At 28.3% G+C, this 57,671-nt stretch carries 66 protein-coding genes and 1 pseudogene (1 of these 67 only partly in view); 6 read left to right on the top strand and 61 right to left on the bottom strand.

Annotated features, from left to right (window positions below):
• Positions 1 to 318: 318 nt before the first annotated feature.
• The 9 genes from ACWW38_RS17295 to ACWW38_RS17255 all read right to left on the bottom strand — a co-directional run bounded on the left by ACWW38_RS17295 (position 319) and on the right by ACWW38_RS17255 (position 8,952).
• A complete protein-coding gene (locus ACWW38_RS17295; RefSeq protein ID WP_456258769.1) occupies positions 319 to 852 on the bottom strand; it encodes a GNAT family N-acetyltransferase in 534 nt (177 codons plus the stop codon).
• A gap of 219 nt (positions 853 to 1,071) precedes the next feature.
• Positions 1,072 to 1,650 carry a hypothetical protein gene (locus tag ACWW38_RS17290; RefSeq protein WP_456258768.1) on the bottom strand — a complete coding sequence of 193 codons (579 nt, stop codon included), beginning with the start codon at positions 1,648 to 1,650 and terminating at the stop codon, positions 1,072 to 1,074.
• A 349-nt stretch (positions 1,651 to 1,999) separates the two neighbouring features.
• Positions 2,000 to 2,152 carry a hypothetical protein gene (locus ACWW38_RS17285; RefSeq protein ID WP_456258767.1) on the bottom strand — a complete coding sequence of 51 codons (153 nt, stop codon included), beginning with the start codon at positions 2,150 to 2,152 and terminating at the stop codon, positions 2,000 to 2,002.
• A gap of 15 nt (positions 2,153 to 2,167) precedes the next feature.
• Positions 2,168 to 2,623, bottom strand: a complete 456-nt coding sequence (locus ACWW38_RS17280) for an HD domain-containing protein (protein ID WP_456258766.1) — start codon at positions 2,621 to 2,623, stop codon at positions 2,168 to 2,170.
• A gap of 1,047 nt (positions 2,624 to 3,670) precedes the next feature.
• The gene (locus ACWW38_RS17275) at positions 3,671 to 4,948 is read right to left on the bottom strand and encodes a S8 family serine peptidase (protein ID WP_456258765.1); all 1,278 of its coding nucleotides are present in this window, start codon (positions 4,946 to 4,948) and stop codon (positions 3,671 to 3,673) included.
• A 127-nt stretch (positions 4,949 to 5,075) separates the two neighbouring features.
• Positions 5,076 to 5,909 carry a sugar phosphate isomerase/epimerase family protein gene (locus ACWW38_RS17270; RefSeq protein ID WP_456258764.1) on the bottom strand — a complete coding sequence of 278 codons (834 nt, stop codon included), beginning with the start codon at positions 5,907 to 5,909 and terminating at the stop codon, positions 5,076 to 5,078.
• 33 nt (positions 5,910 to 5,942) lie between these two features.
• Positions 5,943 to 6,929: an alpha/beta fold hydrolase gene (locus ACWW38_RS17265; protein ID WP_456258763.1), complete on the bottom strand. Its 987-nt coding sequence runs from the start codon at positions 6,927 to 6,929 to the stop codon at positions 5,943 to 5,945.
• Positions 6,930 to 7,119: 190 nt separating this feature from the next.
• Complete coding sequence (locus ACWW38_RS17260; protein WP_456258762.1) at positions 7,120 to 8,007, bottom strand: hypothetical protein; 888 nt, start codon at positions 8,005 to 8,007, stop codon at positions 7,120 to 7,122.
• Between the two features lie 210 nt (positions 8,008 to 8,217).
• Positions 8,218 to 8,952, bottom strand: a complete 735-nt coding sequence (locus ACWW38_RS17255) for a hypothetical protein (RefSeq protein ID WP_456258761.1) — start codon at positions 8,950 to 8,952, stop codon at positions 8,218 to 8,220.
• A gap of 289 nt (positions 8,953 to 9,241) precedes the next feature.
• On the opposite strand from ACWW38_RS17255, the gene ACWW38_RS17250 reads away from it, so the two are divergent.
• Positions 9,242 to 10,843, top strand: coding sequence for a recombinase family protein (locus ACWW38_RS17250; RefSeq protein ID WP_456258760.1), 1,602 nt, complete (start codon positions 9,242 to 9,244; stop codon positions 10,841 to 10,843).
• Positions 10,844 to 10,862: 19 nt separating this feature from the next.
• On the opposite strand, the pseudogene ACWW38_RS17245 reads toward ACWW38_RS17250, so the two are convergent.
• The 6 genes and pseudogenes from ACWW38_RS17245 to ACWW38_RS17220 all read right to left on the bottom strand — a co-directional run.
• Positions 10,863 to 11,144, bottom strand: a pseudogene (locus ACWW38_RS17245) (FAD-dependent oxidoreductase); the annotation flags it as partial.
• Entirely contained in the window at positions 11,141 to 12,091 is a 951-nt protein-coding gene (locus ACWW38_RS17240; protein WP_456258759.1) for a sulfide/dihydroorotate dehydrogenase-like FAD/NAD-binding protein, read from the bottom strand. The pseudogene ACWW38_RS17245 and the gene ACWW38_RS17240, both read right to left, overlap by 4 nt.
• Before the next feature lie 11 nt (positions 12,092 to 12,102).
• Positions 12,103 to 12,846, bottom strand: a complete 744-nt coding sequence (locus ACWW38_RS17235; protein ID WP_456258758.1) for an ion channel — start codon at positions 12,844 to 12,846, stop codon at positions 12,103 to 12,105.
• 180 nt (positions 12,847 to 13,026) lie between these two features.
• Positions 13,027 to 13,221, bottom strand: coding sequence for a hypothetical protein (locus ACWW38_RS17230; protein ID WP_456258757.1), 195 nt, complete (start codon positions 13,219 to 13,221; stop codon positions 13,027 to 13,029).
• An 85-nt stretch (positions 13,222 to 13,306) separates the two neighbouring features.
• A complete protein-coding gene (locus tag ACWW38_RS17225; RefSeq protein ID WP_456258756.1) occupies positions 13,307 to 13,582 on the bottom strand; it encodes a hypothetical protein in 276 nt (91 codons plus the stop codon).
• A 273-nt stretch (positions 13,583 to 13,855) separates the two neighbouring features.
• Entirely contained in the window at positions 13,856 to 15,151 is a 1,296-nt protein-coding gene (locus tag ACWW38_RS17220) for a lactate racemase domain-containing protein (RefSeq protein WP_456258755.1), read from the bottom strand.
• Positions 15,152 to 15,722: 571 nt separating this feature from the next.
• Here ACWW38_RS17220 and ACWW38_RS17215 point away from each other — a divergent pair.
• The gene (locus ACWW38_RS17215; protein ID WP_456258754.1) at positions 15,723 to 17,336 is read left to right on the top strand and encodes a recombinase family protein; all 1,614 of its coding nucleotides are present in this window, start codon (positions 15,723 to 15,725) and stop codon (positions 17,334 to 17,336) included.
• A gap of 280 nt (positions 17,337 to 17,616) precedes the next feature.
• Here the strand turns inward: ACWW38_RS17215 and ACWW38_RS17210 are convergent, their stop codons facing one another.
• Positions 17,617 to 17,817 carry a hypothetical protein gene (locus ACWW38_RS17210; protein WP_456258753.1) on the bottom strand — a complete coding sequence of 67 codons (201 nt, stop codon included), beginning with the start codon at positions 17,815 to 17,817 and terminating at the stop codon, positions 17,617 to 17,619.
• 150 nt (positions 17,818 to 17,967) lie between these two features.
• Here ACWW38_RS17210 and ACWW38_RS17205 point away from each other — a divergent pair, with 150 nt between their 5' ends.
• The gene (locus ACWW38_RS17205; protein WP_456258752.1) at positions 17,968 to 18,510 is read left to right on the top strand and encodes a 2'-5' RNA ligase family protein; all 543 of its coding nucleotides are present in this window, start codon (positions 17,968 to 17,970) and stop codon (positions 18,508 to 18,510) included.
• A gap of 73 nt (positions 18,511 to 18,583) precedes the next feature.
• Here the strand turns inward: ACWW38_RS17205 and ACWW38_RS17200 are convergent, their stop codons facing one another.
• Positions 18,584 to 19,696, bottom strand: a complete 1,113-nt coding sequence (locus ACWW38_RS17200; RefSeq protein ID WP_456258751.1) for a D-alanyl-D-alanine carboxypeptidase family protein — start codon at positions 19,694 to 19,696, stop codon at positions 18,584 to 18,586.
• Between the two features lie 220 nt (positions 19,697 to 19,916).
• On the opposite strand from ACWW38_RS17200, the gene ACWW38_RS17195 reads away from it, so the two are divergent.
• Together ACWW38_RS17195 and ytfJ are read left to right on the top strand one after the other, a co-directional pair.
• A complete protein-coding gene (locus ACWW38_RS17195; RefSeq protein WP_456258750.1) occupies positions 19,917 to 20,450 on the top strand; it encodes a DUF2953 domain-containing protein in 534 nt (177 codons plus the stop codon).
• Positions 20,451 to 20,882: a GerW family sporulation protein gene (gene ytfJ, locus ACWW38_RS17190; protein WP_456258749.1), complete on the top strand. Its 432-nt coding sequence runs from the start codon at positions 20,451 to 20,453 to the stop codon at positions 20,880 to 20,882.
• A gap of 1 nt (position 20,883) precedes the next feature.
• On the opposite strand, the gene scpB is transcribed toward ytfJ, so the two are convergent.
• The 42 genes from scpB to dapF all read right to left on the bottom strand — a co-directional run bounded on the left by scpB (position 20,884) and on the right by dapF (position 54,665).
• Entirely contained in the window at positions 20,884 to 21,474 is a 591-nt protein-coding gene (gene scpB, locus ACWW38_RS17185) for an SMC-Scp complex subunit ScpB (RefSeq protein ID WP_456258748.1), read from the bottom strand.
• Entirely contained in the window at positions 21,461 to 22,207 is a 747-nt protein-coding gene (locus ACWW38_RS17180; protein ID WP_456258747.1) for a segregation/condensation protein A, read from the bottom strand. Before ACWW38_RS17180 ends, scpB begins: the two co-directional genes overlap by 14 nt.
• Positions 22,185 to 23,378, bottom strand: a complete 1,194-nt coding sequence (locus ACWW38_RS17175; protein WP_456258746.1) for a CCA tRNA nucleotidyltransferase — start codon at positions 23,376 to 23,378, stop codon at positions 22,185 to 22,187. The genes ACWW38_RS17180 and ACWW38_RS17175 overlap by 23 nt, the downstream gene beginning before the upstream one ends.
• Before the next feature lie 149 nt (positions 23,379 to 23,527).
• Complete coding sequence (locus tag ACWW38_RS17170) at positions 23,528 to 23,704, bottom strand: H-type small acid-soluble spore protein (RefSeq protein WP_456258745.1); 177 nt, start codon at positions 23,702 to 23,704, stop codon at positions 23,528 to 23,530.
• Between the two features lie 287 nt (positions 23,705 to 23,991).
• Complete coding sequence (locus ACWW38_RS17165; protein ID WP_456258744.1) at positions 23,992 to 25,167, bottom strand: D-alanyl-D-alanine carboxypeptidase family protein; 1,176 nt, start codon at positions 25,165 to 25,167, stop codon at positions 23,992 to 23,994.
• 108 nt (positions 25,168 to 25,275) lie between these two features.
• Positions 25,276 to 26,154, bottom strand: a complete 879-nt coding sequence (gene xerD, locus ACWW38_RS17160) for a site-specific tyrosine recombinase XerD (protein ID WP_456258743.1) — start codon at positions 26,152 to 26,154, stop codon at positions 25,276 to 25,278.
• Between the two features lie 264 nt (positions 26,155 to 26,418).
• Positions 26,419 to 27,072 (bottom strand): stage II sporulation protein M, encoded by a 654-nt coding sequence (spoIIM, locus tag ACWW38_RS17155; RefSeq protein WP_456258742.1) that lies wholly within the window; start codon positions 27,070 to 27,072, stop codon positions 26,419 to 26,421.
• Positions 27,073 to 27,138: 66 nt separating this feature from the next.
• A complete protein-coding gene (locus tag ACWW38_RS17150) occupies positions 27,139 to 27,657 on the bottom strand; it encodes an NUDIX hydrolase (RefSeq protein ID WP_456258741.1) in 519 nt (172 codons plus the stop codon).
• Positions 27,658 to 27,681: 24 nt separating this feature from the next.
• Positions 27,682 to 28,494, bottom strand: coding sequence for a sporulation transcription factor Spo0A (gene spo0A / locus ACWW38_RS17145; protein ID WP_456258740.1), 813 nt, complete (start codon positions 28,492 to 28,494; stop codon positions 27,682 to 27,684).
• A 171-nt stretch (positions 28,495 to 28,665) separates the two neighbouring features.
• The gene (gene spoIVB / locus ACWW38_RS17140; protein WP_456258739.1) at positions 28,666 to 29,874 is read right to left on the bottom strand and encodes a SpoIVB peptidase; all 1,209 of its coding nucleotides are present in this window, start codon (positions 29,872 to 29,874) and stop codon (positions 28,666 to 28,668) included.
• 168 nt (positions 29,875 to 30,042) lie between these two features.
• A complete protein-coding gene (gene recN / locus ACWW38_RS17135; RefSeq protein WP_456258738.1) occupies positions 30,043 to 31,746 on the bottom strand; it encodes a DNA repair protein RecN in 1,704 nt (567 codons plus the stop codon).
• A gap of 9 nt (positions 31,747 to 31,755) precedes the next feature.
• Positions 31,756 to 32,211, bottom strand: coding sequence for an arginine repressor (locus tag ACWW38_RS17130; RefSeq protein WP_456258737.1), 456 nt, complete (start codon positions 32,209 to 32,211; stop codon positions 31,756 to 31,758).
• Between the two features lie 18 nt (positions 32,212 to 32,229).
• Positions 32,230 to 33,051 carry an NAD(+)/NADH kinase gene (locus ACWW38_RS17125; protein WP_456258736.1) on the bottom strand — a complete coding sequence of 274 codons (822 nt, stop codon included), beginning with the start codon at positions 33,049 to 33,051 and terminating at the stop codon, positions 32,230 to 32,232.
• A 10-nt stretch (positions 33,052 to 33,061) separates the two neighbouring features.
• The gene (locus ACWW38_RS17120) at positions 33,062 to 33,874 is read right to left on the bottom strand and encodes a TlyA family RNA methyltransferase (RefSeq protein WP_456258735.1); all 813 of its coding nucleotides are present in this window, start codon (positions 33,872 to 33,874) and stop codon (positions 33,062 to 33,064) included.
• Between the two features lie 12 nt (positions 33,875 to 33,886).
• Positions 33,887 to 35,746 carry a 1-deoxy-D-xylulose-5-phosphate synthase gene (dxs, locus tag ACWW38_RS17115; protein WP_456260480.1) on the bottom strand — a complete coding sequence of 620 codons (1,860 nt, stop codon included), beginning with the start codon at positions 35,744 to 35,746 and terminating at the stop codon, positions 33,887 to 33,889.
• A gap of 154 nt (positions 35,747 to 35,900) precedes the next feature.
• Positions 35,901 to 36,770, bottom strand: a complete 870-nt coding sequence (locus ACWW38_RS17110) for a polyprenyl synthetase family protein (RefSeq protein WP_456258734.1) — start codon at positions 36,768 to 36,770, stop codon at positions 35,901 to 35,903.
• A 1-nt stretch (position 36,771) separates the two neighbouring features.
• Positions 36,772 to 36,993, bottom strand: a complete 222-nt coding sequence (locus ACWW38_RS17105) for an exodeoxyribonuclease VII small subunit (protein ID WP_456258733.1) — start codon at positions 36,991 to 36,993, stop codon at positions 36,772 to 36,774.
• Between the two features lie 21 nt (positions 36,994 to 37,014).
• Positions 37,015 to 38,226, bottom strand: coding sequence for an exodeoxyribonuclease VII large subunit (gene xseA, locus ACWW38_RS17100; RefSeq protein WP_456258732.1), 1,212 nt, complete (start codon positions 38,224 to 38,226; stop codon positions 37,015 to 37,017).
• Between the two features lies 1 nt (position 38,227).
• Complete coding sequence (locus ACWW38_RS17095) at positions 38,228 to 39,064, bottom strand: bifunctional methylenetetrahydrofolate dehydrogenase/methenyltetrahydrofolate cyclohydrolase (RefSeq protein WP_456258731.1); 837 nt, start codon at positions 39,062 to 39,064, stop codon at positions 38,228 to 38,230.
• A gap of 65 nt (positions 39,065 to 39,129) precedes the next feature.
• Positions 39,130 to 39,528: a transcription antitermination factor NusB gene (nusB, locus tag ACWW38_RS17090; protein ID WP_456258730.1), complete on the bottom strand. Its 399-nt coding sequence runs from the start codon at positions 39,526 to 39,528 to the stop codon at positions 39,130 to 39,132.
• A gap of 139 nt (positions 39,529 to 39,667) precedes the next feature.
• On the bottom strand, positions 39,668 to 40,060 hold the full coding sequence (locus tag ACWW38_RS17085; protein WP_456258729.1) for an Asp23/Gls24 family envelope stress response protein: 393 nt from the start codon (positions 40,058 to 40,060) through the stop codon (positions 39,668 to 39,670).
• Between the two features lie 85 nt (positions 40,061 to 40,145).
• Positions 40,146 to 40,658: a SpoIIIAH-like family protein gene (locus ACWW38_RS17080; RefSeq protein WP_456258728.1), complete on the bottom strand. Its 513-nt coding sequence runs from the start codon at positions 40,656 to 40,658 to the stop codon at positions 40,146 to 40,148.
• A 72-nt stretch (positions 40,659 to 40,730) separates the two neighbouring features.
• A complete protein-coding gene (spoIIIAG, locus tag ACWW38_RS17075; RefSeq protein ID WP_456258727.1) occupies positions 40,731 to 41,369 on the bottom strand; it encodes a stage III sporulation protein AG in 639 nt (212 codons plus the stop codon).
• 38 nt (positions 41,370 to 41,407) lie between these two features.
• The gene (gene spoIIIAF, locus ACWW38_RS17070) at positions 41,408 to 41,992 is read right to left on the bottom strand and encodes a stage III sporulation protein AF (protein ID WP_456258726.1); all 585 of its coding nucleotides are present in this window, start codon (positions 41,990 to 41,992) and stop codon (positions 41,408 to 41,410) included.
• A 14-nt stretch (positions 41,993 to 42,006) separates the two neighbouring features.
• A complete protein-coding gene (gene spoIIIAE, locus ACWW38_RS17065; RefSeq protein WP_456258725.1) occupies positions 42,007 to 43,176 on the bottom strand; it encodes a stage III sporulation protein AE in 1,170 nt (389 codons plus the stop codon).
• Positions 43,177 to 43,198: 22 nt separating this feature from the next.
• The gene (gene spoIIIAD / locus ACWW38_RS17060; protein WP_456258724.1) at positions 43,199 to 43,582 is read right to left on the bottom strand and encodes a stage III sporulation protein AD; all 384 of its coding nucleotides are present in this window, start codon (positions 43,580 to 43,582) and stop codon (positions 43,199 to 43,201) included.
• Between the two features lie 9 nt (positions 43,583 to 43,591).
• Complete coding sequence (gene spoIIIAC / locus ACWW38_RS17055; protein ID WP_456258723.1) at positions 43,592 to 43,789, bottom strand: stage III sporulation protein AC; 198 nt, start codon at positions 43,787 to 43,789, stop codon at positions 43,592 to 43,594.
• A gap of 19 nt (positions 43,790 to 43,808) precedes the next feature.
• Positions 43,809 to 44,330 carry a stage III sporulation protein SpoIIIAB gene (gene spoIIIAB / locus ACWW38_RS17050; RefSeq protein WP_456258722.1) on the bottom strand — a complete coding sequence of 174 codons (522 nt, stop codon included), beginning with the start codon at positions 44,328 to 44,330 and terminating at the stop codon, positions 43,809 to 43,811.
• A gap of 1 nt (position 44,331) precedes the next feature.
• Positions 44,332 to 45,255 carry a stage III sporulation protein AA gene (spoIIIAA, locus tag ACWW38_RS17045; protein ID WP_456258721.1) on the bottom strand — a complete coding sequence of 308 codons (924 nt, stop codon included), beginning with the start codon at positions 45,253 to 45,255 and terminating at the stop codon, positions 44,332 to 44,334.
• A gap of 165 nt (positions 45,256 to 45,420) precedes the next feature.
• Positions 45,421 to 45,801, bottom strand: a complete 381-nt coding sequence (locus tag ACWW38_RS17040) for a CD1247 N-terminal domain-containing protein (protein WP_456258720.1) — start codon at positions 45,799 to 45,801, stop codon at positions 45,421 to 45,423.
• 30 nt (positions 45,802 to 45,831) lie between these two features.
• Entirely contained in the window at positions 45,832 to 46,389 is a 558-nt protein-coding gene (gene efp, locus ACWW38_RS17035; protein WP_456258719.1) for an elongation factor P, read from the bottom strand.
• A 470-nt stretch (positions 46,390 to 46,859) separates the two neighbouring features.
• A complete protein-coding gene (locus tag ACWW38_RS17030) occupies positions 46,860 to 47,279 on the bottom strand; it encodes a hypothetical protein (protein ID WP_456258718.1) in 420 nt (139 codons plus the stop codon).
• Positions 47,272 to 47,757 (bottom strand): hypothetical protein, encoded by a 486-nt coding sequence (locus tag ACWW38_RS17025; RefSeq protein ID WP_456258717.1) that lies wholly within the window; start codon positions 47,755 to 47,757, stop codon positions 47,272 to 47,274. Before ACWW38_RS17025 ends, ACWW38_RS17030 begins: the two co-directional genes overlap by 8 nt.
• A 6-nt stretch (positions 47,758 to 47,763) precedes the next feature.
• The gene (locus tag ACWW38_RS17020) at positions 47,764 to 48,498 is read right to left on the bottom strand and encodes a hypothetical protein (RefSeq protein WP_456258716.1); all 735 of its coding nucleotides are present in this window, start codon (positions 48,496 to 48,498) and stop codon (positions 47,764 to 47,766) included.
• A gap of 19 nt (positions 48,499 to 48,517) precedes the next feature.
• On the bottom strand, positions 48,518 to 48,955 hold the full coding sequence (locus ACWW38_RS17015) for a hypothetical protein (protein WP_456258715.1): 438 nt from the start codon (positions 48,953 to 48,955) through the stop codon (positions 48,518 to 48,520).
• Positions 48,919 to 49,389, bottom strand: a complete 471-nt coding sequence (locus tag ACWW38_RS17010; RefSeq protein ID WP_456258714.1) for a type II secretion system protein — start codon at positions 49,387 to 49,389, stop codon at positions 48,919 to 48,921. The genes ACWW38_RS17015 and ACWW38_RS17010 overlap by 37 nt, the downstream gene beginning before the upstream one ends.
• A 1-nt stretch (position 49,390) precedes the next feature.
• Complete coding sequence (locus ACWW38_RS17005) at positions 49,391 to 49,873, bottom strand: hypothetical protein (RefSeq protein WP_456258713.1); 483 nt, start codon at positions 49,871 to 49,873, stop codon at positions 49,391 to 49,393.
• Positions 49,857 to 50,306: a prepilin-type N-terminal cleavage/methylation domain-containing protein gene (locus ACWW38_RS17000; RefSeq protein WP_456258712.1), complete on the bottom strand. Its 450-nt coding sequence runs from the start codon at positions 50,304 to 50,306 to the stop codon at positions 49,857 to 49,859. The genes ACWW38_RS17005 and ACWW38_RS17000 overlap by 17 nt, the downstream gene beginning before the upstream one ends.
• 72 nt (positions 50,307 to 50,378) lie before the next feature.
• Positions 50,379 to 50,801, bottom strand: a complete 423-nt coding sequence (locus ACWW38_RS16995) for a type II secretion system protein (protein WP_456258711.1) — start codon at positions 50,799 to 50,801, stop codon at positions 50,379 to 50,381.
• A gap of 24 nt (positions 50,802 to 50,825) precedes the next feature.
• Positions 50,826 to 52,034 carry a type II secretion system F family protein gene (locus ACWW38_RS16990; protein ID WP_456258710.1) on the bottom strand — a complete coding sequence of 403 codons (1,209 nt, stop codon included), beginning with the start codon at positions 52,032 to 52,034 and terminating at the stop codon, positions 50,826 to 50,828.
• On the bottom strand, positions 52,021 to 53,688 hold the full coding sequence (locus tag ACWW38_RS16985) for a GspE/PulE family protein (protein ID WP_456258709.1): 1,668 nt from the start codon (positions 53,686 to 53,688) through the stop codon (positions 52,021 to 52,023). Before ACWW38_RS16985 ends, ACWW38_RS16990 begins: the two co-directional genes overlap by 14 nt.
• Positions 53,689 to 53,843: 155 nt before the next feature.
• Positions 53,844 to 54,665, bottom strand: a complete 822-nt coding sequence (dapF, locus tag ACWW38_RS16980) for a diaminopimelate epimerase (RefSeq protein WP_456258708.1) — start codon at positions 54,663 to 54,665, stop codon at positions 53,844 to 53,846.
• A gap of 267 nt (positions 54,666 to 54,932) precedes the next feature.
• Here dapF and ACWW38_RS16975 point away from each other — a divergent pair, with 267 nt between their 5' ends.
• Positions 54,933 to 56,672 carry an Rqc2 family fibronectin-binding protein gene (locus tag ACWW38_RS16975; RefSeq protein ID WP_456258707.1) on the top strand — a complete coding sequence of 580 codons (1,740 nt, stop codon included), beginning with the start codon at positions 54,933 to 54,935 and terminating at the stop codon, positions 56,670 to 56,672.
• Positions 56,673 to 56,715: 43 nt separating this feature from the next.
• Here the strand turns inward: ACWW38_RS16975 and pyrR are convergent, their stop codons facing one another.
• Positions 56,716 to 57,252 (bottom strand): bifunctional pyr operon transcriptional regulator/uracil phosphoribosyltransferase PyrR, encoded by a 537-nt coding sequence (pyrR, locus tag ACWW38_RS16970; RefSeq protein WP_456258706.1) that lies wholly within the window; start codon positions 57,250 to 57,252, stop codon positions 56,716 to 56,718.
• Positions 57,253 to 57,433: 181 nt separating this feature from the next.
• A protein-coding gene (locus tag ACWW38_RS16965; protein ID WP_456258705.1) for an RluA family pseudouridine synthase crosses the window boundary here: on the bottom strand, positions 57,434 to 57,671 show its 3' end. 671 nt of this gene lie beyond the right edge of the window; the window shows 238 of its 909 coding nt (coding positions 672–909); the start codon falls outside the window, past its right edge; it ends in the stop codon at positions 57,434 to 57,436.

Genomic DNA, 57,671 nt, shown 5'->3' with positions numbered 1-57,671 from the left:
TCCTAGCACCGATATGCCTGTCGTAATTATATGTGCATTTTTAAACTTGAGTACCGCCTTATCTAGCAGATACTCGTATTGTTTTGATAATTATGTAATTGCTGGTTCTACGTTTTGGCTTTTCGACTTTTGCTCGTCTACAGTTACCCCAAGGATTTCAGCTAATACAGTTACTGCGCTTATTTCAGGATAATCCTCGCCTATTTCTCACTTTGAAACTGCCTTGTTCGTCACACCTAGTTTTTCTGCTATCTCCTGTTGATTTAGTGGTAATGATTTTCTCATATAAGAATATTACTACCAAATTTAATATATTTTTTAATCAATCAGTAACCCCATTAATGAAGAATCATAAAATTCGCCATTAATTAAAAAATCTCTTCTTACTATTCCTTCTTCTGAAAAACCAAGTTTCTTATATAAATGGATACCTCGTATATTATCAGTTCTAACTTTTAAATTAATTTTTCTAATTATTCCTGAACTTTTACTCCAACTAATTAAATATTTTATAAGTTCTTCACCAATACCATTTCCCCAATATTCTTTAAGGACACTTACTCCAAATTCACCAACGTGAGCAACTCTTTGTCTTATACCTCCAGAAAAGTTCAAATTTCCAACTACTTTTCCATTAATTTCTGCTATAATTAATAAAGCATTTTCATTTTTCAAGGCATTTCCAATAAAATCCTCTTCCTGTTCGACACTTATCCTGAACTGCCCTATTCCAAAAGTTAGAAAATCTGATTCTCCTCCAATCACATTAAGATAATCTATTAATGCTTTTGCATCGGACTTATTTGCTTTTCTAATTATTACTTTTTCATTCTTAACGTTCACTTCTTTCATTAAATCCATCTCCTCGTATTATCTTATTTAATTATATATTTTTTAAATATCACAAAACTTGAATTATGGCTTTTAGCGTATAAGGATAAAGCATATTAACTAAAGATTAAGACATATTTAACTTATTTTCCAATTACCTTTTTCTATCTAACAGCTCTCATTTCTACATCATCTTATCTAAGAGTGCCTATCTAATTCTATGATAAACAGGAAATAAAATTATTTAGCGATACTTCTAAATGGATAATATGTCCTTCCTGTTAGCTCAGAAGTGTAAAATAAATTCCATGCACTCCAATCACTTGTATCCATTCGTCCAGTTACCTTCGATACACCTTGACCTTTGTTCAGTTTGTCTATGGGGTATTGGTAAAGTTTGTCGTTATTGATGTCATAGGCATAGAAATACTCAAATCTTTGGTGGCCGTCCTTATAAACTTCCTTATAAATGTTAATAACATTCTTATCAATATTAAACCTAACTCTAGTAGACTCATTAGTCCCAGTATCATGATAAAACTGTGACCCTCCTGGTATAAGTGATCGAAGCATTTTTGAATTATCGAGATCATATACAAAAATACCCATATAATTATAGAAAATAAGTTGATGCTCGGACTCATATGCGATGAATGGTAACTCAGCCCCCAAATTAGTATCCTTAAAAACTTCTGGAGTTTCATAAGATACCTCAGTAACATTCTTTACTGAAACAGAAGGAGTACACATGCTAAACAAAATTAATCCACTAATGATAACTAAGAGCAGTAATATGATTTTACTCTTTCTGCCCTCCATGGCTCAAATCCCCCCTAAGTTAAATTTTTCCTCACATCCAACATACATGTTATCTTTTTACATGGAGTAAATATATAATCTTTTCACCACATGATTCTGCGATTACTACCTAACCTTTGTAAACGAAAGATTATTAAATGCGTAAATATAAATTACCTTAGCTTTAAAATTTTACATAACGTTTCGCATTTAAGACGTTTCTTTGGCTTCTTCGAAGGTTTGACCATAATTATCCAAAGCTAACTTGAATGGTTTGTTAGACGCTGTTTAAGCAACTACATTTAAGGAAAATCTTAAATTCCCTTTAACTTTATTACAACCTAGAATAAAATTGTTCATTAAAACTTTTTTAAAACCCAAAAGTAGTTTCTTTTACATTTGGTAAAATACTATAAATTGAAGTTCCTATTCTTTCCTCAAAATATATTTGTATTTCAAATGTTTCATTCCATTTTTCAAGTGTAAATTCATTAAATCCATATCTCATTACAACATCTAACATTCTTTTTTCTAATAATCAAAAGCCTGATGGCAGTGCTAAAGCATCACATAGTTGAATTAATTTATCATATGCTGAAAATTCAATATTATCTAAATACCCTTTAATAAAATTACGTTCCTGAATCGTACAATCTTTTTTACCACATATATCATCAACATTCTTACATAAATATGCATGTGTTATAGAAATTCTCGCCAATAAATCATATCCATTTTCACTGGCGAATTTATAACCATCTAAACTATGTCTTTCATTAGTCACACCATATCTTCTCCCAATATCATGCAACATTCCAAGTATTAATGCTACATTGGAATCTAATTCTTTATCTGCTTTTGCAATTAATTCTTCTGCCCTACCCACATTTAAAGAATGATCTATCCATACTCCTGGATTTAGCTTGCCAGCTTCTTTTAATAATGTCCTTGCTTCTTCTAAAGTCGGTAAACCTTCTTCCAAATGATATTCCATACTTACATCCCCTTTAATTGAACTAATTTCAGAATATTTTACTATTGTGACTTAATGAAATAATTAATAAAGTTTGAGTTATCACTCTATTTATACAAAATTACATATAACGTTCCCCATTCAAGTCGTGCTTCAGCGCTATAGGTGGCTTATCTGTTGAATTAGATAGCTCTTACCTTCAATAGACAGGCCACCGACTCGGTTAGCTGAGGCATGTGCTTTGGTTTCCTTGAAGGCTTGACCCTTAATATACAAAGCAAACTTGAATGCATTGTCATACGTAGTCCGTTAGCACTGTATTTGAAATCTCTACTGTCCAAAATTATTTATGTAAGTTATTTTTATGTTTAACGCTTCTGCTATGTATAAATAATATAATTATTAAAATGTCAAATTTTCTTTATTAGCAAGATGATTCAAAAATTATAAACTGCCTAAACAGTAACCATATAACCATTGAAAATCATAATGAATAATCCAATGTAGCTTATTATAATTAAACTAGAAGCTACTAAATGGTGTTTCCACGCCTGATTATTTTCCACCTTAAGTATAATACAAAAAAATAGATGTATTATTAGCGCTACCCAAGCAATCATAAACCAAAAGAAAGAAATTGAATAAAGATCTAATGCTACACGCTCGTTAGCATTTGTCCACGGAAGATAGTAAAACACCAACGCTAAAATTGAGAATATCCCTGCTATATAATACTTAACTTTCAATTTTTAATCAGTCCTTTCCCTGCAATAAAAATAGTTGCATAACATTTGAATTTTGATATTCTCTTTAGTCTTGTATTCAATATTACAAATGAGCATTGAAACAAGTATGAATTCAAAATATTTAAAATAATTATTTTAGATTAACGCTCAATTTAAAATTGTAAATTAAGTTTGCTATATAGAGTTGTTTGCCTAATACTTAACTAATCTTTTTTAACAATATATGATTATAGAAAGAAATATTTTTATACTCATCTATGTCAGAAACCTTCATTAATGGTGCATGATATGAAAAATACGAAATAAAGGGTACTTCTATAATCTATTTCTTATAACTTTTCATTTTATCTATTAATCTTTTAGGATTAACTATCTTCTCCATAACAATTTGTTTATTATATTTATTAACTGTTATGCTATCTCCTGTTTCAAGAGCAGTTTTCCAAAACAAATCTGGAGTAGTTTTGGGATACACTTGACAAGTTAAAGCATATAAGCCTGCTATATATGGTGAACACATGCTCCATCCATTTATTCTTCCAAATATATAATCCTCATTGCTATAAAGACTTGCAAAGCTTCTAGAATCCATTGGAACATATAAAACATTTTTTATTTCCCTTTCTAGCTTAAATTTTTTTAGAGTTCTTTCTTTAAAAAATTTATATATATCTTCTTCATTAAAATAATAATCATTATACATTACATTTGGTTCATAAGAATATATGCTATCTGGATCACTCATAGGGTCTCTTCCAAGCCCATCAAAGAAGTATCCATACTCCCCCACAAGCATAGAGGAAACTACAAATATTCCTTCTTGTTTAGCTCTACTAATAGCTTCCTTTATTTCCTCATAACCTTTTTGTCCTTGAATCCACCCAGCTGAAATTGATATAACTCTAATCTTACTTTCTTTAGGTAACTTTTTGTTTATTTCTAAAATTCTATCAATAGACTTTGCAAAGGAATTTAAATTAATTGTTCCATCATTATCAGTGTTTTTTGTAGCAATGAAAAATAAGTCTGCTTCTGGTGCTACCCCTACAGATTTGCCTACTGCAAGAGACGCCACCAAAGGTCCATGATAATAAGCATTCGAACTAACTAAGTCAATTTCTTCGTAAACTTTAAGATTATCCTTATATTCAATATGATCCACTAGCAAAGGTGCATCAATGATAGCAATTCCTATACCTTTTCCAGTGACTCCTTCACCATGCAACTCTCTTATGTTAAGACCTGGATTTTTACCATTTTTCATTATTATCTGTGGATTAAAGTTTTCTGGTAACTCACTTGGCCACTTTGTACTCATATTAAATTGAGAATACATTAAGTCATCAGCTCTGTTTTTAAGAGGTAATTCACTTAAATCTTTACCTCTTAAATCTATTTCTTCTCCTTTTGTAGAGTCTTTATCAAAATGTGGTAGTTCACTTAATTTTTCTATATTTAAATTATATAGTTCTGGATGTCTTGTAATACTTATCATCTCACTATTTTTAGCGGTTATAACTTCCTTGGTTAAGTCCTTATTATTACATCCTGCTAAAATTGTAAGCATAATCAGAATTAGATATGCAGCAAATCTTTTCATGTTTTGTACATCTCTCCTCAATTTTTGGGCATAATTTATACTATTTCGTGCTTACATTAGTGCATTGTTAGCAGCTGTCCACATTAATTAAAACTCTTTTTGTTTACTATTTGAACATTGTTAGTTTTTAAATTTGATTAATAGCTTCCTTCAAGTAATTTAAACATTTATTTACTTCAATAAAATTAACTGTACCATCTTTTATAAGTGATTTACTTTCAAGAGATAATGAACCTTCAAACTTTACTCTTTTTAACTCATTGAATAAAAGTGTAAAATCTATTTCACCCTTTCCTGGTAAAAGATAATTCTTTAATGAATCCAATGAATAAGCTTTTCCTTTATAATCATGAATATGTATATGCGTAATATATTCTTTTTCCCATAACCAATCTATCTCAAAGGTTTTCCATAACAAATCATGATATGATATCATTCTTAGATCCAATACCACTTTTGTTTGTGGGTATATCTCTATAAGCCTTTTTAAATTGGTAATTGGATCAGACTTTCTACATGGTAATGTCTCGACGGCTAGGCATATTCCATATTTATCAGCAATATTTAAACATTTCTCAAATGAGACGATATTATTTTCAAATCTATCATCCGAAGTCGGTAGTCCCCATAGATGAAGAACCATTAAATTTGCATTAAGCTGTTTTGCTACCTCACAATTCAACTCTAATATTTCCATTCCTTTTCTATAGTTTATAGAGCTTAATTCAGTAATAAGTGAACCTATATCTTTATCAGCATGAATAATTGGGAACTTCAACCTACTTTCAGATAACTTTTGAGTTACAGTTTCAATTTCACTATACCAATTAGGGTACATAACCAATTCAAGTCCATCAGCTGATAGCTTTTTCCCATCACGTAATATTATTTTATAATCAGCTAGATATGGATACTCAGTAATTACCCCAGTTGAGCAAAACACTCTATTTTTATCCTTCATAAACAATATCCCCCGTTGAACGGAAATTTTTTGTTAGTGGACGTTTCTACTTTGTTCTTTTACTAATTCTTGAATTTTTTCAATGACTATATCGGGCCTATCCCAATGAATATAGTGTCCAGCTCCGCTTATGGTTTCTTGTCTGCTATAATTTGACCAAGATTTCAAATCCTTTTGGGTTTCATTCCACTTATCATCACCTTTACTTGACAGAATAACTAATGGCATATTCCCGAGCTTTTCATTATCTATTACTTTGTTTGCATTTTCATTTATATTTCTAATTTCATTTCTATTGGTTTTGTTTCCTAAATTTCTATAAAACATCATTTTATCAATTTCATCTAGTTCATCAGGTAGCATTTTATACCTTTTACTTTCACCAGACATAGGTGTCAGTATTCCTAAACTTCCTAGTGCACGGGTTAAACCACATTCTCTTACACCTTCTAACAAATAGCTTAACAGTAAGGCTCCAGACTCATGATAATTAGCATAATATATTGGATTCCCTCCATCTATTAGAATAACTCCAGATACTTCTTCCGGAAACAATTGAGCATAGCGCATTACTTCCAGAGAAGATAGTGAATGTCCTACCAAAATATACGGTGGTTTTTCACCAGACTTATCTAATAGTTTATGTAAATCATTTACCTGCTCATCCACAGTTCTTGGTGTAGATGTAGGTTCACTAAAGCCATACCCAGCTCTATCGTATGTAACTGTTCTTACAGATTTGCTTAATTCTTTCTGAATATAATAGTAATCTGTATAAGCACATGGAGTACCTGATCCAACAGTAAAAACTACTGTTAACGCACCATTTCCTTCTCCATAAATGTGCATCTTGTGATTATTAACTTCAACAAGTTTTCCTGGGTAGTTGAGCTCCTTTTCCTCATAATAAATCATAATATGTTGCCAAATAGCGCCTATAAATAAAAGTGCTAAGAATATTGTTAAGAATTTAAAGAACCTCTTCTTAAATAATTTTCTGAAAACTAATAGCAATTGCATTCAATGTCCTCCAATTATTTTAATGAACTATCATCAAGGTCCACTAACGTTTCGCATTCAAGACGTTCTTGAATCGGACCCCAGAGGAATACTTCTATGGCGTGCTTGCACCGATGAAGGAATGTGCTTTGGCTTCTTCAGAGGCTTGACCCTTACAGCCAAAGTGAACTTGAGTCGATAGCAAGCCAAATTAAGTCGCTTCATTTACCATTTCAACTAACTGTTTACTTGATAATCCTGAATAATTAACAAATATCTTTTGTATTGTCTTTAAAAGAGTACTATACTCTTTTTGAATTTTTTTCTTAGGTACACCTATATCAATTTTATGTTGAATTTTATTTGAAGAATAAGCTACTAAATCAGCAAGTGAGCTATATAATAATGCTTTCTTTGAAAAAAAGTTGGGGTGTTTACAAATAGAAATATACCTATTAGGGAATCTTCTACTCATTTGGTTTATACCAGAGTATAATTTCAAAAAAAGCTTCTCAGCAATATCTTTATACTTACTAGGGTTATTAATATCATATTCTTGCTCTACACAAATATGGAATAAGTCTTCATCTTTAAAAGCAGGTATAATTCGCTCAAAGTTGTTCCAGAACAATGCAAAATATAACTCATCATTTGTTATATCTTCTTGCTCTAAATCACATAATATACCATCTTTATCCTTAGATATTGAGAGACACGTCAATGGCACCTTTGATACAATTTCAATATATTTTTCAATGAATTCGTTTCTTCGAGACCCCAAAACATTATTTTTACCAAAAATATCTGTAAAATGAATATTAATAATATTATACTCATAAATTAAATTTCCTAATTCTTTCTCCAGTAAGTTTAGAAAATCCTCTTCCAAAAATGGAAATAATATTAGACTTACACAGAAATGGTTTTTAAACTCTGATTCATCAGAAATTATAGTTATTAAGTTTCCTCCAGATTTTTTGACTGGATTTATATAGTCATTAGCGTAATATCCTGTAACTTTTTGCAAACTTAATGATAAAAGGCTTAGGTCATTTACCAAGTCATCATTATTTTTTAATCTATAATATTTATAATCCATTAATATCTCCCCCTAGTAATTATTAAAGTGTACTTACTGCTGTCGACTAACGTTTCGCACTCAAGACGTTCCTCAACGTTACAGGAATTTAGAAAAGCTTACATAGCTCTTATGTTAGCTTTTCTAAATTTCGGCTCGGTTAGCTGAGGCATGTGCTTTGGCTATCTTTTCAAGCCAAAGCGAACTTGAGTGTTTTGTTATGCGAAGGGATTAATTATCTATATCCAACCACAATGAGCCGAATCTATAAGCGTTATAAGGGTTGATATCATTTTGCTCTAAATATATACAAATATTATTAATAGCTTCATTTACGAGATTTGTATAGAAGCTAAAAGGATAATAAAGCTCAAATGTTTTATTATTTATCTCAAGTTTTTGTGTAACTAAGTTACGTTCAACATGACTACATGATGTATAATATGGTGAACTTTCTTCAAATAATCCCCACCCATATCCACGTCCCCTCATTTCGTGCACTAGGCTATTTCTCTGATTCCACAAAAGACTAGTATGGGTGAAATGATTAAGTGTAGTCCTATTTAACCCTCTGTAATCAGAAGGCCATAGTGCTTCTATTTGAGTAATTTCTGGATCATATTCAATTGATATAGGTTCATCTGTGGGCCACGTATCAAGAATTTTACTAACATATTCTCTTAGCTCTGTAAGCCTAGAAGAGTGGTCTTCTGACAGATAAAATAATAGCTGTGGTAAACTTACGCGTTTACCATTATTCCAACTACAAAATTCATTTACGAAATCAATAAATCTTTCTCTGTTTTTTGTCTTATCGCTTACACACTTAGACATTAAGTCCAACAAGCTGAATAATAATGTTATCTTATGATTTGTATTATTATACCCACTATTAGATTGTAATTCTTCAATTGAAACTTCTAAATCTTTTAGCGTTCTAACATATAATTCAATTTCTACACTCATTTTATCCTCCTTTGCACTTTCGCATAACTAACACCTTTAAGAATAGTTCTGTTTATCCTCTATATTGAGTTATAGCAGAATATTCCCATAATACTAACTCTAGTTGTACTTCTCATATCTAGAGTAAAAAACTAATTTTTAAACACACACCTTAATCACCATTTTAATGTTAATTTTCTGAATAATCAACAAATTTTAACAAAATACTTTTTTACATTATAAAAAATTCATTTCATATTGGACAAAGGTAGTGCAATATACTTTACTAGTGGAAGTGAGGTGAATTATTGTGAAAGCTGCTATATACTCTAGAAAAAGTAAATTTACTGGTAAAGGAGAGTCAGTAGAAAATCAAGTACAATTATGCAAAGAATACTTAAAAAGTCTAAATATTAAAGACTTTATTATATATGAAGATGAAGGCTTTTCAGGCAGCAATACAGATAGACCTGAATTTCAGAAAATGCTTAAAGATGCTAAAAACAAAAGGTTCAATGTTCTGATTTGCTACAGATTGGACCGTATAAGTAGAAATATAGCAGACTTCTCTAACCTTATAGAAGAGTTACAAAACTATAATATAGGCTTTATTTCTATTAGAGAACAGTTTGACACTTCTACTCCAATGGGTAGAGCTATGATGTATATTGCATCTGTATTTGCTCAGCTTGAAAGGGAAACTATTGCAGAAAGAATTAGAGATAATATGCTTGAACTTGCTAAGTCTGGCCGATGGCTTGGCGGACAAACTCCTTTAGGCTTTGAAAGTAAGCCTATTCTCTATATGAATAAAGACTATAAGCAGAGGAAAATGTATCAATTATATCCTGTAAAAGAAGAGTTAAAAGTAGTTAATTTAATTTATGATAAATATTTAGAGACTAACTCCCTTTCAAGAACACTGAAATTTTTGCTTTCTAATAATATAAAAGGTAAAAAAGGTGGAGATTTTGGAGTCACATCTCTAAGTAACATTCTTAGAAATCCAGTATACGTTAAATCTGATATGGAAGTTTTTGATTACTTGGAAAATAAGGGCATGAACACCTGCGGCACTCCTAATGGTAATGGTATACTTGTGTATAACAAAAAAAATTCTAAGTATAAATCAAAAGATATAAGTGAATGGCATGCTGCTGCAGCTAATCACAATGGAATTATTGATTCAAAAAAATGGTTAGAGGTTCAGGCAATTATGTATAAAAATGAAAAGCAAACCAATCCGCGTTCAGGTACTTCTAAAAATGCACTCCTCAGTGGTTTACTAAAATGTGACATATGCGGAAGTTCCATGCGTGTTTCTTATGGAAGACTAAGTAAAAATACTAAAAAAAGAACTTACTACTATACTTGCTCTATGAAATGCAACTCTGGAAAAACTCGTTGTAATAATCCTAATATAAAGGGATATGACATAGAAAAATGCGTAGTTGAAGAAATTAGAAATCTTAATAAAGACCATTTAATAAGAGAGATGGAAACCTATAAATTAGAAATTGTTAAAGGCTTAGTACCAGATGATTTTAATAATCTAGAGAATGAAATACAGCTTAAAACCAGACAAATGGATAATCTTTTAAATAAGTTATCTGAAATAGAAAATTCAACAACTTCAGAATATATAATATCAAAAGTTAATAAATTAGGTGAAGAAATAGAAGAATTGAAATTAAAATTCAAGTCTTTAAAGAGCACTGAGCTCCTAACATCTGAAGATGATTTAAATATAGATATTTTCTTAGAAGCTTTAAAAAAATTTAGTACCGCCTTTTATCTTATTAACGATATAGACAAAAAAAAGTTAGTACTTGAAACCCTTATTGATTCTGTCTATTGGAACGGGAATGATGGTAAAATCACTATTAGGCTCTGGGGAGCTAAAGGAAATTAGCTCCTTTTTACTGCTTTTATAAATGTCGCAATTCATTACACCATGCATGTTCATGTCCTGGGAAGTTTATGTTTTTATGCCTGCTATTTTCATCTGTCAAATTTATTAAATCTCCTGCTCCAAGTGCTATTAATTCTTCACTGGCAGTATATCTTCCGTTATTTCTCATTATACCTCCAACATTTCCAAGCCCTAATAGCATATCTGTTTTTTCATATATAGTTACATCAGCACCTGCTTTTCTGGCGCTTATAGCTGCGGCGCATCCAGCCCAACCTCCACCGATAACTATAACTTTCATATAAGTCTCCTCCCTTCAAAAATGTATTTAGGGTCTACTTGTAATTTGCATAGTCTTTTTACAATATGCCCTTTAAATCTAGCTGTACACGCTCCACAAACTCCTTCTCCGCAGCACATTTTAGCATTATTGCAACAAGAATAATTGTACTCATCCCCTAAGTACTCTATAATTTTATATATCAAAATATCTGCTCCTGCACAATGAATTAAATTAGGTTTCTTCTCCTTAACTAACTTTTTCAATATATCCTTTACTTCCTCAGTCAATTCTCCTGAATTAAAAGTACAACTTTCTATAATATCTATATCATATTTTTCTAAATAATCTTTGATGAAGTTCTCTTTGTAACTAGCTTTATCTAAAATAAGTGTTATCTTGTTTCCATTTGCATATAACTTTTTTAATACAGGAAGCATTGGTGCAAGTCCAATTGATCTTGCTACTATAATACAGTTGCCCTTTTCAGCTTTAAAAACATTTCTCAATCCTAAAACTCCATTCCAATAAGGGCCTCTTAGCACTATGCTGTCATCTACTTTTAGCTCATCAATTCTCTTAGTTTTAACTCCTTTTATTTCTATAGCAAAAGTTACTGTGCCATCCTCAGAATCAATATTCATAATTGAAATAGGAGCATCAAAATATTCTTTACATAAAGGATTTCTTAGAAATACATAACTACCTGGATGTACTAATGATTGCAATAAATCATAAGGTAATTTTACTGAAATTATAATTAGTTCATCTTCAACCTTCTTCTTACAAACTATTTTGCATAAGTAAGACTTTCTATCTTCCTTTGCTTTATTTCCATTCCATATATATTCCTGATATATACAAGTCCCCTTCCAATTTATACAATCACAAAAGGTCTTATTACAAAGTTCTGAACATAAAATACAGTCCCCAGTTTCAGCCAGATGGCAAGGACATGGTTTATACACCAAAGTGCCATTTATAATTTGCTATTTCTCGAATTCCATAATAATATTGAAAGTAGAATAGGTATTGATATTATACCTAGCAGGTAGGATGTTATCATTTCAAGCACAACAATTCCACATAAAAATAATCCTTTGGGAATCATATCTCCATAGCCTACAGTAAAAAAAGTTACTGCACTAAAATATATACACTCTCCTAATTTTTTTCTATGACCGCTATCCAGAAAGTTTCCTTTTAAATCTAAAGCCATAGTAGATGGTAAATTATTTATTATGTAGTATATAAAGGCATATGAAATTATTATTATAAGCACCACCACTAAAATATTAATAGTAAATAAAACAAATCTGTTGATATATATACATTGCTGCCGTCTATTATTTGCATTTTTAAACTTACTAATATCTTTCCATATAAAATACATATTGTATAACATGAAAATGAGTAATACAGAAATGAACAGTATGCTAAAAACTATAGGAATTCTCAGATAAAGTGTTTGATTGTTACTTAAATTTATAGCCAAGTACAATTCTGAAAGAATTGCCACAGTTCCGAACATTAAAAATATAAGATTTATTAATATTTTTTCTACTATATTGGCTTGTCTATGCAATATTATACCTATTAACATTATTAAAACAATAAATATGATTGATATTAATATAAAATATAGCATTCTATTTTTCATTAATATGACATTTAATAATTTCATTAAAATAAGGTTGTTCATAATATTCATTAGCAAATCCATAGCATCACGTCTCCCCTGTAATTAAACAAGTATTTATAAGATAAATATATATTTAACCTATACTATTTATGATTAATAGCTTTTACCATGAAATATATCTTCAAATATAATATTTAGCAAAAAAATTAAACCTCATAAAATATGAGGCTTTTTAATATTTCTAATATAAACTTAAACAATTTACATTATAGCTGAAAGTATATTGTCTCTTTTAAAATTTCTAATGCTTTTCCTTAAATAACAGTAGGCTTGTATATTATCACCTTGTATCTTTATTACTTTAATTCTTCTTTGAATTATTTTATTATCCTTAAGGTATCTTATAGATATTATTCTTTGATCTTCTAAGGAATGCTTAAGAACATAATCTCGCATTGCTTCAACTCCTAACACATATCTATATATTAATATTATACTAAATTATAGACAGCAACGCAAACATATGTTCTTATTTAATTAATTATTGCTTAAGTTTTTCTAATTTGCTTTTTAGTTCATTAGCTTCACCCGATTTTTTTATTAACTTGTCAATTTCTTCTTGGCACTTTTCTTTTGCCTCACTATCATCTAAGGAATCATTACTAATATCTTTAAGTATAGCTATCTTCTCTAATTGAATTTTGCAAAAATTATATTTCTGCTGACAGTCTGCTATTATCTTATCTTGTTCTTTTATTAGTTCTTCAATTGCTCTTTGTTTTAATTCATCTTTTTCTATTTCTTTAAGTACATTCATAATTTTCTCCTTTTTATTGGGTTCTGTTTTAAATGAATGTTAATTTTTACATTTATTTAAAACTTCCCATTAGTAAGTTGCGGCTGTTTTAATATTGATTAGGCTTATTTTTTGTACTTATAGTTTTAATATACTTATTTAATTACTTTAAAATATACCCTTTTGAGTTAAATATAAAAGCAAAGCACTAGTAATTTATTAATATAGATTACTAGTGCTAATTATTATTTATATATTTACTATTAAAAATATTTTTAATATATTTAGAATAATTTATTTAACTACTTTAGGGAATGTATTTGCAGCATGAGTCATTACGTAAGTTTTTAAATTTTTACCTTTTTTTGCGTAAGTCATTTCTAAAGCTTCTTCTATAGTTTTAACTACAGTTATATTTGCTTTTTCTACTAGTTTAGGATCTAATTCTGATACAAAAATAACATCATATTTTTGTGCAGTTTCACAGAATATATAGCCTATATCTTTTGAAATACTATACTCTCTTCTTAGTTCTTTTTCTCTATCTAATAAAGTATCAAAGTTAAGCAAAATCTTTCTAACGTCTTCATTATCTCCAAGACCTTCAGAACATTGGCTAGCAATAATTATTGTTCCACCTTCTTTTACTGCTTCTCTTGTATTTAAAATAGTTTTTATAGTCTGATAGAAGTTTATATCTTTAGGATATCCACCTGCTGTTCCAATAACTAAATCAGCTTTTTCTTTTATATCTACTCCATCTATACTCTCTACTATTCTGCATCCTTCAAGATGTGCTTCTATATAGTTTCCAGCTACAGCTCCTATTATACGTCCATCATGTCCTCCTGTTATTGTGTTAAACAAGAATGTAGGTCTTACAAAGGCTGCAGCTTGAAGCATATCTTCATGAACTGGATTACCATTTAGTTTTCCTGCACCTGCCTCAGTATTTTTACCCTCACCTAATTTATCACTTAATGAAAGTGCATGGTTTTTCATAATAGTTTCATATGAAGATATTCCTGGAAGTATTGCCTTTCTTCCGCCTCCCCAGCCAGCTAAGAAGTGGTAAACAATTCCACCTGTCAGTACTACATGGTCACATTCTAATGCATGTTTATTTATAGATATTGGTGTTCCATGGCTTGTTTCTCCAAGATACACTAAGTTATCTTTATCATGACAACTATGATCTACTACTTTAAATCTTTTCATTAAATCTTTTCCTATAAGTTTTTCATGTTCTTCTTCAGTTTGATATCTATGTGAACCTGCAGCTGAAAGAATGATTATATCCTCATCTTTTACTCCACCTTCATTTAACTCTTCTATAATTCTGCCTAGAAATCTATCTGTTCTTTGCCATGCTCTTGTTATGTCTGAAATTACTACACAAACGGTTTCTCCTGCATGCACAAGTTCCTTAAGTCTTGGGCTAGCTATAGGATTGTGAAGAGCTTCTAATACAATTTCATCCTCTGTCTTTTCTATTTTTATTGGATTTCCTTCTAATATTCCAAGCAAATTATCTTCATCTACTGGTACGCTAATTACGCTACTTCCATATTTCATTTCAACGTTTTCCATGTTAAATTCCTCCTTAATTAAAGTCATATTAGATGATTATAAAATTTAAAACTAGCCAAAACTCAAGTATTTACAATTCCCATTGAAAACGATTATATTTATCTAGGTAAAACATGTAAAGAAATGATAATGCCTAGTCTAGTTTTTACTCATTTCTTAAATACATATTACCATAGTATGTCTGTAAATTCTACATTTTTTATTGTTATATCATATTTTTTAACTTATTTTATCAAATATTTTTATAATTTTATATTGTTTTTATAAAAATTTTTGCATTTTTTGCACTTTATATGACAAACAATATTCAAAAAAAGTAAAGCACTAGCTAACCGCATACTGTCGATTGCTAGTGCTAAGCATTATTAATAAGAATTTGAATTTTGTCTCCCTATTATATTATGCTAAATAAATTGAAAGGTTCCTAAATAAACTTTTTATTATTTTTTATTTTATATTAGTATGGCATAAATTATATTTTATTATCATTAAATTTATTTTGCTTATTAATAAACTTTAAAAAGCTAAAGTCATAAAATAATATAATAGTAATTAAAATTAGGAGTATTTTATGAAGGCAGCTATTTATAGTAGAAAATCTAAATTTACTGGCAAAGGAGAATCTATTGGCAACCAAATACAATTATGTAGAGAATATGGCCATAAACTAAATATTAATGAATATGAAATATATGAAGATGAAGGATTTTCTGGAGGGAATACTGATAGACCTGAATTTAAACGTTTGATAAAGGACGCTCAATCTAAAAAGTTTAATGTACTAATATGTTATAGATTGGATCGAATCAGTAGAAACATTGCAGATTTCTCCAACTTAATTAATGAACTACAAGGACTTGAAATTGATTTTATATCAATTAGAGAGCAGTTTGATACTTCTACTCCTATGGGAAGAGCTATGATGTATATAGCTTCAGTTTTTGCTCAACTTGAAAGAGAAACTATAGCTGAGAGAATACGAGATAATATGCTTGAACTTGCTAAAACAGGGAGATGGCTTGGCGGGCAAACTCCCCTTGGATTTGAAAGCAGAGCCATTACCTTTCTAGATTCTGAATTAAAAGAAAGGTCCATGTATAGGCTTTTTCCAGTTTCAAAAGAACTGATCACGGTAAAAATTATATATGAAAAGTATTTAGAATTTCAATCAATAAATAAGGTGTATAAATTTTTGTTTACTAATAATATAAAAACCAAATTAGGAGCTGACTGGAATAAAAAAAAGGTTCAGCTTATTTTAAGAAATCCTATTTATGTTAAATCAAATGATGAAGTTTTGAACTACTTAAATGGTTTAGGAATGAATGTAGCAGGTATTGCTAACGGTAATGGAATTCTTACCTATAACAAAAGCAAAGGAATAAAAATTAAAAGAGACATATCTGAATGGATTGCTGCAGTATCCCAGCACAAGGGTATAATTGATTCTAAAGATTGGTTAAAAGTTCAAAGTATACTTGATAAAAATAAAGTTAAAGCCCCAAGGATAGGTACATCATCTTCAGCTATTTTAACAGGTTTGTTAAGATGTTCTAATTGTAAATCAAATATGATAATAAAATACGGACATATTAGTAAGGTCAGTGGTAAAAGATACCGATATTACGCTTGTAGCAATAAGGATAATTCATATAGCACTAAGTGTACTAATAATAATGTTAGAATTGATGAATTAGAGAGTGCCGTAATCCATAGTATAAAAATTTTTAATACTGATCTCTTTATTAATTATTTATTAGAGGAACTTGAGTCCTATAACCTTAAACGTTCAAAAGAAACATCCTATTTTCAAAGTAACTCTATAGAAATTGATATTTCTTCTAAAGAAAAGTCTATGCAAAGCCTAGTTAAAGCTCTATCAGAAACAGATAACTCTTCCTTAAAACAATACATTATGTCTGAAATGGAAAATCTTAATATAGAAATAGAAAAACTTAAAAGCAAACTATCTTATATTAATAATTTAAAAGTAAAAACGTATAAAAATTCAATAGATTTAAATAAAATTTTAGATAATCTAAATAATTTTAGCTTTATAATAAATCTTATTGAAGATATTGATTGTAAAAAACTATTCATAAAATCATTAATTAGTAAAGTATACTGGGATGGAAAAAATAAAAGTGTATCTATAGAACTTTACAAAGATGATAAAATTGGTTAAGTTATCTAAACCATAAGACAATTTAGCATTTTAGTGTTTCAAGGACAATATTCCGTTCCTGCATCTATACAATCAATAATCTCATATTTCATTCTCATGCCCCCCTTGATCACTCTAATATTAAAATATTTTATAGGCATACCTTTTGTTACACCGTTAACAATAAAATCTCATCTATAATCTTATAGATGAGATTTTAATTGATATATTTTTATTTTTATACCACTTTACCTATATATGTTTCTAATTAAAATACTCTAATCTTTCAGTTATTAATTAACTATAGAAGTACTTCCATAGATCTAAGTTCATCAACAGCTATTTCTTTATCTAGAATATTTATAGTTTTAACTGATACCTTTTTTGAACTCATTAAATATTTAATAAGTTTTAAGTAGTTTATGCTCCCGATTACTTTCTTTGTATCCTCTTCACTTAGCACCTCTTTTTTGCCATTCTTAAAATTTAGTGCTAATCTCATCATAATACCTCCATTAAACTTGTTACAATATAATATATATTCTTCTATATGTAAAAAATACATTGTTCTACGCACTTCAATTAAATATTACTAAAAATAGCTAATTCATGATATAATAAACCTATTATTATTGGAAATAAGGTGAGAGTATTGTTATACTATTTAGTGGGATTACTTGATAAAATCTCTTATAACCAAATTGAAAAGATTCAAAGGAACTTATCTGAAAAATATCACTTATATACTGATTTACCAATGCTTCATGTTACTTTAGAAATTATAGAAAAACCTAGTAACCTAGCAAACTTGGTTACTATTATAGATAGTGTTTTACAAGATTACAATAAATTTTCTATTACAATTAATGGGGCAATTTGTTTTGATCCGCCTTTTAAATCAGTTAATTTAAAAGTAGAAGATAAAGGTACTTTAATAGATTTAGTATATAAATTAAATTCTAAACTAAAAGCTAATGGATTTAAGGTAAGAGATAATATTGAGAACTGGGATTTTCACATTTCTCTTGCTAATACTAATTTTTCGCTACGCCAATGGTCCGATGAAGAGTTCCAAGAGGCTTGTCTATTAATATCTAAAAATTATTTTTGCAAGGAAGCTATAATAACCAATATTCAGCTTTGGGAACCTATAAATGATAGAGATAAAATGGTAGTAAAAAACTTTATACTATAGTTAAAAAGAAGCCTTAAAGCTTCTTTTTAACTTCTGTTTTTCTAGAATCTTATTTATCAATTAATACCATATCTTAGGATCTAATCTTCTTTATTATATCTTTTATGTTTTTATATTTACCCTGTGATATTTCCTCTTTATTGTTTAAAGGTTTACTAACAACTAAGTTATTATTTTTATAAATGCATACTTTTCCTAAATTACTTCCCTTAACAAGTTTTGAAGGAACTATTTTAGGTTTAACTACCTTTACCTCGTATGTTTCATCATTACCAACAGGTATAATAACATCTTCATTACAAACTAAGTTCACTTTTTTATTCTTTCCATAATAGATAGTGTCTATAGTTTCATCTTTAGATACTACTTTTTTAAAATTGTAATTTTTCTTTACATGATCATATATTTTTTTAGTCTCATTCCATCTATTGCTACAATTTAAAACTACAACAATTATGTCGTCTTCTCCATTTTCTACAGAAGTAACTAAACATTTTCCGGCTCCACCTGTGTATCCTGTTTTTACACCGTTAGCGTTTGGAATCTGGTACAAAATCTTGTTAATATTATGATAACTTTTAGTAAAACCATATTCCTTAGCATCTACGTCTTTTACACTTACTATTTTGTTAAATAGCTCATTCTCCTTTGCTTTTGCAGTAATAATGGCTAAATCATAAGCTGTTGAATAATGATTTTGACTATCTAGGCCATGTGGCGACTCAAAATGAGAATTTAATGCCCCTATTTGAACTGTATATTCATTCATTAATTTTAAAAACTCATCTACACTCCCACACATACCTTCAGCTATTGCTATAGCTGCATCATTACCTGATCTTAGCATAAGTCCATATAATAATTCTCTAAGAGATACAATTTCACCTTTTTTATACCCAGCTTGTGAACCATGTATATTCGCTGCTCTATCTGAAATTTCAACCTTCCTATCTAAATCACCATATTTTAATGCAACTAGAGTAGTAACTATTTTAGTTGTACTTGCAATTGGAATTAACATATCAGAATTCTTTTCATATAAAACGCATTTTGATTTACTATCTATTGCTATAGCACTTCTAGCATCTACATATATGTTTTTAGGCTGAGCATTAGCTTTAAATGAAAGTATATTTTGCATTAAGAATATAACTAAACATATTGAAATAATATGCTTTTTTTTCATATTTACTTGGACACCTACCTTTCATATTTATTGTTTTCAAAATTAATTTTAATAATCAAGAAATGTTTTCCGTTTAAACTAAAATCTCTTTTCCATATTGTACAAAACCAACAATATCTTAAAATATAGCCTAATTTTTTATATTTATTTAATTATGCATTATATTTACACAATTTTATGGAAATACTACTAAATAATAAGTATTGTGGAGGAGTTCTACATGATTTGGTTACTAATTATCCTAGTAATATTTCTTATTCCACTGCCTTTATCTATAACCTTTATATACGAAAATAATAAATTATCTGTTTTTATATATAAATTTAAGGTTTATCCAACTAAAAATGTAAGAAAGACAATAAAGAAACCTAGAAGAGGTACTCTTTACCCTAAAATGCTTTACTTTAAAATTTTACAGTATATATATCAAAAATCAGGTCATTTTTTATTTAAATCTTCATTAGATTTTAAACTGCATATAAACTATGGATTAGATGATGCATATTATACTGCTATTTTATATGGACTCATTGAAGGCATTACTAATAGTACATATTATCTATTTTCAAAGATATTTAAAATTAAAAATTTTGATATTAATATTAATCCTGAGTTTAACAAATCTATATTTCAACTTAAAGTTAAAAGTATAATTTTTATAAATTTAGCTAAAATTATCTATATGAGCTCACTAATATATATATCATTCAAAAAAGGCTCTAAACAGTACCTAAGACCTAAGGAGGTAATTTAATTGGAAACACACCCTATAGAAAGTTTAATGAAAAGCACCTTAGAAAATTTAAAGGCAATGATAGACGTTAATACAGTAATTGGTGATCCCATAAAATCACACGACGGAACTTTAATAATACCAATTTCAAAAGTGTCTCTAGGTTTTGCTTCTGGTGGAAGTGAATTTTCTCAGACAAACTCCAGAGATGAAGATAGCAAATATCCTTTTGGTGGTGGTTCAGGTTCTGGAGTATCAGTTAAACCAGTAGCTTTTTTAGTCATACAAGATAGCTCAATTAGACTAATACCTGTGGATCAGCAGAACATAAATATATTTGATAGGCTTTTAGATCAGATACCCAATATAATTAATCTTTTTAAAAAATCTTCTTCTGATGAAAATAATTCTGATAAATACAAATATGAAAAAAGAGAAACTGAAGAGGAATAGTCTATTCTTCTTCAGTTTCTCTTTCTTCTACACTTTCTATAAATTCTTCTAATGAAGGCATTTCATTTAAATCTTGTAACCCAAAATATCTTAAAAATTCATCAGTAGTTACATACATAATAGGTCTTCCAGGAACTTTTTTTCTACCTGATTCCTTTATTAAATTCTTTTCAAGTAAGTTTTGAATTGCCTTGTCACTTTTTACTCCTCTAATTTCATCTATTTCTACCCTAGTTATAGGTTGTCTATAAACTACTATAGCCAATGTTTCCAAGGCTGCTCTTGATAATGCTTGTCTATTATTTGTTTTTAAAAGCTTCTGAACATAATCACTATTTTCAGATTTAGTTACAAACATATAATCATTATTCATGCTTATCAATAGTATTCCTCTTTGATCTTCTTCATAGATATCCCGAAGCTCTTGTAATAAGTTGTATGTATATTCTTCGCTGCATTCTAATATCAATGCAATTTCTTTAATATTTAGAGGTTCTCCACTTACAAATAGTAAAGACTCTATTATAGAAAAGTATCGTCTTTTGTTAGATACAGCACCTATTTCTATCTGATTTATATTATTCTCCCTCATATGACTCTACTCCTTCTACATAGATTTCCTTAAATGCTCCCTCTTGAACTGCTGATACTACTCTCAACTTTATTAGTTCCAATAGGGCTAAAAATGTTACTACCATTTCCATTTTACTTTCGCATTTATATATAACCTCAGAAAAAACTATCTTTTCCCCTTTATCAAGTTTACTAGATAATTCTATCATTTTATCTTCAATTTTAAACTTATCTAATGGTATTTCCTTATCTATAATATTATCAGTATTCATCTTAGCTCTATGTGCATTTATTAGATTATTATATATATTGAATAACTCTAATATTGTTATATCTTTTAAAATGTCATTATTATCTATCCTCTTATCTTCAATTATTTCCGGTTTTTTCGAAAACATAATACCAACGCTATCTTCTTTTTCTTTTAAAAAGTTTGCTACTAGTTTAAATTTTTTATATTCTAAAAGCTTACTTACAAGTTCTTTTCTTGGATCTTCCTCTTCCATTTCATCCTCTTTATCGTTTCTAGGTAAAAGCATCTTTGATTTTATTTCTAATAGTGTAGCTGCTATTACAATAAATTCGGACGTTATCTCCAGATCCATTTCCTTCATCTGATTTAAATATGTTATATATTGGGTAGTTATATCATATATTCTAATATCATATATATCCATTTGATTTTTCTTAATTAGATGTAAAAGCAAATCAAATGGCCCCTCAAAGTTTTCAATTTTTATGTTTAGCGGCATTTAAAATCTCTCCTAAATTACTAGTTAAATATTTTGTATCATTAAGCACTCCTGTATTTAATCTTAAATTTAATAAAATGTCAAATATATATTTAATATATTTGCCTTCCACTATACCTAATTCAGTTAAGTAATTTCCTTTTACAGACAAATTGTTATTTTGTAAATTCTGCATATAATTAATAACTTTATATTTTGCCAACTTATTAAAACTAAGCAACCTCATTCCATATACATTTAATTTATTCAAAATACAATAAATTTCATAGTTGCTTAAATTTCTAGACAATGCACTATCTATAATTTCTATCAATCTGGTATAATTTTTAAAAGCAGTTTTCAACTCCTTATCTAATATAGAATTATCAATAAACTTTTCTCTATACTCATCACTAATTAAAGAAATAAATAAATTTAATATCCTATTATTAATCTCTAAATAGTTGCATAGAGAATTATTATTGTTCAACTTATCTTCATCAATAGAAAAGATCCCAAGTTTTTTGCACAGTAGTATATTTTTTATCCACTCTTCTTCTTTACACATTAAAACTATTTCTCTGATCATTCTATCATTACTTATAGATTTAAATACATTCATCTTTATAGCATTTTTTGCATCCCATATATCCTCTAAATTAAAAGCATATCTATTAGAGTACCTTACAGCTCTAAATATTCTGGTCGGATCTTCAAAATAACTGTTACTATGTATTGATTTAATAATCTTACTCTTAATATGTTCCATTCCATTAAATGGATCTACAAAATCCTGATTAATAAGGTCATAAGCTATCGCATTAATAGTGAAGTCCCGTCTATACAAATCATCATAGATACCTGATGCAATCACTTCCGGTAAGGCACCATTATAATTATATACTTCCTTCCTGCACCTAATTAGATCTATGGACACACCACTATTAAATATAATATTACTAGTTTGAAATCTCTCATAATATTTATAATCCATTATCTCTTTTAAATCTTTTATTATATCCATAGGATTACATTCTAAACATATATCAATGTCTTTTGGAGTTTTCCCTAAAATTATATCCCGTACAGCTCCTCCAACTAAATATACTTTAGCCTTCTTCTCTATACACTCATTTAATATAGAGTTAATAGCACGCCTTTCATCATAATCCAAATTACATAAAAAGTCCATATTAGCAGTTCCTCTACAATTCTTAATACTTATTAATATTATAATACAAAATAATAATCCATGGATAAAAATTATATACATTTCAAACTTATACAATAATTAATGTTTTATAAAATAAAAAAGTCCCTGAATCTCTTCAGGGAATAAAATTAATCTTCTTCTAAATCTTTTACATCTACATTTAATTCTTTATCTGTCTTCATATTTTTAACTCTAACTGTATTACTTTCTTCATTAATGTTTTCTAGCCAAACAGAATCTCCTTTATAATTTACTCCTATTACTCCTAATGATTCAATAATTTCAGTAGCTTTTTTTATATCCATAAATGCTTCTCCTATATGATTATACTTATTATACTCTGTTTTAAATGAATGTTGACTTTTACATTCATTTAAAACTTTCCATTAGTAAGTTAAGGCTGTTTTAAAGATTGTTGAGTTCATTATAATGAGGAATTATAATTCTTATTTAGTATAACTATTGTAGCGTTAAGAACTTCCATTTGTCTGAGCTGTGCGAGTTAATGAAAGTTTAGCTACAATTGTTATACTAAATTTAGAATTATTTTCGATATTATACGAAATCAACAATCTCTTAAATCAGCCTATTTTTAAATAGCATTGTCAAATAAATTCATAAGATTAGATTTTATATTATCTAAAATTGAATATGTTCTAACATCCCTATCACTATAAACCGATACCTTGCCATATAGGCTATCGTTTACGTATACTTCACAGTGACCTATAATTTCATTTTTCTTGTATTCTTTTTTAGTTTCACTTAAGATACATTTTTTAGTTATTTTGTTCTGTTTTCCTCTTTCAAGTATAACATTTAAATCACTATTGGCCTTGGCAAAAAAGAATTTTGTTCCTTTTTTATTTAAGCTTATTTTTTCTACATCTTCATGTTTACCTACTACCTTCTTTGATTCAAATTTGGAAAATCCATAATTCATAAGCATACTAGCGTCTCTGTTTCTAACCTTATAAGTAGGGGCTCCCATGATTACAGATAACATCCTTATATTATCTCTTGTAGCTGTAGCTGAGATACAATATTTTGCTTCATTTGTAAAACCTGTCTTTAACCCATCGCAGCCTTTATAGAATCTAACTAATTTATTATGATTTACTAATCCTATTGGTTGTTTTCTACCTTCAGATATTGTCTCCATATATGTTCCACTGTATTTAAGAATTTTTTCATGCTTTAATAATTCTCTAGACATAAGTGCAATATCATAAGCGCTACTTAAATGACCTTCAGTTGAAAGTCCATGACAATTTTTAAAAGTTGTATCCTTCATTCCTAATTCTTCAGCTCTTTTATTCATCACTTTAACAAAGGCATCTTCACTACCTGCTATATATTCCGCTAAAGCAACTGCAGCATCGTTTCCTGATGCTATTGCAACACCTTTTATAAGATCTTCTACACTTCTCACTTCTCCTGTATCTAAAAGCATACTGCTACTTCCATTTCCGCCCATTTTCTTTGCATTTTCACTTACCACTACTTTATCAGACATTTTTATTTTACCTGAATCAATAGCCTCCATAGTCAAAAGCATTGTCATTATTTTCGTTACGGATGCTGGCGCAAATTTTTCATGTATATTCTTTTCAAAAATTATTTTTCCAGTTGATGGCTCCATAAGAAGTCCTGACCTTGCCTCCACATCAAGACCTGATCCCTCTGCTTTCACAGGTATAACTAGAATTTGAGTTATGAAAGCCATAGCTAGTATTATACATATTATTGCCTTATTTCTTATTTTCATATTTATCTCCTTTCTGTTAACTTTATAATTTATAATTCTAGTTTTACCAATTTGAATAAGATTATCACAAAATTATGTTTTTAAATGATAAAAGCACATCCCTCACCTTTAGGCTCTTGGATGTGCACTTTTATATACATCTACTATTTTACTTTGCTTTGTTATACTTGAATAAATTTGTGTTGTTGCAATAGTATTATGTCCTAAAAGTTCTTGGACAGATTTCATATCAGCTCCATTTTGGAGCAAGTGAACAGCAAATGAATGTCTTAATGTATAAGAGTTAATTTTCTTATTTATACCGGCTTCATTAGCATAGTTTTTAACAATTTTCCAAAATCCTTGCCTAGTCATCTTATTTCCTCTTAAATTGCAAAATAAAAGTTCTGAATTGTCACCATTAACCTTATGCCGAATTTTAAGATATTCATTTAAACAATTCACAGCATAAGTTCCTATTGGAATAATACGTTCCTTATCTTTAGTACCTCTACACTTTATATATGATAATTTAAGGTTTATATCAAAAATTGCTAAATTTAATAATTCAGAAACTTTTATCCCTGCTGCATACATAAGCTCTAACATTGCCTTATCACGTATGCCCTTATAATCGTTACAATCTGGAGTTGATAAAAATCTATCTACTTCTTCTACAGTAAGTATTTCAGGTACAATTCTCTTAGTTTTAGGTATTTCATAATTAATTATTGGATTATCTGAAATTTTGCCTATTTTCATTAGATATTTATAAAAACTTCTTATAGCAACAAGACTTCTTATTATTGAACTATTTGCTCTCCCTTGTTTCTTTAAGTTCTGAACATAGGCCATTATAGATACCATATCTATATCTATAGTATCTTCATCCCTTTGTTTTAAAAATTCTTCAAATTTTCTAATGTCACTTTTATATGCTTCTATAGTATTACTACTTAGTTCTTTCTTTGTCATGCTTTCTACAAATTGAATTAAATATTCATCCATAATATCTTCTCCAAATATTTCATTTAAGACTAAATAACTATAAGTTAAAAAACTTATTTACTATATAAATATACCTATATAGTATCATCTCATTTTTACTTAAAACATTAAAAACAAAAACACTGTTTTTATATATAGTAAACTTATTTAAAAAAGTTTTCAAAATAAAATCAATAACTTTAGGCAGTATTAGTCCAAAAACTAAAATTATAAAGTAGCATTTTATAAATAATAAAATAGCTTGGACCTTATCTTTTGAACTAATCATGATAAAGTACTTCCCAGATTATGTAATAATAGTTTTATTATATTAGGAGTTAAGTATCCTTCTAAAATAAATCCTATAAACATAAACCCAACAACAAATAAAAATAGCGTAGAATAGGTTGCTACTTGAAATAAGTTATTTCCTTTAGCAACTGGATTAATTGGATTACTTCTTAAAAGCATTAATGAAAATTCCATTGCAAAGACGGAAGATATTATAATACATGGAATATATATTATATTTTGAGGGAAAACAACCAATAGGTTTAATAATATACCTTTAGTTCCTAATCCGTTTATGACTAAGCCAGATGTAAAACCTATAGTAAATCCCTTAATCAAATCAGCTACAAGTATGAAAGGAGTTCCTAACATTGTAAGTCCAAGAAACCAAATTATTAAAATTATTGATATGTTGTTTTTAGCTGCTTGTAAAAACACATACTTCTTATTTAAAGAATTTGGATCTATACTTTTCGAATAATCGACTAGATAATTAACTAGCTCTCCTTTTTCCACATCTCCCATATACTTAACTGTATATATCCCTATTACAATGCCTATACATAAAAACAGCAATGTAATCATGTATAGTATTAAGTTTTTATGCATATGTTCTGTGAAGCCTTGAAATATTTTAATGTTTTTCATATTTCATTCCTCCTCTTGTTTTATCTTTTTAATATTTATGATTACAAGAGAAGTTATATGCACAAATTAAAGTAACATAAATGCAGAAATAGTTTTTGCGTCAATAATTTTTCCTTCTTTTATCATCTTAAGTGCTTCATTAATATTTACTTGGTGAAGTTTTATAAATTCATCCTCATCTCCTCCAGCTGTTCCACTATATAAATTTTCAGCTTTATAGATATATATATACTCATCACAAAATGCTGGAGCAGTTGCAATTTTACCAAGATAAGTGAAATTATCAGATTTATATCCTGTTTCCTCTTCTAGTTCCCTTTTAGCACAATCTTCTATTTTCTCATTAACTTCCAACTTTCCAGCTGGAAGTTCTAATATTGTTTTCTCTAGCGGATTTCTAAATTGCTCTACTAGTAATATTGTATTATCATCTATATAAGCAACTATAGCAACCGCTCCAGGATGTTTTATTATCTCTCTAGTATAAATCTTACCATTTGGCAATTCAACTGTTCTTATATCTAATTTTAAAAATTCACCATTATATTTGTTAACTTCCTCTAAAGTTTTTTCACATAATGTCATTTGTTTTAATCCTCCAAATATTGATTAGCTAACTTTATTTTTTAGTCTTAATTTATCAGCTACCATAGCTATAAACTCACTATTCGTAGGTTTTCCTTTTCCATTATGTATTGTGTATCCAAAAATTTTGTTAATAGTTTCTACTTGCCCTCTTGACCAAGCAACTTCAATAGCATGCCTTATTGCTCTTTCTACTCTACTAGCTGTAGTATTATATTTTTTAGCTATAGATGGATATAACTCTTTTGTAACTGCTGATAAAAGCTCTACGTCGTTAACTACCATACTTATAGCTTCTCGTAAATACATATATCCCTTTATGTGTGCTGGGACTCCAATTTCATGGATTATATTAGTTATTTCAGATTCTAAATCTAATGGTTCATTTCTTCTTACCTTTATTTCTTCTGAATCAGCAATTGAAACCGTCTTCTTAACTTGATCACTTGATATAGTATTATTAAACATTTGTCTTATTCTCTTAGTAAATACATCCATATCAAATGGCTTTACCACATAGTAATCTGCGCCTAATGTTATAGCTCTTTGAGTTATTTTATCTTGTCCAACAGCTGAAAGTACTATTATCCTAGGCATAGGGTCTACATTCATAGTATTTAGCTTTTCTAAAACACCTAATCCATCTAAATGCGGCATAATTATATCGAGAACTACTAAATCAGGTTTCTTTTCTTGTATTAATTTCAAAGCTTCAATTCCATCCTTTGCAACCCCAGTAACTATAATATCTCTTTGATTTAATAAATAATCATTGAGTATGTTACAAAATTCCTTGTTATCATCTGCTATTACAACGCTTATTTTGTTATTTTCCATAATATATCTCTCCTTCTTATTTTATTCCATTTATTAACAATTACTAATTCGACAAAAGTTTAATAATTCCTTCTTATTTAGGAATTTTTTCTAAAATAAGGATAACATTAATAAAATAAAAGATAGCATGTGCTATCTTTTATTTTACTATTTTTTAGGAATAATTTCTAGCTATTTTGATAAAATATCAGCATCTTTGAGCATCCATTCGATATATATACCATATCCTACATCTGGTCTATTTATTAGAACATGAGTTACAGCACCTACTAACTTATTATCCTGTATTATAGGACTTCCACTCATTCCTTGAACAATTCCTCCTGTTTTCTCTAAAAGCTTAGGATCAGTTACCTTAATTATCATGCTTTTAGGCCCTGGTTTATCTTGAGATAGTAATTTTTCAATTTTTATATCATACATTTTAGGTTCTGTTCCATCAATTGTGGTTAAAATTTTTGCTGGACCTTCTTTTATCTCATTTTTTAGTGCTATTTGTATTGGTTTATTATATTTACTAGAAATTAGATTTTTTTCTCCATTACCATATATTCCGCATACCGTATTTTTATATACTTTTCCTAAACTATCTTCTTCATTTATAAATATTCCTCTAAGCTCTCCCGGATTACCTTTCTCTCCTTTTCTTATAGAAATTATGGATGATTCTACTATTTCACCATCTTTAATTTTTAACATAGTTCCTGTATCAACATCTGTTATAGGATGACCTAGTGCAGCAAACTTTTTACTTTTATCCTCGTAGAAAGTTAATGTACCTACACCAGATGTAGAATCTCTAACCCACAATCCTATTTTATATCTATTGTTTACTTTGTCTTTAGCTGGCTTTACAATTTTTTCTGAAATATTATTATGTCTCTCAACAGTTATTTTTAAATTCTCTCCTTTATTAGAATCTATTTCCTTAATTAGCTCCTCTGAGCTATTTATATACTTATTGTTTACTTTAGTTATCGTATCTCCTACTTGTATCCCACCTTCTGCAGATGGACTCATAACTTTCCCTTTGTCAGTATCAATATCTGAAAGCGCCACTACCAAAACACCTTTTGTGTTTAACCTAACTCCCACAGGTGTTCCTCCAGGATATACATAAATTTTCGGTACTGATTTAATTGAAACTGACTTAATAGGAACTACTCCAAGTAAGCTTACATCTAAAATTTCGTTATCTTTTTTTACATTTGGAGATTTAACATTTTTATTTAGCTTTATAATATAATTGGATTTTAACTCCTGGCCTTCTCTTAAAAAAATTGTACTTGGTATACTTTGTGTTTTCCAATAAGTGGCCAAAACAAATAAAATAATAGGAATTAAACTCCAGCATATTATGCATTTTCTCTTACTTTTCATTTTTCTACCTCCTGCATAACATACTTTATTCAAGTTTAATTTTCCCTTTTAGAACTTTATTATTCTATTGTATATATGCCTGCAAAGTAATACTTTTATAACAAAACAAATTTATGAAATATATTTAAATAAACAAAAAAAATTCATAATCATGTGCTGATTATGAATTTATTTAGCAAAAATCAAATTTTTTTTTCTTTCTAAAGCTAGCTTTATCATTTCTTTGGAGTTTTCAAGTGTTAAGTCAGTTATTTTAGAGCCACCAATCATTCTAGCTATTTCATATTCTTTTTCTAATTTATTTGTTTTCATTATATTTGTATATGTTTTTTCATTCTTAACTTCTTTAGAAACTATAAAGTGTGAATCTGACATACTTGCAATTTGAGGAAGATGTGTTACACAAAATACTTGATGTATATGGGAAATTAAATACATTTTTTCTCCTACTCTTTGAGCTATTCTTCCACTTATACCTGTATCTATTTCGTCAAAGATAACTGATGGTATATCATCTTTATCAACAAAAACAGCTTTTAAGCTGAGCATTATTCTAGATAATTCTCCTCCTGAAACTACTTTATCCAATGGTTTTAAAGGTTCTCCAGGATTAGTTGAAATTAGGATTTGAACTTTATCACATCCGTTATTGTAAAATTCTTCCTTATAATTAATCTCAATTTTTATAATGCTCTTTTCTAGACCTATATAGTCTAGCTCTTTTTTAATTTTATGTTCTAAAGTTTTTGCGATTTCGCATCTTATATTGTGTATTTCTTCCGATTCTTTTTTCATTTTATCAACTATTTTGTTACGTTCATCTATTAATTCTTCTACAATCTTACTGCTATTAATCATTTCATCGTATTGATTAGTTATCTTATCCTTATAATTTAAAATTTCTTCTATAGTCTTGCCATATTTTCTCTTAAGTGAATCTATTAAAAAAATTCTACTATTTACAGCTTCTAATTCATCTTTATCGTAAATCATTGACTCCTGCATATCTCTAATATCTGATATGTTTTGTTCTATATTAAAATAAGATTCTTCCAAAGAGTTTGCCACTTCTTGAAGTTTATCCATATGCTTTTCAATTGTTCTAAGTTCACGAATAACTTTGTTAAGTAGATCATACACAGATGTAAAATCGTCATTACTACTATATAGAATATTGTAACTATAAATCAAAGAATTATTTATCTTTTCAGCATTAGTTAATATAGAATATCTACTTTCTAATTCTATATCTTCACCAATCTTTATTATTGCACTATTTATCTCATCTATCTGATATTTTAAAAAATCAATTAATTTTTCTCTTTCTCCATCTTCTGCTCCAATACTTTCTATTCTCTTATTAATATCCATAAGTTTTTTATAGTCTATATTGTATTTCACTAAGGCTTGTGTTAATTTTTCATTTCCAAACTTGTCTAAATAGTATATATGCGTAGATGGATTTAATAACTGCTGATTTTCATGTTGCCCATGAATATTAATAAGTGTACTTGAAATTTTTTTCACATCAGAAATTAAAAGTGATTTGTTATTTACCTTTATAACACTTTTTCCAGATTTAAAAGTTTCTCTGCTTATAATTATTAAGTCTTCAAAATCTATTTCCATATTCTCTAAAACTTTTATTGTCTCTTTATTTTCTACTTCAAAGATAGCTTCCACGAAGGTTTTGTCTTCACCAGTTCTTATGAAATTTTTATTTGATTTTGCTCCAAGAACATAATTTATAGCATCAATCAATATTGATTTTCCTGCACCAGTTTCACCTGTTAAGATGTTTAACCCCTTATCAAAGTTAATGGTTAAACTTTCTATTAAAGCAAAATTTTTTATATTTAACTGTAGAAGCATAACAACCTCCTATTTATCATTTAGCATCTTTCTTAATTTCTTTACTATTCCATAAGCTTTTTCTTCACTTGTAGCCAAAATAAATATAGTATTATCACCAGCAATAGTACCTGCGATTCCTTCAAAGTTCATAGAATCTATAGCTTCTGCTGCTGCTGATCCTGATCCTGATAGTGTTTTTACTACAACAAAATTTTGAACATTGTCAACATTAATCACAGTATTAGCAAAAACATTAACTAATTTATTTGATAAAAATCCTTCACTTGGAGATATTGTTGCATATTTATATGTTCCGTTTTCAGATAAAACCTTAATTAGTTTTAATTCTTTGATGTCTCTTGATACAGTTGCTTGAGTTACATCCATGCCTATCTTTTTTAATTCTTCTGCCAATTCTTCTTGTGTTTCTATATCTTTAGAATTAATGATTTCTAAAATTTTTGAATGCCTTTGTATTTTCATTTTTCATCTCCTTAGATATTAAAATATTTTTCTTCTTAATACCTCAAAATAGTTATAGCCATTTATCTTAATTAATTTACATTTAAAATTACACTTTTTCACTATAACTTTATCACAACTTTCTAGATTCACAGATTGTTGTCCATCTAAAGTTAAAAAAACGCTTTCACTTTTCTTTTCCACTTTAATAACAATTTCGCTGTCAGACTCTAATATTATACTTCTTGAATGTAATGCATGTGGACATATTGGCGTTAAAGATATAACGTCTAATGTAGGATAAATTATAGGACCACCAGCTGAAAGTGCATATGCAGTTGAACCCGTTGGAGTTGAGATTATTATACCATCAGAATTAAACACAGTATATAAGTTGCCATCTATATATACCTCATACTTTAGTATTCTTGACAATGTTCCCTTAGATATAACAATGTCATTTAAACAATTATACTTTTTTTGTAAATTTCCATTTGTAAATCCACATTCTAACATCATTCTATCTTCTATATAATATTCACCCTTGCTTAGCTTTTCAATTGCATCCTCGAGTTCAAGAATCTCTATTCCTGTCAAAAATCCTAAATTACCCATGTTAATCCCTAAAATAGGAACTTTAAACTTTGATACAGTTCTTGCAGTCCTTAAAATTGTGCCATCTCCACCTAATACTATAACCATATCTAATTGATTAGTTCCATCATCTTCTAGACCCATAGTATCTTTAAATATTTTTATATTAGCCCCAGCTATATATTTTTCTATTTTATAGATTATTTCATTAATAGTCTTTTCATCTATAAACTTACTACTATTTATATTTACCCCTATATTTTTCATTATTCCTCCACTATAAATTCTCATGTGAGGAATCAACCACTAAATTTACCTTATTAAAATCAAAAGTTGTTGATATATCCTTAGATTTTGTAAAATATACTAGATACTCTATATTGCCTTCAGGCCCTTTTATAGGTGAATGGTCAATTCCTATAATTGTTATATCATTTTCAACTAAAAAATTTAATATATTGTTTATTACTTCTTTATGTGTTTCAGCGTCTCTAACTACGCCTTTTTTTCCAACCTTGTCTCTGCCTGCTTCAAATTGAGGTTTAATTAAAGCAACAACTTCCCCTTTATCATTTAATAGATTTAGAACTGCGGGAATTATTTTTTTTAATGAAATAAATGAAACATCAATACTTGCAAAATCTGAATATTCGCCAATATCTTCATAACTTAAATGTCTAGCATTAGTTCTTTCCATGCACACTACTCTTGGATCATTTCTAAGTTTCCAAGCAAATTGTCCATATCCTACATCTATAGAAAATACTTTTTTTGCACCATTTTGAAGCATGCAGTCTGTAAATCCTCCTGTAGAAGCACCTATATCCATACAAATTTTATCTTCTAAGCTTATACTAAAACTATTTATAGCTTTCTCTAGCTTATATCCTCCCCTACTTACGTAAGGCATAATCTGTCCTTTAAATTCAATATTAGAATCTTCTTTTACCTTTTGACCACATTTATCGACTCTTTGGCCGTCTATAAATATTTCTCCAGCCATAATACTTGCTTGAGCTTTTTCTCTAGATTCGAAAAAATTTTTTTCTACTAGAAGTAAATCTAATCTTTTACTTTTTACTTCGCTCATATCTTAACTCCTTTATAGTATCTTAGTTATGCTATTTATAACTCCATCTGCATCTAAATTATTTAATCTGTGTAATATACTTATATCTCCATGATGTACAAACTTATCTTCAAATCCTAGATTTAATACTTCTATATTTTTATCTACAGAATTTACGTATTCTAGCACAAGTGTTCCTAAACCACCGTGTAAAACATTATCTTCAAGTGTTACTATTTTTACATTTTTATCTATTAATCTGTTTAGCATTTCATTATCAATAGGTTTTACAAAGCACGCGTTAATAACTGATATTTCTATACCTAAAGGTTTCATTCTTTCTTTTACCTCTAGTGCAGTTCCAACCATTTTTCCAGTAGCTATTATGGCAATATGTCCTTTATCATCAATTACTTCCCATTTCCCTTTTATAAAAGTATCTTTTGGTTTTAATTCTATACTAGCATTATCTCCACCTCTAGGATATCTTATTGCTATTGGGTAATCTTGATTTACAGCCCACTTAAGCATATTCTTAAGTTCATCCATACATTTTGGACTCATAATTGTCATATTAGGCATATGAGATAAATAAGATAAGTCAAATATACCTTGATGTGTCTCTCCATCATTACCAACTATTCCCGCCCTATCAATAGCAAAAATTACCGGCAAACTTTGCTGGCAAACATCATGAATAACTTGATCATAGGCTCTTTGTAAGAAGGTAGAATATACAGCAAATACCGGTCTTAATCCACTCTGAGCCATACCTGCAGCAAGGGTTACTGCATGTTGTTCTGCTATTCCCACATCAAAAAATCTTTTAGGGAACTTTTGGCTAAACTCTTTTAAACCGGTTCCATCCCTCATGGCCGCTGTAATTCCTACAATTCTATCATCTTTAGAAGCTATTTCAACCATAGATTCCCCAAAGACATTAGAATAAGAATTTCCAGTTTCTTTAGATACTTTCCCTGTGAGAAAATCAAATGCAGATACTCCATGAAATTTATCTGGATCTTTCTCTGCAAACTTATATCCCTTTCCTTTTTGAGTTACTGCATGAATTAAAACTGGTCCTTTTAGACCTTTTGCCATAGACATAACTTTAGTAAGTTCCTTAATATTATGCCCATCTATAGGTCCTAAATATTTAATTCCCATGTCCTCAAAAAACATTCCCGGCACTAGCATTTGCTTTATTCCTGACTTTATTTTTCTCAATGAATCAGCAAGACTATTTCCTATATTAGTTTTTCTTAAAGCTTCATCAAATTCCTCTTTAAATTTATTGTATTTAGGGTCAATCCTAATCTTACTTAAATATGTGGATAGACCTCCTACATTTTTTCCAATAGACATTTGATTATCATTCAATATAATTATAAGGTCTGTCTTTCTATCTCCTGCATCATTTAAAGCTTCAAGTGCCATTCCACCAGTTAATGCGCCGTCACCAATTACTGCAACTACACTATGATTTTCTTTCTTCAAATCTCTTGCTCTAGCCATACCTAGAGCTGCTGAAATAGAAGTACTACTGTGACCTGTTTCAAAAATATCATATTTACTTTCACATCTTTTAGGGAATCCGCTTATTCCCCCAAATTGCCTTAGTTTACCAAATTTATCTTTTCTTCCAGTTAGTATTTTGTGTACATAAGTTTGATGTCCTACATCCCATACAATTTTATCTTTGTCTATGTCAAATACTCTATATAAGCTTAAGGTTAACTCTACTACACCTAAATTAGAAGCTAAATGTCCTCCTGTTTTTGACACTTTGTCAATTAAAAAATTTCTTATTTCACCTGAAAATTGCATAAGTTCAGAACTAGACATTTTCTTTAATTCGCTAATATCACTGTAATCATTTAGTATATTATATATAAATTTATCGTTTCTTTTTAATGACATGTCCTATCTTTAACTCTCCTAATAAATATATTTTTATTAAAATTTATATTCGGATTATATCACAGGCTTTTATTTATTTCAAAGTATTTGACATTTTTTATAGGTCATAAAATACTAAAATAAGGTATTAATACTGCCTTTTTGTAAGAAATATAGTTATATCTTTTAAATCAGTTGCATTAGAAGATATATTTTCTAGCAGTCCTAAACACTCACTTGTTAAACTTTCACACATTCCTTTACATTTTTCCAATCCAAACTTAGATACAAATGTTGTTTTATTATTGCTACTATCACTATTAACATTTTTACCTAATGTATTTGCATCCCCTATTACATCCAATATGTCATCCCTAATTTGAAATATCAAACCAAGTTTTTCTCCAAATAAGCTTAATACTTCTATGTCTTCTTCACCAGCACCGCCTAAAATAGCTCCAGATACTATTGCATTTTTAATTAAAGCACCTGTTTTATATTTATGCATATAATATAGCTGTTCCTCACTTATAGATTTTCCCTCTGATACAATGTCAACTACTTGCCCTCCTATCATCCCCTCAACACCTGCTGCTTTTGAAATCATAGAACAAGCTTCTAAAGTACTTTTATCTCCTTCTAGACTACATTGAAACATTATATTCATAGCTTCATTTAAAAGTCCGTCACCAGCTAAAATTGCTATTGCTTCTCCAAACACTTTATGATTAGTTGGCTTACCTCTTCTTAAATCGTCATTATCCATGGCAGGTAGGTCATCATGAATTAAGGAATAAGTATGAATCATTTCTAATGCACATGCTATAGGCATAATCTTACTATAGTCATTTGCATATATATTATATGTGGAAAGCATTAGAATAGGCCTTATTCTTTTTCCCCCAACTTTTACACTATACTCCATAGCTTCGTAGACTAATTTATTGTAGCTACCTTTATTTGCAAAGTAATCACTTAACCAAGTGTTTACCTCATTTTTTAATATATTCATATCCATATCATTCATCTACCTCTGTAAATTCTTTTTCACCATCATCCGTTAACAGCTTAATTTTACCTTCTGCTTCATTTAGTATCTTATACATTTTGTTACAAATCTTTACGCCCTCTTCATAGTTTTTCATAGACTCTTCTAAAGCTGCTTCTCCGTTTTCCATTGTCTTAACAATGTTTTCTAACTTGTTCATCAAATCTTCATAAGATTCTCTTTTCTTTACCATTGAAAGCCTCCGAAATTTTAATTACTTTTTTTGTTTTTCAATATCATTTATTTTAACTTTAACTGCTCCGTCTCTTAGTGTTATTCTTAACTCTTCATTTTCATTAAACTGATTGATACTTTTAACTAAATTTTCTTGTCTATCTTGAATAATTGCAAATCCCTTATCTAAAACATTTAATGGATTATGTGCACAAAGTAATGAATTTAGCTTTGACAAGTTTTCTTTTTTATAGGATATTGATGCTTGAGCCATATAATATAATTTAGACTTTAAGTTATCAAGCTTTATATATTCATTTGCAATAAAGTTTAAAGGGCTGCTAATTTCCAACTTATGAGACAACATATTTAAATAATTAACTCTATTCTTAATGTTATTTAACTCTGCATTATCTAATAAAATTCTATAGTTTCTAATTTTTTCATTTAATTCACTTAAATTAAAAACAGCAAGTTCTGCTGCAGCTGAAGGCGTTGGCGCCCTCCTGTCACTAACAAAGTCAGCAATTGTAAAGTCCGTTTCATGGCCTATTCCACTTACTATAGGTTTATTACAGTTATATATTTCATAGGCCAAATTTTCATCATTAAAGGCCCATAACTCTTCAATGGAACCTCCACCCCTAGCTAATATTATTACATCAACATCTTCTCTTCTATCTAAGTACTTAATCCCTTGGATTAACTGAAAACTAGCATTACTCCCTTGAACTAGGGATGGATATATTAAAATTTCTATATTAGGATTTCTTCTTTTTGATACATTTATAATGTCTTTCACAGCTGCACCTGTAGGTGAAGTTACAATTCCTATCTTTTTTGCATACTTTGGAATATCTTTCTTATGACTTTCATCAAATATGCCTTCTTTTAGTAGCTTATTTTTTAGATTTTCAAAAGCTATATATAAATCGCCTATACCATCCCGTTCCATTTCTTCACAATAAAATTGATATACACCATCTTTTTGATATACAGAAACTCTTCCTTTTATTATAACATTATCTCCATTTGCAGGTGTGAACAATAAAGATTCCGCATAAGTTTTAAACATAATACAATTTATTTTACTTTGTTCATCCTTTAAAGAGAAATATATATGACCAGTATTATGAATTTTAATGTTAGATATTTCCCCTTTAATGCAAGAGTTTTTTAAAATAAAATCACTATCTAATACCCTTTTTATATATGTATTTAGTTGAGAAACTGTTAAAGTTTTAATTTGCATATTACTTTAATCCCTCACAAAGATTTTTTATTAACATAGTTGTAGTCATAGCTCCCACTCCACCAGGCACTGGTGTTGTATAGCTAGCCTTTTCTATAACTTCATCAAAACGTACATCTCCCGCTAATTTTCCATTAACAGAAGTAGTACCTACATCAATTACTATTGCATCTTTTTTAATATATTCATCAGTTATAAAATCAGGCTTTCCTACAGCTGAAACTAATATATCTGCATTAGAACAAATTTCTTTTAAATTAGTTGTTTTTGAATGGCATATAGTAACAGTAGCATTTTCATTTAAAAGCAATTGAGCAACAGGTTTTCCTACGATGTTACTTCTTCCAACTACAACTGCGTTTTTCCCTTCTATGCTAATACCTGTACTTTTTATTAGTTCAATTATACCTCTAGCTGTGCAAGGTATAAAGCACTTTTCACCTTTATATAATTTACCTATATTTATGCTGCTAAGACCATCAATGTCTTTTTTTTCTGAAATTAAGGATGTAATTTTATCCTCATCTAAGTGTTTAGGTAGTGGAAGCTGAAGTATTATCCCATCTATCTCATGGTCTTCATTTAATTTAATAATTAAATCTTCAACTTCTTCTTCAGTTATATGTTCATCAAAATGAATACTTCTTACTCTAACACCAAGTTTCTCACATAACTTATTTTGGTTATTTACATAGTACAAGGAACCTCCATCATTGCCAATTAAAATATTTGCTATGCATGGAGGTTTTAATCCTGTAGCCACTCTATGGTCTACAAAGCTTTTTATTTGATTTCTAAACTTTTCGGCAACTTTTTTACCATCTAATTTAATACCCATTTTTCCACCTCAAAATTATGTTTTTTATTTAAAATTTAGATGGAGCTTTAAGCTCCATCTAAATTTTACTTTATCATGTTTCCTAAAACTCCATTTATAAATGCAGGTGAATTATCAGCTGAATATCGTTTTGCAAGCTCTATGCCTTCATTAACTGCAACTCTATTAGGCACATCTTCACTAAATATAATTTCATATGTAGAAATTCTCAGTATAGAAAGATCTATTTTGGACAAACGGCCTATCTTCCAATTTTTTAGATTTTCCTCTATCTTTTTATCTATACTTTCTGTATTTTGTTGAATGCCTTTTACTATTTTTTCTATGTAATCAAAATCTACATCTTCTAAAGTCAAGTCTGTGTTTTCTTTAAAATTGCTTAATATTTCTTCATACTCTTCCTTATTTATAGTCATTTCAAATAATAGTTTCATAGCAATTTCTCTTGATTTTCTTCTGTTCATGTTTTCCTCCTAAATTTATAAATAAATGCACCTAATATAGATAAATATATAAGTTATATACATTTTAATTATTATCAAATTAAATATTCTTATACACTTTTAAACATGGAAACACCCTCTGTTTTCAGAGGGTGTAAAACTACTCTTCTTTTTCATTAATCTTTTCTTCCTCTTTCGGAAGTACTACATTTTGAATATTAACATTGACTGCTGACACATTGAGACCAGTCATTGACTCAACTGATTTTTTTACATTTTCTTGAACTCTTTTAGCTACATCAGGAATCTTAATGCCATATTTCACTACAACAAATATATCAATAGTTGCACTGTCTTCTCCAACATTAACTTTAATGCCTTTAGAAACATTTTTCTTACCACTAAGTATTTGGGTTATACCTCCAACTATCGTAGTACTCATTCCTTCAATTCCATCTATTTCAGAAGCTGCTAATCCTGCAATTACTTCAACTACTTCATCTGATATTTTAACAATACCCATTTCAACTTCTTTATTTAAATTTTCGTCCATTTAGGTACCCCCTTTGCTTTGATTTTCCAAAACAAATTAATCTTATGCTTATTATATCAAAAGGAATAGAATTTTACAAACATATTTATTGCTTTAATTGAATTTCTACATCTTTAATATGTGTAACATCCATAACTACATCTTGAATTTGTTTTTGCTGTGCATCAGTTAATTTTTGTGAAGATTTTACTATAATTGTAACTTTACTATCTTGAACATAACATAGTACATCTTCATAACCTTTGCTTTTTAATAGTGTTTCAATTTGGGATTGATTGCTTGTCGCTAATGCTAAGTTAGTATATTTCTTAGAAAGTTCAGCCCTTTCTTCTTTAGATGTATGTTCATCATCAATTAATGCTTTTAAATTTTGTAATGCTTGTGATGCATTGTTGTCTCTTATAATTTGATTTTCTTGAAAGAAATTGCTTCCTGTATTTTTTTTAGTTGAATCGTTAAATGATATAGTACTCTTTCCATTTGGCATATCATTTCCTGCTACATAATCTAAGTCAGCGTTAAGCTTGGTTGCTAATATTCCAGCACATACTATAAGTGCCAACAACACAACAATAATAACCCCTTGTTTCTTATTCATTTAAATACCTCCCATATAATCTTTATTTTAACCTTTCTAGAAAATTTATATGCCCTTTATATACAATATATGTTATTTTTTCATAGGATAGACATTAACTTGACTTTCTTTTAAGTCAAATAAATTTAGTACAGCTTTTTGAATTTGTAATTTTATTAATCTATCCTCAGCACCTTCAGCTACAATGCAAATTCCTGTAACTTGTGGTTTGTATTTTTTAACTACAAAAGGCTTTGTCCCATTATCTGTCTGCATCATTACAATTGTTCTTCCATCATTCTTTTGTGTTATTTTCCTAGTTCCTCCATCTACATCTTTCTCCTCCGTAAGGCTTGTAGCATCATTTATGTTTATTGCTGGTATCTGCTCTTCACCCCCTTTAAAATAGACCATTACTTTGACATTTCCAACGCCCTGGATGTTTTCCAGAGTATCTTTCAGCTTTTTTTCTACCTCCGCTTCTTCATCTTTAGCTTCACTATTTTTTTCATCTTCTCCTTGAGATTTTTGTTGTGTTACTGCTCCTTTTCCTTTAGGTAAATTGTTATTGTTTATGTTAGAAGTACTTGTATCTTTAAATGTATTACTTAACATGGCCAACAATACTCCTATTAAAACTAGTATAAGTAAATTTGCTACATTTGCTTTTCCTTTCTTCTCTTTCGTTTTTTCCCTTATCTTTTCTAGTTTAAATAAACTTTTTAGGTCCATAAGTTCACTCCCCACTCTTAATGATATTCATTATAAATCTACATTTTATAAACTTTTATTTTATCTTTAGGTATATTTAGTACAGTATTTAAATATTCAGTAATTGATTTACTTTTGCTATCATCAATTAACTCTTTGCTACTAACCTCTTTGCTGTCTTTAATTTTTATCTTTTTAACTTTTCTAATATTGCCTTCATTTACCCCTACTCTAACTTCTGAAATAATAAATTTTTCTTTTTCAGGATCATAGCTTACTTGTGCAGAAACTTCATAGCTATCTCTTGGAAACTTCTCTTCTAGCTTATTAACACATAAATTTTCCAAGTTATCTGAAAATACTTCTACAGTGTTATTAATGCTACTATTTTTATACTTATCATAATCATCTTGAAATTGCTTTTCCTCAAAATATTTTGTTGCCTCATTCACATATCCATTTATATTAAAATTTTTATCAAATATCTTTATTATTGGGTTTAATACTACTGTAATCAGTATTAAACCTAGCACAAATTTACTATATTTTTTCATAGAATTATTGGGCATTATCATCTCCACAGCAGTTATAAAAAATATTGCAGTACAAATGCTCATAACCCAATCTTTAAGACCTGATATCATACTACTCCTCCTTCTTAAGTGCCTAGAATACTTCTACCAGCTGCTGCAACTATAGATATCATTATAAAAAACATTACAGAAACACTGATAACACTAGCCATAATTAGAATTAAGGAGTCACCTGCGGAGCTTATACATTTCACTAATCTACTGTCACTAATAGGTTCAATTAATGCTGCAGTTAATTTATAAATAAAAGCCATTATTAGCATCTTAATTAGTGGAAGAATTATTATGATAACTAATATAATTAATCCAATACTACTTAGAGCATTTTTTAGTAACAATGAATATCCTGCCACTGTTGAAATTGCATCTGAAAGACTTTTACCCACGATAGGTATAAAACTATCTACTGCGAATTTCATAGTTTTCTCTGTTACAGCATCTATTGTAGCCGTAGTCATACTCCTTATGGTAACTATGCCTATAAATATTGTCATTATAGTTCCCTGAACCCAAAGTATAGTCTTATTTAAAAGCTTTGCTAATTTGTCCACTTTGTATTCTTCTGATATATTGTTTACAAACTGTATGACAAAAGAAATACTAACTAATGGTATAATAAGGTCTGCAAAAATCCTAGCACTTATATTAGTAACTCCTATTATCAAAGGATCCATGAAAGCGGCCTGAGTAAATCCTCCAACTGTAGCTAAAAGCATTAATAACACTGGCATTAATGCAGCCATAAAATCAGTCATATTTTTAATGGTATCTCTTGCCGTTGAAACTCCTATATAAAATGTCCTTGAGATAAGTATTATAAGCATGGCGTAACAAGCAAAATAAGCTATATTAGATAAATTTCCATTACTAAAAGCATTTTCTAGATTACTTATAAGAGCACAAATTATGCAGATGATTATTATCATAGACATAAGTTTTCCGCAGGCTACTACTTCTCGAAATCCATATATTAATAGTGCATTAAATACTTTTTTTGTTGAAAATTTACCATCTCCGCTTTTTATATATTGTTTAACATATGTCTGCACATCTACATCATTTAATATTTCATATTTGGTTTTCATATTTGTTATGTAATCATACAGCTCTTCTACTTGCATTGTTTGTTCTTTATCAATAACAGGACCAGAGTCTTTAACAGGATCAGATGTATAAGCTTGTACATTGAGGGGGATTAGTAAGAACATTAGCAAAATAATTATTAACTTTTTCATATTTATTACTCCTATATCCCATTTACATAATCTTTAATATTGATTGCAATACTGCCATAAGAATAGGAATCGCTAGCACCAGTATTAATATTTTACCGGCAAACTCAACTTTGGAAGCTAAATTTCCTTGACCAGCATCTTTACATATTTCACTACAAAAGGACGCTAAGTATGCAATACCTAATATTTTAAAAACAATATTTAAATAGATAAAATCTATATTAGCTTTTAAAGCCAATTCCTGTAACAGCTGTAGTATTGAAGTGATCTTATCTAGCATGAACAAGAATATAGCTATTCCTGCCGCTATACTTATATGTAAAGCTAAATCATTTCTTTGATCTTTAACTGCAAGTATTATAAATAGTGCAATAAAAGCAAATGCAACAACTTTTACTATTTCCATATTTGCCTCCTAAAATTGGAACATAGTTTTTACGGTGCTAAACAACTTATTTATAAGATTGATTACCATCATTAATACAATGACTATTCCAGCTAAATTAGCTATTACTGCATAATCCTTTTTACCTGTAGTTTCTAAAATCTTATCTAAAATTATTATTAATATACTAACAGCTGCTATCTTAAAAATTAAACTTACATCTAACATATTTCTTACCTCCTATTAATCATAAAATCATGATGACAACTATAGCTCCAAAGGAAAAACCTAAGTATCTATACATCTTTATATTTTTTCTCATTGTTTCTTCAGCATTATCTAGCTGACTTTTTATATTGTTTAATGTTAAAGCTATTATATTTTTTTGACCTTCAATATCCGATTCCCCTAAAGTTTTTGACAAATCCATTAGTATATCAATATCAAACTGCTTAAGACTTAAAAAACTCTTATTCGATTTAAACGCTTCTTTAAATCCTTCATACACACTATCAACTTTATTTTCATATAATAAATTGGAGACTTCTAAAAATAATTTATTTATTGGTTTACTACACTTATAAGAAACATTTAAAAAAACCTCCGGTAACGCTGAATGTGTATATACTATTTCACTCTGTAATTGATATAGTGCTTGTTCAACTTCTTTTAGTTGAAAAAACCTTCTTTTTAAGTTTTCCCCGTAAGAGAAGCCTATTAATGAAGAACCTATCAAAACTAAAATACAGCCTATAACCTTTAAATACACACTATCTCCTCCAAAGTTTATCTTTCTTTTTAAAATCATATATATATTCTACTGTTCCTGCTTCCCTTATGCCGCTCAATACTATAGCTCTTTCAAACACTTTATTCTCCAATATGTCTTTAAATACTTGCCTTTTATATAAGTCATCAATATCAAATCCATGAATAGTTGTAATCAACTTAACTCCTGAGTTCATTGCCATAAGTATACTTTCAACATCTTTATGGGTTCCAATCTCATCACAAATAATAACATCTGGTGCCATACTTCTTATGGCCATCATTATGCCTTCACTTTTATAACAATTGTCTAAAATATCAGATCTTATCCCAATATTCATTTGCGGTATACCATTGTAACACCCTCCTATTTCACTTCTCTCGTCAATTATACAAACCTTCATACCTTGAAAATTTATTCCTTCAATTTTCGTTCCATCAGATAAATTTCTGCTAATATCTCTTATTAGTGTTGTCTTTCCACACTTAGGTGGAGATATTATTATTGTGTTCAATACCTTATTATTTTCAATAATATATGGCATTATCTTATTAGAACATCCTATAACTTCTCTGCAAATTCTTATATTTAAAGAAGCTATATTCTTTATTGTTTTTACCTTATTGTCTTCCATGACACAAGATCCACATATTCCCACCCTATGTCCACCTTTTATAGTTATATAGCCTTGTTTAATTTCTTCTTCAAAAGCGTAAATAGAGTAGTTGCTTATTCTCTGTAGAATGCTTTTAATATCTTCTTTTGTTACAACATAACTAGATATAAACTCCCTATTCCCTGTATAAAAAACTAGCGGTTTGTTAGATTTTATTCTTATCTCTTGTAACTTTTCAAATTCCTTAATTTTTTCTAAGGGTGCTCTTATAGTATCTGGTAAAATATAAAACACATCTTTCGTATTCATGACTTTTCATCCTCCTTTCTTATTAAATTTTTATTTACACTATAGTTTATTTATTCCAAATATATTAAAAAAAATAAAAATAAGAATATCTCTTTTATTGAAACACTCTTATTTTTATATATAAAAAAGCATGCAGGCACATTGCCTACATGCTGATTATTAATTCTAATTAGATTTTAATTTTATGGTATTACGACAATTAGGACATATAAGTTCATTTTCATTGTTCATTAAGCTTTTTTCTATTGCTAGTATTGCATTACACTCATTACATTGTATATCAATGTAATCGTAGCTACTAAATTCCTCATCGTCTTCTTCGAATCCATAAAGTTCATCTTCTATATTACCTAAATTCTCATCTAAAATAGTTACATATTCACTAATCTCAGATTGATTTTTTTCCATTTTCTCTACTTTTTCTGTGATTTCATATACTATATTACTTAATTCAAGCAATATTTCTTTTTCTTTTGAATCATTTGGCATGTTTAAGTCATTTATAACTTTTTTTAATGAAGTTATTTTTGACATAAGAGAACTCATTTTAACACTCCCTCTAGGGTAGTTATAATACTATACTCTTTCCATATAAGCGCCAGTTCTAGTATCTACTCTTATTGTTTCACCTTCATTTACAAATAGTGGAACTTGAACTATTGCACCTGTTTCTAATTTTGCTGGTTTCATTGCATTTGTTGCAGTGTTACCTTTAACACCTGGTTCGCATTCAATTATTTGTAGTTCTACAAAGTTAGGTGCTTCAACTGAGAAAGCTGCTCCTTTATAGAATTTAATTATAGCAAACATGTTTTCCTTTAAGAATTTGATTGCTTCTTCTACTTGTTCAAGGTTTAGTGGTATTTGTTCAAAAGTTTCTTGATCCATGAAATAGTATAATTCACCATCACTGTATAAGTATTGCATTTCTTTTCTTTCAATAACTGCTTCTTGAAGCTTAGCTGTTGGGTTAAAAGTAGTATCTGTAACTCCACCACTTATTACGTTTCTAAGTTTTGTTCTTACGAAAGCTGCTCCTTTACCTGGCTTAACATGTAAGAAATCAATTACAGTGAAAACTTGTCCATCTAGTTCAAAAGTAGTTCCTTTTCTTAAATCTCCAGCTGAAATCATTATGTATCCCTCCACAAAATCTATTATAGTTTTATTATAACCCTAAAATCCGCATTAATACCAGCCTTATATTAATAAAGAAATTATATTTAAATAATTATTTTATTAAACTATAGGCTTTAAAGCTACAATTTGTTTTAAACTAATTACTCTTTAAGACTTGGCTTAATTGCTTTTAGAGCTTTTTCCATTAATTTAAACATAAATAAAAGCTTCATCAGTTGTAGAAGCAATTTATTCATTAATATTTCACTCTTTTTTGCTCTAACCAATGATATTTTATCAAAACTTGCGAATATTTGCAAATACATTTATTTTATCTGATGACTACAATCCGTAATACTCCCACTTCTAAAGTGGGAGATAACGGCTTCTACGTCCCTAGATAAGGGCTTCTAAGCTTCAGGTGGAGAAAAAAACTCCACCTGAAGCCAAGAATCCTCTTTATGTATAGATATTATATATAAAAATCACTTGTCAACGTAAAAGTTTATACCTAAGTCACATATAAATATATTATCTTTTTCATTTTTAAATTGCATACTATCTATACTATAAAAATTTTGTTCTTCTTTAATATTTTCTATAAATTTATTGAACTTATCTCTATCACCCTTAAACTCTAAATCAATATGAAATAGCTTTTCGTCTTTGTAGTTGCTATCGATCTTTTTTATTTTTAAGTAATTTTGGTTCTCTAAATATTTTAAAACATTAGAATAGTTTATACCCTTAGGTTTCCTATCTAATATTTGAACTGAACTTAGTTTTTCTAATTTTTCTCTTTTTATTATAATATCCTCTTTACTAAAATAATTAATTATAACCGAAATTATAATTAATCCAAACATTACGCTCAACAAAAATATGTACTTAATATTCTTATTCATTGCTTTTAACCTCAATAATCATTTTAATCTTAACTTTATTGTCTTCTATATTCTCCATATCTATATCTTTAACTTTGCAATCTTTATTGTTTTCAATATTGCCTACAAAGCTAATAGCTTTATATAAATCTATAGGTTCGCTTTCAATAGAAACCTTAGTCTCCTCTATAGTTATAGAGTGAAATTTACAATCACCGTTTTCTGATGTTATATTTTTTGATACATTTTTATATGTACTTATAGTTTTAACTTTTTCCTTATCTCGTGTCTGTGTTTTCATTTTTTCACTATTAGTTTTTATGATAATTTTATTAATCTCATTGTCCAGCTTAGCAGCTTCAGCTTTATAAGTAAAAAATCTAGTTAAACAAATAATAACATTAAATATCATTATTACTAGATATAGTTTAAGCTTTATACTATTCCTTTTATCCATCTTATTTCTATACCACATTGGAAGAAAATTATAGCTATTCATGTAAAACTATCTCCTATTTATTATAAAATATTCCAAGATTCTCTCTTCATCTATTTGTCCTAAATTTATAAATTCAAAATTATCCCCAATCCTACTAATTTTATCAAAAGCTTCTCTATTAATATTACAATAATAAATTTTTTTAATAATATTGCTATATTCTGATACTTTGGAAATAATATAATTTAATCCATCAACTACTCTACTATATTCCATATCACTTATAATCTTATTAGCAATAATTTTATCATTTACTAATGCCACAATATAAAAATTTGAATTATGTTTAAACATAATCATATAGTTTTTTTCCATTATATATCTGCGAAAATAATCTATATAACAAATTTGAATTAAATTAATTTTTTTTAAATTAAAATTAACATTACAGTTTCTTAACCATTTTAACTTTTCACCATTAATACAAAATACTACAACCTCTATATCCTCCTTATTTTTATTGGATATAAAATACGTGTATATTATATCTTCTGCTTTTTTCCCATATGAATACAGTAATTGATTTTTTATAATTAGATTCAGATTTTTATCGTTTACTTTAGGAACCTTTAAATATTTCGTATATATCTCTTCGTTTTCTACTAATATAAAAACATTTTTATTCTTCAATTTTATTTTAATTTTTTCTATATCGCTAGTGACGCTATCTTTTTTTATTATTCTATTTAGTATTAAACATTTAGTATCATATTCTGAGACTTTTAGCATTAAATCTTTCATAAGCATCTCATCCTTTTACCTATCTTTTAATTTTTTCTATATTAAATATAATTTTATTTGTATTTGGATCTACACTATAGTTATAATACTCTACTCTCGAAATCTCTGTTTCAGGGAAAATATGAATTATAATATTTCTATTTTCCTTATCATATTCTAGGTAACAACTGTTATAATATACTTTATCCATATCTTTTAAAATATTGTGTATGTTTTCAATAGTCAATACCGCAGCATCATTAACATCAGTTATATATTTATTTATATTATTAAATAAATATATCCTATATTTTTCATACTCATTTTGTGCTAACTGCAAGTTAATTGAACTGTTATTATATCTCTTTTTCATAATCTCAAGTCTAAAAGAAAACATTAACATAACAAATACTATAAAAACTATAATTAATGTGTATAATTCTATAAATCCTTTTTTATATTTCTTGTTCCAAAACATCTTTCAAATTTTTCTCCATGCATTGTATATACAGAAACATATACAAGATTTTCATTATTTTTTACCAAAAAATTTTTGATATCTTCAACAACTGTATCTGTAGTGGTTGTGTTACCTTTTAACTTATAATAAGAATTTACTACTTTAAAAGATCCATTAGATTTTTTGATACTTTTTATAGTGTTTCTATCTCCATTATTTTTTTCAATTATTAATTTATCTACTCCTACTTTTATTAACTTATTATTTACGTCGCAAAATTCACTTTCAATAAACCTTAAAGCCTCTCTTGCATAGCTCTCTTCTCTAACTAAAGTTATAGTATTTTTATACTTCCATACATTATGAGAAAGTAGCTGTACTCCAATTAGTGATAATATACTTAAAATGGCCAAAGTAAGGACTAATTCTATTAGAGTAAAACCTCTTTTCACTTTAATATTCTCCCTTATATAATGTTGTTCTAATAATCTTATTAGACTGGATTCCATTTATGAAAAAAGTCAGATTTATCTTAATTATCTCTTCTTCATCACTATTAGCTGTAATTTCTAAGTAGGTTTCTTTATTATTTTCAAACTTATCTAACATCTCTCTTAAGCCCTTAGTATTTAATGAATCTAAGTCTAAATTATTACCGTTTATAAACAACTTATCTTCACTAATATAATTACTATTATTTAAAGGTAAACAATTAACGAATAATTCTTTTATTTCCTCATATGTGTAGTTATATGTAATTTCATTTCTCAAAGCTTCCATAAACACAACACTTTTGTTCATTTCCGTATTATACTTCTTTAGCTTTATTTCTCTTACTTTAAAACTTGTAATATAAGTTATTGCAATCATAAGTATAGCTAAACTACAAATAACATTTATAAACCCTATCCCTCTACTTTTATTTAATCTGAACATATCTTGTACCTACTCTTATTGTTATAGTGTTCATATTATTCTTTGAATCTATATAATTTATAGTACATGCTTTAATTACCATTCCTAAGTTATCTATTTCAATTTTCCTTTGAAACACTTCAGGGCTTACAAATTCAAAACCTTTTGGTAACTTATACTCATCTACTTTGCTATTATTACAAAAAAACTTAATTGTTTTATTGTCTTCTTTAAACAATAAATATCCACTTCTATTATGTTCTTTGCAATATAAAGCTGAATTGCCTATAATTTGTAACATATAGTTGTTAAAAAAATCTACACTTGCATTGTTTATAAAACTTTTATTTACCTTAATTAAATTTATTGAACAAATGCTTATTATAGAAAATATTATACTTAACGAAATAACTAATTCTATTAAAGTAATTCCCCTATGATTTTTGTACTTCATAAATAGGCTTATACCTTTCAAAACATTTTATTTTATTCTAATAACATTTCATCACTATGCTTTTAGGCTAAGTTATTCAATAGTAGATGCCTGCTTACTATTAGCAGGAGGATATATTTGTTTATCAGAACTGTCTTTTATAATAAATCCATTATCAAGTTCATTAAAATTAACTGAATATTGCTTATTGTCAACTTTATAACCTATGCTTATGTTGTTTGCTTTACTATCTACTTCTAATTCATCTATACCAAGTAAATCCTTCGTAGCTTTCAAGATTCCATCTTTACTAAATTCTCCATTTCCTTCTGTATAACTTTCTACTGCTGCTAAATATATTTGTCTTCCAGTATCTATAACTTTTAAGCTTTGTGCTTTGTTTCTATATCCATTAAATCTTGGTATCAATAAACTTGATATAACTAGTATTACGGCCATAACTACTATTAACTCTATTAAAGTAAATCCTTTACTTTTACCTATTTTACTTTTCAAACTTTTCCCTCCTATAAAATTTAGTTAAAATCCTAAGATTAAACCTATAGAATCCATAGAATCTATTATTGGCATTAAAATATTTACAATTAATGCTGTAACTATAATGGCTACTATTACAATCATTAACGGTTCTATAAAAGTTGATATCCTATCTACTGATTCATTTAAATTCTCTTCATAGATTTCTGATATTATACTTAACATTTCTTCTAAACTTCCTGTTTCCTCCCCTAAGGCTATTACAGATATAAACATAGTATGAAAAAGTTTACTGTTTTCTAAAGACTTTGATAGACTTTCTCCTTCTTTTATATTTAAAATAATACTCATTATTTTATCTTGAATATAAAGATCATCCGTGCTATTTTTGATAATTTCTATAGAATTAACAATTGGTATACCACTGCTTATAAGTAAATTTAGACTATTTGAAAATTTAATTTCATATATTTCCTTAAAAAATTCTTTAATCACTGGAACTTTATATTTAAAATTGTCTAATAATTTTCTATGAAATCCTCTATATATGATAAAAAATAAAATAAGTATTATACACAAAACAAAAATTTTAAATTTTACAGAAGAAATAAAATTACTGGCATTTAACAGTCTTTTCACACTACTAGGTAATTCTGAACTAGGTTCACTAATTTCCATAATAAAGTTTGGTATTATACTTGTAATAACGAAAATTGAGAATATTATAGCTGTTATTAGAACTGTTATAGGATACATAGCTGCAGATTTTATTTTCTTATGAATTTTATATTGCCTCATGTAATACTTTGAAAGATTTCTAAATACGCCTTCTAAATTTCCACTTTCTTCGCCTACTGCTACCATCTCAATCATAAATTTAGGATATATGTTTTGAAATTTAATAATGCTATCATAGATACTTATTCCTTTTTCTACATCATTTTTTATTACATATAAACTATTTTTTAATGGTGGTTTAATTTTATTGTTGGTAATAATATTTAATCCTTCCGGCACACTCATTCCACATTTTAATACCTCGGAAAATTGCTTACAAAGTAATGATATATCCTTATAATTAACCTTGTATATAAAACTTCCTAATAACTGTGTTTTGCAAGGCTTATAATTCATCAAATATAAGCCCTTTTCACTTATTGTATATATAAGCTGACTTTCACTTTCCACTAAATATTTGCCTTTAACAATATTGCCTTTTAAATCTACAGCTTCATATTTATAAGCCTTCATAGTATACCCTCATCATTTCCTCTCCACTTGTAACCCCATCTATCACCAATTCTCTACAGCTATTACTTAGAGTAACCATACCCTTTTCAATACTATAACTTTTTAAATTAGCTGAAGAATTCTTGCTTTTCATAATTTCTCTATGAACATTATCTATGCCTAAAATCTCTAATACAGCTACTCTGCCTTTATATCCTGTTTTATTACAGTTTTTACATCCTTCTCCTCTATAAAGTCTATCTGAACTATTTAAGTGTAAAATGTTTATCTCATCTTCTGAAGGATAATATTCTTTTTTACAAAGTGGACATATTTTTCTGACTAACCTCTGAGCTATTACAGCTATTAAAGAATCTGCTACTAGGTAATTTGGTACATTCATATCAATTAATCTTAATATGGCACCAAAAGCATTGTTAGTGTGAATAGTTGATATAACTAAATGTCCAGTTATTGCTGCCTTTACTGCAATCTGTGCTGTTTCTTCATCTCTAATTTCACCCACCATTATAATATCTGGATCTTGCCGCAACATGCTTCTCAGTCCTTTAGCAAAAGTAAGCCCTGCTTTATTATTAACATTTATTTGATTTACCCCTTTGATAGCATACTCAACAGGATCTTCTATTGAAATTATATTCCTCTCAACAGAATTTAATTGGTTAATTATGGCGCAAGAAGTTGTAGTTTTGCCAGAACCTGTCGGACCAGCTACTAGTATAAGGCCATTTCTTAATCGCAGTATATTTTTTATTTCATTTCTTTGATTTTTATTTATTATTAGATTATCTAAATTTCTTTCTCTATTTAGTTTATATAAGATTCTTATTACTATTTTTTCTCCAAATAATGTAGGTATTGATGCTACTCTAAAATCCAAATCGTCATTTTTAGCTTGATATTCCATTTTCCCATCTTGGGGTATCAGCTTTTTAGATATATCCATACCAGATTTTATTTTTATCCTGGCACACACAGAAGGGTAAATTTTATTTGGAATTACCATCTCTTCTTTTAGTACACCATCAATTCTAAATCTTACTACTGCACCATCCTCAAATGGATCTAAATGGATATCACTGGCATTATCATTAATTGCTTGATTTACAATTGAATCAGTTAATTTTATTATTGGAGTATCATCAATAAAAATATCACTATTTGATTCTTTGTCAGGTTTTGTTTGTTTATTATCAATTTTTAAATTCTCTAGTGCTTCATTTGCCATTCGTTTATAATAGTAATTTTCAATTGCACATAGTATATTATCTTTTTTATCATAATAAGGCAGTATTTCTTTATTAGTAATAAATTTAATTTCTTCAATTACATCTGTATTTAATGGATTACTCATTGCTACATACAATAAATTTCTTTCAAGTTTAAATGGCATTAAGCAATGTTTTTTTACTGTTTCTTTTGGTAATATTCTTAAGATATCATCATCTATAATTACACTATCTAGATTAATATTTTCTATATTAAATCTTCTTTCTAAGATTTCACATAATTGTGGCTCACTTATAAGTCCATTATAGGTAAACATCTCTTCTAAGCTTTTCCCCAAATTATATTTATCTAAAATCACATTTTCACAATTATCTTTGCTGATTACTTTTTCATCAATTAGAATGTTTATCAATTTATTTAGCATACTTTCCACCATCAAATAACATATTTTATATTATTTTACATATAATATAATTATATTTTTGACATATTTCTTTTCTTTAATCAATTAAATAAAAAAATCTATTCAGTTGATTAAATTTTTTCAACTGAATAGATTCTATTAGTTATAAATATATATTATATAGTTATTTTCCCTTTAAAAATAGTAACTGCAGGCCCTGTCATAAATACACTATTATCAGATACTTCTATAAACATCTCTCCACCAGGCACTATTACTCTTACCTTTCTATTAGTAAATCCTAGTAAGTTTGCAGCAACAACAGAAGCACAGCTACCAGTACCACAAGCTAAAGTTGGACCAGCACCTCTTTCCCAAGTTTTAACCTTAATAGTATCTTCATTTACTACTTCGCAGAAATTTACATTTGTTCCATCTATAAATATTTCGCATTTTTCTATAGCTTTTCCTTCAGTTACATCTACATCATCAAGTTTACACATAATAGCTGTATGTGGAACTCCCATTAACATAGATGTTACAGAATACTCTTTATCATTGACATTAATCCTTTTATTTACTATTTTTTCTTGCACATTTATCTTAGCATCTTTAGGGTCAAGAGAGTAATTGCCCATATCAATTGTTATTCCAGAAACTTCTGAGTTATCTAGAGTTAGATGTGCTATTTTTATTCCATCTCCAGTTTCAATTTTTATAATATTACTCTTTACAATACTCTCATCATAAACATACTTTGCAAAACATCTTATTCCATTTCCACACATAGCTGCCTCGGAGCCATCTGCATTAACAATATCCATCTTAACATCTGTTGTATCGCTTTTTCTAACAAAAAGAACTCCATCTGCTCCTATTCCAAAACGTCTATCACATAGCTTCTTTGCTAATTCATTTTGGTTTCCTTTAAGTGCTTCATCAAAATCTTCTAAAATTACGAAATCATTTCCTGTACCTTGCATCTTAGTAAATTTCAAATTAATTCCCCCTAATTACAATAATCTTTTCCTAAAAGTGTTATAAATATATTACTTTAATTATATTACACAGTCAATATTATTGTCTAACCAATTATTTATTATCTGCCATTAGTGGTGTTACTAATTAAAGTTGATTATTTCTAATGTAACTAATATACTATAAAGTGAAACTTAGTTTAGATTGAGTTTTAATCTCTATCTAAACTTTAATTGTTTTATATATTAATTAAGGTTATTATCTATATCTTTAGAAAGGATGATAATATGGCACTAGACGGAATCTTTTTACACAGTATAATTCATGAATTGAAAAATACAATTGTTAACGGAAAGGTTGATAAAATAAATCAACCAGAGAAAGATGAAATAATTTTAAATATACGTCAAGGAAAATCAAACCATAGACTTCTAATTAGTTCAAGTTCTAATTATCCTAGGCTTCATCTTACTCAAGTAAATAAACCTAATCCAATTAAAGCTCCCATGTTCTGTATGGTTCTTAGAAAATACTTGAATAATGCTAAAATAATTGGTATTGATCAATTAAATTTTGATAGAATAGCAGTAATTCATTTTGAAAGTACAGATGAGTTAGGATTTGATAGCATATATTCACTTATAATAGAAATCATGGGCAGACACAGCAATGTAACTCTTATAAGACAAAGAGACGGCATAGTTATGGATAGTATAAAGCATATTACTCCAGAACTTAATAGTTATAGAAGTGTATTTCCTGGAATTAAATACATATATCCTCCTATATCTACAAAATTGAGTCCATTTGATTTCCATTATGAAGAGGTAAACAGCTACATTCTAAATAATAATATCAAATTTGATGATAGCTTTTTTTCAAATATATTTACTGGTGTAGGTAAAATACTATCAAAAGATATAGTTTTTAGAATACACAACTCCAATATTGCATTTGAATTAGAAAACCTAACTATTATATTAGATTATTTGAAGAAATACTTGTTAAAAGCTGAATTAAATCAATTTGAATACTATATTTATAAAAGCGAATCCAACTTAATAGATTTTTATTGTTTACCTTTAGATAGTATGGATAAGTATTCTAAACTTTCTTATTCTTCTTCATCAAAATTACTAGAAGATTTCTATTTTAAAAAAGATAAAATAGATAGATTAAAAGCTCAAAGTTCAGATCTTCAAAAAATTGTTTCTAATAATATAAATCGTTGTTTAAAAAAGTGCAAAATATTAAATGCAACAATTAAAGAATGTGAAGGAAAAGATAAATATAAGCTTTATGGAGAACTTCTAACTGCAAATATCTATACTCTGGAAAAAGGTATGAAAGCAGTTGAACTTTCAAACTATTATAGTGAAAATTACGATACAGTTAATGTATCATTAGATGAAAATAAAACTCCATCACAAAATATTCAAGCTTATTATAAAAAGTATAATAAACTAAAAAAATCAGAGGAAGCTGCCTATGAGCAAAATATTCAGAATGATGATGAACTAAATTACTTATACTCAGTTCTTACAAATATACAAAATGTTAATAGTTACACTGATATAGAAGAAATTAAAAAAGAACTCATAGATACTGGATATATTAAATTTAAAAAATCTTATAAAACAAATAAGTCCAAAACCTCAAAGCCTATGCATTTTATTTCTAGCGACGGGTTTCATATTTATGTAGGCAAAAATAATATTCAAAATGATTATCTTACATTAAAATTTTCAAATAAGAATGATATATGGCTTCATACAAAAAATATCCCTGGATCTCATGTCATTATAAAAAATAATGGCCAAATACCTGACACTACATTAGAAGAAGCTGCAAACTTAGCCGCATACTATAGTAAGTCTCAGAATTCTTCTAATGTTCCTGTGGATTACACAGAAGTTAAAAATGTTAAGAAGCCTAGTGGTTCAAAACCAGGGATGGTTATTTATTACACAAATCAAACTATCTACATTACACCTAAGGAATCTAATTTAAAATTACTAGAAGAATAATAAAAAATCTCGTTTAAAATTAAACGAGATTTTTTATTATTCTCTATATTTCATATATTTTAACTGAATCTTCATCGTCAATTTCAGAAACTTTAACCGCAATAAGTTCTTTTTTAGAAGTAGGTATGTTTTTTCCTACATAATCAGCTCTTATTGGTAATTCTCTATGCCCTCTATCTATAAGCACTGCTAATTGTACATTTGCAGGCCTGCCATGTTTAATTATGGCTTCCATTGCTGCCCTTGCTGTTCTACCAGTATATAAAACGTCATCTACCAAAATAATTTTATTATTTCTAACGTCAATATCTAAGCTATTATTATTTACTACAGGTTGTTCACTTAACTCTGTTAAATCATCTCTATAAAGTGTTATATCCACACTTCCTACTTTTACTGCAGTATCTTCAAATTCTTCTATTAATTTAGCAATTCTCTGTGCTATAGGAACACCTCTCCTTTGTATTCCTACTAATACAATATCATCAACGCCTTTATTCTTTTCAATAATCTCATGGGCTATTCTAGTTAATGTTCTTTTTATAGCTTTTTCATCTAAAAGTACGGATTTAAATTCCATCCTTTACCCTCCTTTATAAAACATTAAAAACTATGTAAATAAAAATCTTAGCCATAAAAAGGCTAAGGTATGCTATTAAGTACTACAATTATTCCATTTAGGAAATCTTTCATAATTAAAAATTTTCTCAAAACAATTAACATATATTAGGAATAGTAACATATTCCCTATATAAAGTCAATTATTCAGAGAGTTTACGAATAACTTCTTCATAATATTTAGGAATATCCGATTCAAACTCCATATATTCTTCAGTAGAAGGATGAATAAATCCTAATTTTTTAGCATGAAGCATTTGTCCTGCCACATTAAATTTTTGTTTTTTATATCCGTATACAGGATCCCCTACTAAAGGATGGCCTAAGTAAGCCATATGAACTCTAATTTGATGTGTTCTCCCGGTTTCTAATATACATTTA

Source organism: Clostridium sp. JNZ J1-5 (assembly GCF_053901425.1).
This window is presented reverse-complemented; position numbering and strand designations above follow the sequence as displayed.

What these genes read in the sequence shown, in the direction of transcription:
- ACWW38_RS17285 (WP_456258767.1), bottom strand. Translation starts at nt 2,152, where the DNA reads ATGTTAGATGTTGTAATGAGATATGGATTTAATGAATTTACACTTGAA.
- ACWW38_RS17255 (WP_456258761.1), bottom strand. Translation starts at nt 8,952, where the DNA reads ATGAGTGTAGAAATTGAATTATATGTTAGAACGCTAAAAGATTTAGAA.
- ACWW38_RS17270 (WP_456258764.1), bottom strand. Translation starts at nt 5,909, where the DNA reads ATGAAGGATAAAAATAGAGTGTTTTGCTCAACTGGGGTAATTACTGAG.
- ACWW38_RS17125 (WP_456258736.1), bottom strand. Translation starts at nt 33,051, where the DNA reads ATGAAAAATATAGGGGTAAATATAAATAGTAGTAAGTTTATAGATGAA.
- spoIIIAA (WP_456258721.1), bottom strand. Translation starts at nt 45,255, where the DNA reads ATGAATACGAAAGATGTGTTTTATATTTTACCAGATACTATAAGAGCA.
- ACWW38_RS17235 (WP_456258758.1), bottom strand. Translation starts at nt 12,846, where the DNA reads ATGGATTTGCTAATGAATATTATGAACAACCTTATTTTAATGAAATTA.
- spoIVB (WP_456258739.1), bottom strand. Translation starts at nt 29,874, where the DNA reads ATGAAAAGTAAGAGAAAATGCATAATATGCTGGAGTTTAATTCCTATT.
- ACWW38_RS16985 (WP_456258709.1), bottom strand. Translation starts at nt 53,688, where the DNA reads ATGCTAAATAAATTGATAAACATTCTAATTGATGAAAAAGTAATCAGC.
- spoIIIAE (WP_456258725.1), bottom strand. Translation starts at nt 43,176, where the DNA reads ATGAAAAAGTTAATAATTATTTTGCTAATGTTCTTACTAATCCCCCTC.
- ACWW38_RS16975 (WP_456258707.1), top strand. Translation starts at nt 54,933, where the DNA reads ATGGCACTAGACGGAATCTTTTTACACAGTATAATTCATGAATTGAAA.
- ACWW38_RS17265 (WP_456258763.1), bottom strand. Translation starts at nt 6,929, where the DNA reads ATGCAATTGCTATTAGTTTTCAGAAAATTATTTAAGAAGAGGTTCTTT.
- ACWW38_RS17120 (WP_456258735.1), bottom strand. Translation starts at nt 33,874, where the DNA reads ATGAGCGAAGTAAAAAGTAAAAGATTAGATTTACTTCTAGTAGAAAAA.
- ACWW38_RS17195 (WP_456258750.1), top strand. Translation starts at nt 19,917, where the DNA reads ATGATTTGGTTACTAATTATCCTAGTAATATTTCTTATTCCACTGCCT.
- ACWW38_RS17080 (WP_456258728.1), bottom strand. Translation starts at nt 40,658, where the DNA reads ATGAATAAGAAACAAGGGGTTATTATTGTTGTGTTGTTGGCACTTATA.
- ACWW38_RS17105 (WP_456258733.1), bottom strand. Translation starts at nt 36,993, where the DNA reads ATGGTAAAGAAAAGAGAATCTTATGAAGATTTGATGAACAAGTTAGAA.
- ACWW38_RS17130 (WP_456258737.1), bottom strand. Translation starts at nt 32,211, where the DNA reads ATGAAAATACAAAGGCATTCAAAAATTTTAGAAATCATTAATTCTAAA.
- ACWW38_RS17225 (WP_456258756.1), bottom strand. Translation starts at nt 13,582, where the DNA reads ATGAATGTACTTAAAGAAATAGAAAAAGATGAATTAAAACAAAGAGCA.
- ACWW38_RS17175 (WP_456258746.1), bottom strand. Translation starts at nt 23,378, where the DNA reads ATGGACTTTTTATGTAATTTGGATTATGATGAAAGGCGTGCTATTAAC.
- ACWW38_RS17200 (WP_456258751.1), bottom strand. Translation starts at nt 19,696, where the DNA reads ATGAAAAAAAAGCATATTATTTCAATATGTTTAGTTATATTCTTAATG.
- pyrR (WP_456258706.1), bottom strand. Translation starts at nt 57,252, where the DNA reads ATGGAATTTAAATCCGTACTTTTAGATGAAAAAGCTATAAAAAGAACA.
- ACWW38_RS17260 (WP_456258762.1), bottom strand. Translation starts at nt 8,007, where the DNA reads ATGGATTATAAATATTATAGATTAAAAAATAATGATGACTTGGTAAAT.
- ACWW38_RS17280 (WP_456258766.1), bottom strand. Translation starts at nt 2,623, where the DNA reads ATGGAATATCATTTGGAAGAAGGTTTACCGACTTTAGAAGAAGCAAGG.
- ACWW38_RS17230 (WP_456258757.1), bottom strand. Translation starts at nt 13,221, where the DNA reads ATGCGAGATTATGTTCTTAAGCATTCCTTAGAAGATCAAAGAATAATA.
- ACWW38_RS17095 (WP_456258731.1), bottom strand. Translation starts at nt 39,064, where the DNA reads ATGGGTATTAAATTAGATGGTAAAAAAGTTGCCGAAAAGTTTAGAAAT.
- spo0A (WP_456258740.1), bottom strand. Translation starts at nt 28,494, where the DNA reads ATGGAAAATAACAAAATAAGCGTTGTAATAGCAGATGATAACAAGGAA.
- ACWW38_RS17180 (WP_456258747.1), bottom strand. Translation starts at nt 22,207, where the DNA reads ATGCCGCTAAACATAAAAATTGAAAACTTTGAGGGGCCATTTGATTTG.
- spoIIIAF (WP_456258726.1), bottom strand. Translation starts at nt 41,992, where the DNA reads ATGATATCAGGTCTTAAAGATTGGGTTATGAGCATTTGTACTGCAATA.
- scpB (WP_456258748.1), bottom strand. Translation starts at nt 21,474, where the DNA reads ATGAGGGAGAATAATATAAATCAGATAGAAATAGGTGCTGTATCTAAC.
- ACWW38_RS17000 (WP_456258712.1), bottom strand. Translation starts at nt 50,306, where the DNA reads ATGAAGTACAAAAATCATAGGGGAATTACTTTAATAGAATTAGTTATT.
- ACWW38_RS17110 (WP_456258734.1), bottom strand. Translation starts at nt 36,770, where the DNA reads ATGGATATGAATATATTAAAAAATGAGGTAAACACTTGGTTAAGTGAT.
- ACWW38_RS17215 (WP_456258754.1), top strand. Translation starts at nt 15,723, where the DNA reads ATGAAGGCAGCTATTTATAGTAGAAAATCTAAATTTACTGGCAAAGGA.
- xseA (WP_456258732.1), bottom strand. Translation starts at nt 38,226, where the DNA reads ATGCAAATTAAAACTTTAACAGTTTCTCAACTAAATACATATATAAAA.
- ACWW38_RS17030 (WP_456258718.1), bottom strand. Translation starts at nt 47,279, where the DNA reads ATGAATAAGAATATTAAGTACATATTTTTGTTGAGCGTAATGTTTGGA.
- ACWW38_RS17165 (WP_456258744.1), bottom strand. Translation starts at nt 25,167, where the DNA reads ATGAAAATAAGAAATAAGGCAATAATATGTATAATACTAGCTATGGCT.
- nusB (WP_456258730.1), bottom strand. Translation starts at nt 39,528, where the DNA reads ATGAACAGAAGAAAATCAAGAGAAATTGCTATGAAACTATTATTTGAA.
- ACWW38_RS17005 (WP_456258713.1), bottom strand. Translation starts at nt 49,873, where the DNA reads ATGTTCAGATTAAATAAAAGTAGAGGGATAGGGTTTATAAATGTTATT.
- efp (WP_456258719.1), bottom strand. Translation starts at nt 46,389, where the DNA reads ATGATTTCAGCTGGAGATTTAAGAAAAGGAACTACTTTTGAACTAGAT.
- ACWW38_RS17290 (WP_456258768.1), bottom strand. Translation starts at nt 1,650, where the DNA reads ATGGAGGGCAGAAAGAGTAAAATCATATTACTGCTCTTAGTTATCATT.
- recN (WP_456258738.1), bottom strand. Translation starts at nt 31,746, where the DNA reads ATGCTTCTACAGTTAAATATAAAAAATTTTGCTTTAATAGAAAGTTTA.
- spoIIIAC (WP_456258723.1), bottom strand. Translation starts at nt 43,789, where the DNA reads ATGTTAGATGTAAGTTTAATTTTTAAGATAGCAGCTGTTAGTATATTA.
- ACWW38_RS17040 (WP_456258720.1), bottom strand. Translation starts at nt 45,801, where the DNA reads ATGAGTTCTCTTATGTCAAAAATAACTTCATTAAAAAAAGTTATAAAT.
- ACWW38_RS17020 (WP_456258716.1), bottom strand. Translation starts at nt 48,498, where the DNA reads ATGAAAGATTTAATGCTAAAAGTCTCAGAATATGATACTAAATGTTTA.
- ACWW38_RS17150 (WP_456258741.1), bottom strand. Translation starts at nt 27,657, where the DNA reads ATGACATTATGTGAAAAAACTTTAGAGGAAGTTAACAAATATAATGGT.
- ACWW38_RS17025 (WP_456258717.1), bottom strand. Translation starts at nt 47,757, where the DNA reads ATGAATAGCTATAATTTTCTTCCAATGTGGTATAGAAATAAGATGGAT.
- ACWW38_RS17085 (WP_456258729.1), bottom strand. Translation starts at nt 40,060, where the DNA reads ATGGACGAAAATTTAAATAAAGAAGTTGAAATGGGTATTGTTAAAATA.
- spoIIIAG (WP_456258727.1), bottom strand. Translation starts at nt 41,369, where the DNA reads ATGGACCTAAAAAGTTTATTTAAACTAGAAAAGATAAGGGAAAAAACG.
- ACWW38_RS17170 (WP_456258745.1), bottom strand. Translation starts at nt 23,704, where the DNA reads ATGGATATAAAAAAAGCTACTGAAATTATTGAATCATTAGGAGTAATA.
- xerD (WP_456258743.1), bottom strand. Translation starts at nt 26,154, where the DNA reads ATGGATGAATATTTAATTCAATTTGTAGAAAGCATGACAAAGAAAGAA.
- spoIIIAD (WP_456258724.1), bottom strand. Translation starts at nt 43,582, where the DNA reads ATGGAAATAGTAAAAGTTGTTGCATTTGCTTTTATTGCACTATTTATA.
- ACWW38_RS17210 (WP_456258753.1), bottom strand. Translation starts at nt 17,817, where the DNA reads ATGAGATTAGCACTAAATTTTAAGAATGGCAAAAAAGAGGTGCTAAGT.
- ACWW38_RS17220 (WP_456258755.1), bottom strand. Translation starts at nt 15,151, where the DNA reads ATGGAAAACGTTGAAATGAAATATGGAAGTAGCGTAATTAGCGTACCA.
- ACWW38_RS17275 (WP_456258765.1), bottom strand. Translation starts at nt 4,948, where the DNA reads ATGAAAAGATTTGCTGCATATCTAATTCTGATTATGCTTACAATTTTA.
- spoIIM (WP_456258742.1), bottom strand. Translation starts at nt 27,072, where the DNA reads ATGAAAAACATTAAAATATTTCAAGGCTTCACAGAACATATGCATAAA.
- ACWW38_RS17015 (WP_456258715.1), bottom strand. Translation starts at nt 48,955, where the DNA reads ATGTTTTGGAACAAGAAATATAAAAAAGGATTTATAGAATTATACACA.
- ACWW38_RS16990 (WP_456258710.1), bottom strand. Translation starts at nt 52,034, where the DNA reads ATGAAGGCTTATAAATATGAAGCTGTAGATTTAAAAGGCAATATTGTT.
- ACWW38_RS17295 (WP_456258769.1), bottom strand. Translation starts at nt 852, where the DNA reads ATGAAAGAAGTGAACGTTAAGAATGAAAAAGTAATAATTAGAAAAGCA.